The sequence below is a fragment of the Streptomyces sp. NPDC090088 genome (assembly GCF_044747345.1).
Taxonomy (GTDB): domain Bacteria; phylum Actinomycetota; class Actinomycetes; order Streptomycetales; family Streptomycetaceae; genus Streptomyces.
The window spans coordinates 1116300-1173970 of record NZ_JBIVDZ010000001.1 but is presented as its reverse complement, the minus strand read 5'-3'; the positions used below and the strand labels follow the sequence as shown (position 1 = coordinate 1173970).

Annotated in this window: 39 protein-coding genes, 1 other RNA gene and 1 pseudogene (1 of these 41 only partly in view); 18 read left to right on the top strand and 23 right to left on the bottom strand. The window is 70.4% G+C overall.

The genetic code is table 11. The annotated features are described in order from the left end of the window. Positions 1 to 2053 carry the 5' portion of a CHAT domain-containing protein gene (locus ACIPSJ_RS05175; protein ID WP_401343550.1) on the bottom strand. The gene continues 809 nt to the left of window position 1, outside the view, so only the first 2053 of its 2862 coding nucleotides appear in the window; its start codon is at positions 2051 to 2053; its stop codon lies beyond the left edge, outside the window. A 140-nt stretch (positions 2054 to 2193) separates the two neighbouring features. Here ACIPSJ_RS05175 and ACIPSJ_RS05170 point away from each other — a divergent pair, with 140 nt between their 5' ends. The 4 genes from ACIPSJ_RS05170 to ACIPSJ_RS05155 all read left to right on the top strand — a co-directional run bounded on the left by ACIPSJ_RS05170 (position 2194) and on the right by ACIPSJ_RS05155 (position 12957). Then, entirely contained in the window at positions 2194 to 2955 is a 762-nt protein-coding gene (locus ACIPSJ_RS05170; protein WP_401343547.1) for a DUF6338 family protein, read from the top strand. Positions 2956 to 3161: 206 nt separating this feature from the next. Further along, entirely contained in the window at positions 3162 to 4637 is a 1476-nt protein-coding gene (locus tag ACIPSJ_RS05165; RefSeq protein ID WP_401343544.1) for a serine/threonine-protein kinase, read from the top strand. 91 nt (positions 4638 to 4728) lie between these two features. Continuing rightward, the gene (locus ACIPSJ_RS05160) at positions 4729 to 7776 is read left to right on the top strand and encodes an SNF2-related protein (RefSeq protein WP_401343541.1); all 3048 of its coding nucleotides are present in this window, start codon (positions 4729 to 4731) and stop codon (positions 7774 to 7776) included. 21 nt (positions 7777 to 7797) lie between these two features. Beyond that, positions 7798 to 12957, top strand: coding sequence for a class I SAM-dependent DNA methyltransferase (locus tag ACIPSJ_RS05155; RefSeq protein WP_401343538.1), 5160 nt, complete (start codon positions 7798 to 7800; stop codon positions 12955 to 12957). Between the two features lie 61 nt (positions 12958 to 13018). Here the strand turns inward: ACIPSJ_RS05155 and ACIPSJ_RS05150 are convergent, their stop codons facing one another. Together ACIPSJ_RS05150 and ACIPSJ_RS05145 are read right to left on the bottom strand one after the other, a co-directional pair. Next, complete coding sequence (locus ACIPSJ_RS05150) at positions 13019 to 13195, bottom strand: DUF397 domain-containing protein (RefSeq protein ID WP_401344580.1); 177 nt, start codon at positions 13193 to 13195, stop codon at positions 13019 to 13021. A gap of 23 nt (positions 13196 to 13218) precedes the next feature. Further along, a complete protein-coding gene (locus tag ACIPSJ_RS05145) occupies positions 13219 to 14097 on the bottom strand; it encodes a helix-turn-helix domain-containing protein (RefSeq protein ID WP_401343535.1) in 879 nt (292 codons plus the stop codon). A 276-nt stretch (positions 14098 to 14373) separates the two neighbouring features. On the opposite strand from ACIPSJ_RS05145, the gene ACIPSJ_RS05140 reads away from it, so the two are divergent. The 3 genes from ACIPSJ_RS05140 to ACIPSJ_RS05130 are packed head-to-tail and all read left to right on the top strand — an operon-like array spanning position 14374 to position 19210. After that, positions 14374 to 14856, top strand: a complete 483-nt coding sequence (locus ACIPSJ_RS05140) for an ATP-binding protein (protein ID WP_401343532.1) — start codon at positions 14374 to 14376, stop codon at positions 14854 to 14856. Between the two features lie 52 nt (positions 14857 to 14908). After that, positions 14909 to 15301 (top strand): hypothetical protein, encoded by a 393-nt coding sequence (locus ACIPSJ_RS05135; protein WP_401343529.1) that lies wholly within the window; start codon positions 14909 to 14911, stop codon positions 15299 to 15301. A 6-nt stretch (positions 15302 to 15307) separates the two neighbouring features. Then, entirely contained in the window at positions 15308 to 19210 is a 3903-nt protein-coding gene (locus tag ACIPSJ_RS05130; protein ID WP_401343526.1) for an AAA domain-containing protein, read from the top strand. Positions 19211 to 19264: 54 nt separating this feature from the next. On the opposite strand, the gene ACIPSJ_RS05125 is transcribed toward ACIPSJ_RS05130, so the two are convergent. After that, a complete protein-coding gene (locus ACIPSJ_RS05125; protein ID WP_401343524.1) occupies positions 19265 to 20320 on the bottom strand; it encodes a beta family protein in 1056 nt (351 codons plus the stop codon). A gap of 294 nt (positions 20321 to 20614) precedes the next feature. On the opposite strand from ACIPSJ_RS05125, the gene ACIPSJ_RS05120 reads away from it, so the two are divergent. The 4 genes from ACIPSJ_RS05120 to ACIPSJ_RS05105 all read left to right on the top strand — a co-directional run bounded on the left by ACIPSJ_RS05120 (position 20615) and on the right by ACIPSJ_RS05105 (position 31785). Then, positions 20615 to 21832, top strand: coding sequence for an AAA family ATPase (locus ACIPSJ_RS05120; RefSeq protein WP_401343521.1), 1218 nt, complete (start codon positions 20615 to 20617; stop codon positions 21830 to 21832). Further along, positions 21799 to 22458 carry a hypothetical protein gene (locus tag ACIPSJ_RS05115; protein WP_401343518.1) on the top strand — a complete coding sequence of 220 codons (660 nt, stop codon included), beginning with the start codon at positions 21799 to 21801 and terminating at the stop codon, positions 22456 to 22458. The genes ACIPSJ_RS05120 and ACIPSJ_RS05115 overlap by 34 nt, the downstream gene beginning before the upstream one ends. Positions 22459 to 22570: 112 nt before the next feature. Further along, positions 22571 to 29521 carry a DEAD/DEAH box helicase gene (locus ACIPSJ_RS05110; protein WP_401343515.1) on the top strand — a complete coding sequence of 2317 codons (6951 nt, stop codon included), beginning with the start codon at positions 22571 to 22573 and terminating at the stop codon, positions 29519 to 29521. Next, entirely contained in the window at positions 29518 to 31785 is a 2268-nt protein-coding gene (locus ACIPSJ_RS05105; protein WP_401343513.1) for a UvrD-helicase domain-containing protein, read from the top strand. The genes ACIPSJ_RS05110 and ACIPSJ_RS05105 overlap by 4 nt, the downstream gene beginning before the upstream one ends. Positions 31786 to 32448: 663 nt before the next feature. On the opposite strand, the gene ACIPSJ_RS05100 is transcribed toward ACIPSJ_RS05105, so the two are convergent. The 8 genes and pseudogenes from ACIPSJ_RS05100 to ACIPSJ_RS05065 form a co-directional block, all read right to left on the bottom strand. After that, positions 32449 to 34725, bottom strand: coding sequence for a DUF262 domain-containing protein (locus ACIPSJ_RS05100; protein ID WP_401343510.1), 2277 nt, complete (start codon positions 34723 to 34725; stop codon positions 32449 to 32451). A 338-nt stretch (positions 34726 to 35063) separates the two neighbouring features. Beyond that, the gene (locus tag ACIPSJ_RS05095) at positions 35064 to 35264 is read right to left on the bottom strand and encodes a hypothetical protein (RefSeq protein ID WP_401343507.1); all 201 of its coding nucleotides are present in this window, start codon (positions 35262 to 35264) and stop codon (positions 35064 to 35066) included. 520 nt (positions 35265 to 35784) lie between these two features. Continuing rightward, positions 35785 to 36188, bottom strand: an RNA gene (rnpB, locus tag ACIPSJ_RS05090) — RNase P RNA component class A. A 115-nt stretch (positions 36189 to 36303) separates the two neighbouring features. Continuing rightward, positions 36304 to 37026, bottom strand: a pseudogene (locus ACIPSJ_RS05085) (DMT family transporter); the annotation flags it as partial. Positions 37027 to 37105: 79 nt separating this feature from the next. Continuing rightward, positions 37106 to 37936 (bottom strand): helix-turn-helix domain-containing protein, encoded by an 831-nt coding sequence (locus ACIPSJ_RS05080; protein ID WP_401343505.1) that lies wholly within the window; start codon positions 37934 to 37936, stop codon positions 37106 to 37108. Positions 37937 to 37953: 17 nt separating this feature from the next. Further along, positions 37954 to 38511, bottom strand: coding sequence for a TetR/AcrR family transcriptional regulator (locus ACIPSJ_RS05075; RefSeq protein WP_401344578.1), 558 nt, complete (start codon positions 38509 to 38511; stop codon positions 37954 to 37956). A 37-nt stretch (positions 38512 to 38548) separates the two neighbouring features. Then, on the bottom strand, positions 38549 to 38977 hold the full coding sequence (locus tag ACIPSJ_RS05070) for a DUF4260 family protein (protein WP_401343502.1): 429 nt from the start codon (positions 38975 to 38977) through the stop codon (positions 38549 to 38551). A gap of 106 nt (positions 38978 to 39083) precedes the next feature. Continuing rightward, positions 39084 to 39719 (bottom strand): TetR/AcrR family transcriptional regulator, encoded by a 636-nt coding sequence (locus tag ACIPSJ_RS05065; protein WP_401343499.1) that lies wholly within the window; start codon positions 39717 to 39719, stop codon positions 39084 to 39086. A 118-nt stretch (positions 39720 to 39837) separates the two neighbouring features. On the opposite strand from ACIPSJ_RS05065, the gene ACIPSJ_RS05060 reads away from it, so the two are divergent. Next, positions 39838 to 41433 (top strand): FAD-dependent monooxygenase, encoded by a 1596-nt coding sequence (locus ACIPSJ_RS05060; protein WP_401344576.1) that lies wholly within the window; start codon positions 39838 to 39840, stop codon positions 41431 to 41433. Positions 41434 to 41485: 52 nt separating this feature from the next. On the opposite strand, the gene ACIPSJ_RS05055 is transcribed toward ACIPSJ_RS05060, so the two are convergent. Further along, positions 41486 to 42931 (bottom strand): RNB domain-containing ribonuclease, encoded by a 1446-nt coding sequence (locus tag ACIPSJ_RS05055; protein WP_401343496.1) that lies wholly within the window; start codon positions 42929 to 42931, stop codon positions 41486 to 41488. Positions 42932 to 43104: 173 nt separating this feature from the next. Here ACIPSJ_RS05055 and yaaA point away from each other — a divergent pair, with 173 nt between their 5' ends. Both yaaA and ACIPSJ_RS05045 read left to right on the top strand, forming a co-directional pair. After that, positions 43105 to 43887 carry a peroxide stress protein YaaA gene (gene yaaA / locus ACIPSJ_RS05050; protein ID WP_359208096.1) on the top strand — a complete coding sequence of 261 codons (783 nt, stop codon included), beginning with the start codon at positions 43105 to 43107 and terminating at the stop codon, positions 43885 to 43887. A gap of 73 nt (positions 43888 to 43960) precedes the next feature. Beyond that, a complete protein-coding gene (locus ACIPSJ_RS05045) occupies positions 43961 to 44635 on the top strand; it encodes a bifunctional 4-hydroxy-2-oxoglutarate aldolase/2-dehydro-3-deoxy-phosphogluconate aldolase (RefSeq protein WP_401343493.1) in 675 nt (224 codons plus the stop codon). Here ACIPSJ_RS05045 and ACIPSJ_RS05040 read toward each other — a convergent pair. Genes ACIPSJ_RS05040 through ACIPSJ_RS05030 form a run of 3 tightly spaced genes read right to left on the bottom strand, consistent with a single transcriptional unit; the run spans position 44607 to position 47459 of the window. Continuing rightward, positions 44607 to 45860 carry a bifunctional RNase H/acid phosphatase gene (locus ACIPSJ_RS05040; protein ID WP_401343490.1) on the bottom strand — a complete coding sequence of 418 codons (1254 nt, stop codon included), beginning with the start codon at positions 45858 to 45860 and terminating at the stop codon, positions 44607 to 44609. The two genes, ACIPSJ_RS05045 and ACIPSJ_RS05040, sit on opposite strands and share 29 nt — an antisense overlap. Before the next feature lie 19 nt (positions 45861 to 45879). Continuing rightward, entirely contained in the window at positions 45880 to 46623 is a 744-nt protein-coding gene (locus ACIPSJ_RS05035; RefSeq protein ID WP_401344574.1) for a zinc ribbon domain-containing protein, read from the bottom strand. Continuing rightward, positions 46620 to 47459 carry a Nif3-like dinuclear metal center hexameric protein gene (locus ACIPSJ_RS05030; RefSeq protein WP_401343487.1) on the bottom strand — a complete coding sequence of 280 codons (840 nt, stop codon included), beginning with the start codon at positions 47457 to 47459 and terminating at the stop codon, positions 46620 to 46622. Before ACIPSJ_RS05030 ends, ACIPSJ_RS05035 begins: the two co-directional genes overlap by 4 nt. 188 nt (positions 47460 to 47647) lie before the next feature. Between ACIPSJ_RS05030 and ACIPSJ_RS05025 the strand changes: the two genes are divergently transcribed. Continuing rightward, positions 47648 to 48856, top strand: coding sequence for a hypothetical protein (locus tag ACIPSJ_RS05025; RefSeq protein WP_401343484.1), 1209 nt, complete (start codon positions 47648 to 47650; stop codon positions 48854 to 48856). A 93-nt stretch (positions 48857 to 48949) separates the two neighbouring features. Beyond that, positions 48950 to 49102 carry a hypothetical protein gene (locus ACIPSJ_RS05020; protein ID WP_355712899.1) on the top strand — a complete coding sequence of 51 codons (153 nt, stop codon included), beginning with the start codon at positions 48950 to 48952 and terminating at the stop codon, positions 49100 to 49102. Positions 49103 to 49174: 72 nt separating this feature from the next. Here ACIPSJ_RS05020 and ACIPSJ_RS05015 read toward each other — a convergent pair whose 3' ends face one another. The 3 genes from ACIPSJ_RS05015 to ACIPSJ_RS05005 are packed head-to-tail and all read right to left on the bottom strand — an operon-like array spanning position 49175 to position 52103. Next, a complete protein-coding gene (locus tag ACIPSJ_RS05015) occupies positions 49175 to 50125 on the bottom strand; it encodes a 3-oxoacyl-ACP reductase (RefSeq protein WP_401343481.1) in 951 nt (316 codons plus the stop codon). A 14-nt stretch (positions 50126 to 50139) separates the two neighbouring features. Then, positions 50140 to 51216, bottom strand: coding sequence for a Zn-dependent alcohol dehydrogenase (locus tag ACIPSJ_RS05010; protein WP_401343478.1), 1077 nt, complete (start codon positions 51214 to 51216; stop codon positions 50140 to 50142). A 29-nt stretch (positions 51217 to 51245) separates the two neighbouring features. Next, the gene (locus ACIPSJ_RS05005) at positions 51246 to 52103 is read right to left on the bottom strand and encodes a MaoC/PaaZ C-terminal domain-containing protein (RefSeq protein WP_359208113.1); all 858 of its coding nucleotides are present in this window, start codon (positions 52101 to 52103) and stop codon (positions 51246 to 51248) included. 278 nt (positions 52104 to 52381) lie between these two features. Between ACIPSJ_RS05005 and ACIPSJ_RS05000 the strand changes: the two genes are divergently transcribed. Then, positions 52382 to 53653 carry a sensor histidine kinase gene (locus tag ACIPSJ_RS05000; protein WP_401343474.1) on the top strand — a complete coding sequence of 424 codons (1272 nt, stop codon included), beginning with the start codon at positions 52382 to 52384 and terminating at the stop codon, positions 53651 to 53653. Here the strand turns inward: ACIPSJ_RS05000 and ACIPSJ_RS04995 are convergent. Then, positions 53631 to 55154, bottom strand: coding sequence for an alpha-L-arabinofuranosidase B (locus ACIPSJ_RS04995; RefSeq protein ID WP_401343471.1), 1524 nt, complete (start codon positions 55152 to 55154; stop codon positions 53631 to 53633). The genes ACIPSJ_RS05000 and ACIPSJ_RS04995 overlap by 23 nt on opposite strands. Before the next feature lie 308 nt (positions 55155 to 55462). Here ACIPSJ_RS04995 and ACIPSJ_RS04990 point away from each other — a divergent pair, with 308 nt between their 5' ends. After that, entirely contained in the window at positions 55463 to 56095 is a 633-nt protein-coding gene (locus tag ACIPSJ_RS04990) for a response regulator transcription factor (RefSeq protein ID WP_355713039.1), read from the top strand. A gap of 25 nt (positions 56096 to 56120) precedes the next feature. Here the strand turns inward: ACIPSJ_RS04990 and ACIPSJ_RS04985 are convergent, their stop codons facing one another. The 3 genes from ACIPSJ_RS04985 to ACIPSJ_RS04975 all read right to left on the bottom strand — a co-directional run. Then, positions 56121 to 56936, bottom strand: a complete 816-nt coding sequence (locus ACIPSJ_RS04985) for a hypothetical protein (protein WP_359208122.1) — start codon at positions 56934 to 56936, stop codon at positions 56121 to 56123. Positions 56937 to 56939: 3 nt separating this feature from the next. Continuing rightward, complete coding sequence (locus tag ACIPSJ_RS04980; RefSeq protein ID WP_401343468.1) at positions 56940 to 57476, bottom strand: SigE family RNA polymerase sigma factor; 537 nt, start codon at positions 57474 to 57476, stop codon at positions 56940 to 56942. 9 nt (positions 57477 to 57485) lie between these two features. Next, a partial coding sequence (locus ACIPSJ_RS04975; protein ID WP_401343465.1) for a hypothetical protein occupies positions 57486 to 57671 on the bottom strand: 186 nt, incomplete at its 5' end.

Genomic DNA, 57671 nt, shown 5'->3' with positions numbered 1-57671 from the left:
GCGGTGCCGCGTGGAGAGGCAGTAGCTCCAGCGGAGCCGTGGGGCTGAGCACCAACCGACGGACTTCATGGGGCGAAACCGTCTCGATGACGGCATGTGCCAGCCCACCGCACTCGGCGACCAACTGCTCCAGGTAGTCGTACCACACACGTCGAGGGTGATCCGGTGCTTGCCGTGTCCATTCATCAACCGCGATGGCCAGAGGTACGAGGGGGAACTCCTCGCACGTGACCAGATCGAAGCGCGGGTGGCCCGCGTGGGTCCGGCACACCGCGAATTGAAGTGTTCCGTACCGGTTGATGAGGTGGACGAACGCCGTTCGTTCATCCACCAAGGGTTTGCCGGAATGGCCACTCGGCCTCGCAATGCCGTTCCCTCGCCCCGTGGCGGCCCGAAGGAGTTCCAGAGTGCGCTGCCTGCTCTCGACAGCGGCCTTCAACTCAGCGCCCACCTCCAATGAACTTTCCCCGTCGAGCTGCCCGGCGGCATGTCGAGCCCGTACCCGGGCGAGGTGACGTGCGGCTGTCATGAAAGATTGGTACTCAGCGGCGTCGGACTCCAGGGCGAGTTCGTCATGAATGTCCTCGCCCTTCGCCGTTTCGCAGATCTGGAAGGCGACCTCTGCGGCCTGATCGTGGCCCTCAAAGGCGATCTTCTGCCTTATCGTCCGCGTCTCGTCCCCGACCAGCCTGCGGAGCGCCGCGATCGCGGCTTCCTTGGCCCGGGCGAGCACCTCTTCCGGCAGGCCGAGCCGGATGCTGCCCACAGCCCTGAGCTCACCGTCGCCGACAAGCCGGACGATGCAGAGGCGGGCGTAACCAACGGTCGCAAGATGCAGCAGTTCCCAAGCGTGCTCCACCCAGGAGAGGGAGTAGGTGTACGGAGCCCGGAACGGAGGGTCGGGGTCGGCCGGAAGCGTAGGGAACTCGAACCACAGCCTCAGACCGTCACCGTAGTCCTCGACTCCGACGCCGTAACGTGTTGGCGGCTCCATCAACTCCCGCACTGCCGCCATATGCGTGTCCGTCTCCGCTGTGGCCAGCCAGACGGGGTGAGGACCTGCCTGTCTGTGGAGAAAGCGGGTTCCGCACGTAATGATTTCCTCGGACATCCAGTCGGGCACCAAGGAGTTCCGGGCGACGGAATTCGGTTGCCACAACAAAGCGTCTTCCAAACTCAGTTCGGCTCGATGCATGCCCCCGCCCGCCCGAAGGCACTCCTCTCCGTACCGTTCATCCTCCATCATGGGCGTGATCAGCTTGAGCTCATGTGCTGTGAGGAGAGACAACAGCTGCCCCATCTGGGCATCCCACGCGTCGAGGTCCTTGCGTAAACCCGTCAAGAGTTCTGGTGAGAGGTCCCTAACGCGATGCAGGGTGTCTTCCAGATCGACGCGGTGGTGCCAGCGCTTCATGACCTCCGTGAGGTCCGGCCTGTCAGCCAGCCCCGGCCTTATGCTCAGAAAATCATCAGGGAGGGTGATCTTCATCAAGCCTCTGGTGACCAGGAACTGCGCGCACGACTTCGCCGTGCCGGTGGCGGACTCGTGCAGGAGATCCGGGGGCAGGAAAGCGAAGGGATCCTCCGCGTTGTCCAAGACGGTGTCGACAAACTGGTCGTCCTCAAAACTCCAGACCGCCATGAGTTCGTCGCGGACCTTCTCCGGTGAGTGTGTCGACAGTCGGCGTCCCGCCCACAACTCGATCAGCAAGGCATGGAGTCCGCCCACGTCCCACCACCGTTCCCACGGCACGCCTTCACTGCGAACCATGCGCAGGACAGGCATGACGAGGTCGCGGGCCACCATCGATCCGGGTACCTCTGGGAGGACGAGACCGGCCGATCGGAGCCGATCACCGATGGTCTGCGGAGATCTGCATCCGATGTCGTCCGCGGCAATGCGGGTCAGCACGGTGGCAAGCGCCAGTTGGTCATCCGCGACCCACGAGGGGAACATGCCGGAACGGCATGTCTCGGGTCTGAGTTTGTGGCAGACCCGCGCTGCGAGGTCGTCGGCCCATGTGGTGCGCAGGCGAAGCAGATGGTCCCGCATCAGTCGTCCCAGTCTCCCCGACAGTGAGCAATCGCCACGCCAGTATGTCTGGGGTACCCGCAAGTCATCGCGGGTTCAGGGGACATCACGCCGTCAGGTCGCGAGGATCCTGCACCCGCTGTTCGGAAGGGCATACGACGATGCCGCACGCGCCCACCACGGTCACCCAGGTCGTGATCGTTCTTCTTCTGGTACTCCCCGGCGTGACCTACCAGTTCGTCCGCGAACGCGCCCGTGGTCCGGTCCCGGGCCACAGAGACCTCGGAGAGCGCATACTCCGAGCCGTGACCGCGGGTATCGCTCTCGACGCCCTTTACGTCCTGCTCGCCGGCCCGTGGCTGGTGCACCTCGTCTACGACCGTCGCCGGGGCTGGCTGACCGGCACGGCCGACAACCCTCGCATCGCCGCGTTGGCAGCGACAACTCTGTTGATCGTGGTGCCGGCCGCTGCCGCCTGGCTCACCTCATGGCTGGGCTCGCGAGGAAGCCGGTCCACCTACGATCCCATCCCCACAGCGTGGGACAAGGTCTTCCAACGTCGGAGCCACTGTCTGGTACGCGCCCGTCTGAAGAGCGGCCTCTGGGTGGGCGGGTACTACGGGGAAAGGTCCTACACCTCTGGCTATCCGGAGGCCGCAGACCTGTACCTGCAGACCACATGGGCCGTGTCCGGCGCCGGACTTTTCGAACATCCACTGCCGCATTCCGGTGGGATCTATATTCGGATGGATGATGTGGAGTTCCTCGACTTCGTCGAGGTACTTCCCCGAGCCGAAGAGGGAGACCCAGCAGGTGACCGAGACACGACCGCAGTTGGACCCCAACGGGAAGAGGGGGTACCGGCCCGTCGGCAGTCTGCCCGAGCCGACGCAGGCTCCGCCGACGCCACCTCCGGTCGCTGAGCCGGACACCAGCACGGGTACGGGCACGGCCGACGAAGAGTGACGCGAGGCGGCCCCCTCTGCGGAGCCGGCGCACCTTCACCGCGGCCTGGATCAGGGTTCGCCCACGTCACCCGAGCTGAGCGGCATGACCTTCCCTCGTGGCGTGGTCTAGCTTGGCAGGGGGTGCCTGCCCCGGTTCGACCGTCTTGAAAGTGAGGCCTCAGGTGCACATCGCCCCCCTCGGTCCAGACGACCCCATCGAGCTGGGCGGATACGAACTGCTCGGCCGGATCGGACAGGGCGGGATGGGCCAGGTGTACCTGGGCGAGTCGCCTGGTGGGGAACCGGCCGCCGTGAAGGTGATCAAGCCGTCTGTGGTCGACTCCGAGACGCGGACGAGGTTCGCACAAGAAGTGGAGATCCTCAAGACGATCTGGGGTGCCCGGATCGCCGCCCTTCTGGACGCCGACCCGGAGGCGGAGCGGCCGTGGCTGGCGACCGAGTACGTCGAGGGTCTCGACCTGAGTCGCCACGTGGCCGCCCACGGCCCGCTGCCCTCGCTGCTGACGGCGGCGCTGGGCGCGACCCTGGCCGAGGCCCTGGCCACGGTGCACCGGCAGGGTCTGCTGCACCGTGATCTGAAGCCGGCCAACGTGCTCCTCGGGCCGAACGGACCGAAGGTGATCGACTTCGGGCTCGCGGTGTTCGCGGAGTCCAGCGTGTCGCTGACCGCGCCGCACACGGTCGTCGGCACACCCTCCTGCATGCCGCCTGAGCAGGCGAACGGCGAGAAGCCCCTGACACCCGCGGTCGACGTGTACGCGCTGGGCGCCGTCCTGCTCTTCGCCGCCTCGGGCCATCCGCCCTACCGCGCCGACAACATCCACCTCCTGTTCCACCACGTCGTCGACCCCGCGTTCGCACCGGATCTGTCCGGAGCTCCGGACGAGCTCGTGCCGCTGCTCACCGCCATGCTGGCCCACCGCCCGCAGGACCGGCCGGATCTCGCCGAGGTGGTACGGCGCTGCCGCGCGCTGATCGAGGCACAGGGGCTGAAGGTCGCCCAGGCCCGCCGGAGGCTCACCACGTACACGGCCGCTCCGACCCACGTCCTGGACGACCTCCTCGCCGTCGGCCGCGCGTCCGGACCAAGGGTGCGCACAGCGCCCGGGACGGCCGGGACTCTCCCCACGGCCGAACCTGCCGAGCCCGACGCGTGGGAACGGGAAGCGGCGGGCCCCCCGTCGGCCCGACGAGGGCAGGACGGCGTCCCCGCCGGCCCCGAGGTGCCGTCGGACCCCGTCCAGGTGGGCTCGGAGCTGCCGCCGCACCACGTCCAGACCGGCCCCGAGATGCCCCCGGTCCCCGGCGCCGCCGCCCCCGCCGCACCACCGGTGCCCGTTCCGGCGGAGCCGTCCGCCGATCCCCGTCTTCTCTTCCGCCGTGTCGACGTGCCTCCGGAGCCGTTCGCCGACGCCCGTTCCGCCTCCGCGTCGGCCACCCGTGAACCGTCTCGGTCCGGGGCCACCGCCGCCGGTCCGGGGCAGGACGCGACCGCCGCGGAATCCGCCGCTCCGCTGTCGCCGCGCCGCGCGTCCGGGCGCGGCGGCGCTGACGGCCCTTCCCCGCGGAGTTCGGCGCAGGCCCGGATCACCGCTCGGCGGCTGCGCGAGGCGTATGCGGCCAGTACACCCTTCTGACCCGTACGCCCCGCATACCCGCGATAATGGGCGGGCCCTCACGAGGGCCACGCCCACACACGCACGATCGAATCGCCTCAGGAGGCCACGGGTGACCGCCGTCCAGACCAGCGCGGACCAGACCGGCGCCACGAGCGGCCGGGATCAGTATCCGGCGGGTGCCCTGGTGGTCGTGCGGGACGAGGAGTGGCTGGTCAAAAGCTCGATGCCGACGGCGGACGACGGTACGCGCATCGAGGTCGTGGGGGTGTCGGAGTTTGTCCGTGACCAGGAGGCCGTGTTCTTCTCCGGCCTGGACCGTATCGAACTGCTCGATCCGGGCGCGACCACGCTCGTCAGGGACGACTCCCCGAACTATCGTCGCTCCCGGCTGTTCCTGGAGGCGGTGCTGCGCCGCACCGCGCTGCCCCAGTCGGAACAACGTCTGGCGCTCGCCGACTCGTTCCTGATGGACCCGCTGCCCTACCAGCGGCGCCCGGCCCAGCTGGCCCTGTCCGGTGCCAATCTGCGCCCGCGGCTGCTGATCGCGGACGTGGTGGGCCTCGGCAAGACCCTGGAGATCGGGCTGACCCTGGCCGAGCTGATCCGCCGAGGCCGGGGCGAGCGGATCCTGGTGGTCACCCCGCAGCATGTGCTGGAGCAGTTCCAGCACGAGCTGTGGACCCGGTTCGCGATCCCGCTGGTGCGGCTGGACTCGGTGGGCATCGAGCGCATCCAGCGGGAGATCCCGGCCGGCCGCAACCCGTTCACCTCGTTCAAGCGGATCATCGTCTCCATCGACACGCTCAAGAACACCCACCAGTACAAGCACCATCTGGAGCAGATCCGCTGGGACGCGGTCGTCATCGACGAGTCTCACAACCTGATCAACCCCGGTTCGCTGCGCAACCAGCTCGCGCGCACGCTCGCCCCTCGTACGGACGCCCTGATCCTCGCCTCCGCGACCCCGCACAACGGTGACGCCAAGTCCTTCGCCGAACTGATCCGGCTGCTGGACCCGGTGGCGATCCGGGACCCGGAGAACTACCGCGCGGCCGACATCGAGCACCTGTTCATCCGGCGGACGAAGATCAGCCCCGAGGTCCGCGAGCAGATGAAGGGCCAGTGGGCGGACCGGGGTCCGTCCCGCTCGGTGCACTGTCCGGCCACCCCCGCCGAGGAGAAGATCTTCGAGGAGCTGGCCGCCGTCTGGCTGCCCGGTGACGGCGGCGCCTCGGTCAGCGCCGTCCCTCTCTTCCCCTACACGCTGCTGAAGTCCTTCCTGTCCTCCCACGCCGCGCTGCGGGCCACGGTGTCCGCGCGGATCAGGACGCTGGAGAAGAAGGAGGACCGGCGCGGTACCGAGGCCGAACTCGCCGCCCTGTACCGGCTGTCGGAGCTGGCCGCCGGTCTCGGTGAGACGGACTCCGCGAAGTTCGCCGCCCTGGTACGGCAGTTGCGCGAGGAGATCGGAGTGGGACCCGGTTCCGAGGCGCGGGTCGTGGTGTTCTCCGAGCGGGTCCAGACCCTGGAGTGGCTGTCCGAGGTGCTGCCCGCAGCCCTCGGCTTCCGGGGCCGCGCGGCCCTCGACTGCGTCCGCGTCATGCACGGCGGACTCTCGGACGAGCAGCAGATGGCCCGCGTCGAGGAGTTCGGCCTGGCCGACACGCCCGTCCGGGTCCTGCTTACCGGTGACGTGGCCTCCGAGGGCGTCAACCTGCACCGGCAGTGTCACCAGCTGGTGCACTACGACGTGCCGTGGTCGCTGATCCGGATCGAGCAGCGCAACGGCCGTATCGACCGTTACGGGCAGGCTCACCCGCCGGAGTTCCGGGCGTTGATCCTGACCAGCGAGGTGCCGGGCGCCAAGGACGACACGGTGGTCGCCGAGCGGCTGCTGGAACGCGAGGACCAGGCGCACCGCTCGCTGGGCACGGCGGAGGCGGTGACCGGCCTGTACCGTGCGGAGGCGGAGGAGCGGTCCCTCATCCAGGATCTGCTGAGCGGCAGGACCGTCGACGAGTCCCTGGACACGCACCGCTCCGCCGCCGACGGCCAGGACGCCGGTCTTGAGGACTTCCTCGCGGACTTCTTCGGCGCGGTGGACGCGACCGCCGAGGCGTCCGGGGCTCCGAGCGCGGACGAGGGCACCGCGCCGACTCCGGCCGGAGCGCCGTCGTCGGCTAGCGCCGACGACACGAGCCCGGTGCTCCCCCGGCTCTTCGATTCCACCGCCCACTTCGTGGACGAGGCGCTGCGTGAGGTGTACCCGGACGCCCGTGACCGACTGGGCCTGGACCGCGACCAGCAGTCCGGGCTGCTCTCCTTCCGCCCGCCGGCGGAACTCGTCCACCGCCTCAAAGCGCTCCCCTCGGACTATCTGCGCGAGCAGCGCCTGCGGGAACGGCTCCTGGTGACCTTCAACCGCCGCCTCGCCGAGCACTCCCTGCAACGCGCCCGCCAGTCGTCCACGTCGAGCTGGCCGGAGATCTCCCTGCTCACGGACCTGCACCCGGTCGTCGACTGGCTCACCGACAAGGTCCTCGTCGGACTCGGCCGCCAGGAGGCGCCGATGATCACGTCGAACGTGGCGGAGCCGGTCTACCTGGTCCAGGGCGTGTACTCCAACAAGCTGGGCCGACCGACCGTCGTGAAGTGGATGGGCGTGACCTGGCGGCAGTTCGTCGTTGTGGCGGAGGACGGGAAGAAGAACTACTTCTGGGAGGGACTGGCCGTCGACGACATGGTCTCCCTGCTGCGGCGCGCCGGTGTCGGCCCGGCCATGGCGAACAAGCGGGGCTACCTCGATCCCGAGCCGCTGCGCGCCGCCCTCCCCCGGGTGCTGGAGACGGCCGAGTCGTTCCTCAACGCCCACCGCGACGCCTGGGACGAACCGCTGCGCCGCCCCGTCGAGGAGTACAAGCTGCGGCTCGGCGCCTGGAAACAGCCCACGCTGGACGGGGAACGTACCCGGGAACGCCTCGCCGATCTCGCCGACTCCCTGCTGACGACGGGCAGGCCCCTGCTGCGGGTCCTCGCGGTGCTGGTACCGGACACCGAACCCGCCAGCGACCGCGGGAACGGCGGCGAGGCCCCGCCCGTCTCCCTCGCGGCGTCGTCGTCCGCCTTCCGCTACGCGCCCCCGAACGCCGCCCTGTGACCCCCTGAGAGAAGCCCTGTCATGACGTACGACTCCCTGGTCAACCGTGGCGACTACTTCTCGGCTCACTACCTGGCCGAGGTGCTGCCGAAGGATCTCAAGTCGGGCCTGCTCCAGAGGTGGAAGGAGCGCGAGGAGGCGGCGAAGCCGCCCGCCGGCGACGACGGAACCGAGGAGGAGGCGTCCGCCGCGCCGACGCCCGGCCGTACCGAACTCCCGGTGACCCCGCGCGCCGGGCTGCGGGTGCTACGCCGGGGCTACTTCCGCGCGCGGTCCTTCTTCGCCCTGCCCGAGGACGAGGACGGCATCATCTCCGTCCGCGACACCGACGACGACTTCCTGACCTACCGGGCACCGAAGTGGCGAGAGCAGGTACGGGCGCTCAACGCCGAGGTGCTGCGCGCGCTCGGCTACGACGCGAAGCCGCGCGTCCTGTCCGTCGAGCGCGCGGGCCAGCGTTACGAGGTCCCGGTCGCCCACGCTGAGAAGGGCCTGGTCGCGCTGGACTGCGGCTGGGCCGCCGAACCCGACGCGGCACTCGACCCGAAGGGCCGGGGACGCCTCCTGGAACCGGTGCCGCTCGACGGCCCGCACCCGGTGGAGACCGGCTCCAAGCTCGCCTCCTTCCTGTTCGCCTGCGAGGAGCCGCCCCGGTACGTGCTGCTGCTCGGCGGCGGGGTGATCGTCCTGGCCGACCGCGCGGTGTGGGGCGAGGGACGCTATCTCGGTGTCTCCCTGGACATGGCGCTCCAGCGCAACGACACCCGGGCGGGCGGCGAACTCGACACGGTGGCCGCGCTGTTCGGCGCGGACTCGCTGCGTACTCCGGAGGAGGGCGGTGAGAATCCGCTGGCCGAGCTGGTCGGCAAGTCGGCCAAGCACGCGGTCGGCGTCTCCAGCGAACTCCGCGACGGCCTGCGCAAGAGCGTCGAACTCATCGCGAACGAGGTGCTCCAGCGACTGCACGGGCAGGGCGTGCGCCCCGAGGACATCGGCGAACTCCCCGACCTCGGACGCCGATTGACCCGCGAGTCGTTGCGCTACCTCTACCGGATCCTGTTCCTGCTGTACGCGGAGGCCCGCCCCGAACTGGGCATCCTGCCCGCCGACTATCCCGAGTACCAGCAGGGCTACGGACTCGGCCGGCTAGGTGAACTCGTCGCCGAGCGCGAACCGGTGGGCGACACGGCCCGCAACGGCTTCTACCTCTACGAGTCCCTGGACCTGCTGTTCCGCAAGGTGCAGGACGGCTACCGCCCGCGCCGCACACACGGCGTGGAAGCGGCCGGCGACGACACGGCGGACGAGAAGACCAGCGAGGACGTCGGCCTGCGCTTCGAGCCGCTGCACAGCAAGCTGTTCGAACGCGACGCCATCCGGCTGATCGGCGCGGACAGTCTCCCCGACCCGCGCCACGACTCGGACGAGGCCCTGGCCCGGGGCGAGTCCGTCCGCTACCTGGACACCCGGCTGCGTAACGCCACCCTCCATCAGGTGCTGCACAGCCTGATGATCACCCAGGGGAAGCGGGGGGAACGCGGCGGCTTCATCTCGTACGCGCAGCTCGGCATCAACCAGCTCGGCGCGGTCTACGAGGGCCTGATGTCGTACAGCGGCTTCATCGCGGGCGAGGAGCTGTACGAGGTCGCAAAGCACGGTGACCCGAAGGACGGTTCCTGGCTGGTCCCCAAGTCGAAGATCGCCGACTACGACGACTCCGTGTTCGTACGACGCCGGGACCGGGTCACCGGTGAGGAACTCCGCGTACGGCACGCGCCGGGCTCGTTCGTGTACCGCCTCTCCGGCCGCGACCGGCAGACCTCCGCGTCGTACTACACACCGGAGTCGCTGACGCGGGTCACCGTGCAACTGGCCCTCCAACAGCTCCTCACCGACACCACGGAGGCAAAAGACCTCCTGGACTGGCGGATCTGCGAACCGGCCCTCGGCTCGGGCGCGTTCCTCAACGAGGCGATCAACCAGGTCGCGGCGGAGTATCTGCGGCGCAGGCAGACCGAGCTGGGCCGGTCGATCGACACGGACCAGTACGCCGTCGAACTGCAGAAGACGAAGGCGTACATCGCCCTGCACAACTCCTACGGCGTCGACCTCAACGAGACGGCCGTTGAGTTGGCCGAGGTGTCGTTGTGGCTCAACACCATGCACCCTGGCATGGAGGCGCCCTGGTTCGGCTTGCACCTGCGGCGCGGCAACTCACTGATCGGCGGGCGGCGGGAGGTGTACGCGGCCGACCGGCTGAAGAAGGGCGGCTGGCTGGGGGCTACTCCGGAACGCTTCCCGCTGGCGGAGGCGGTAGGGGGTGCGTCACTCCCGGAAGGCGCGGTGCACCATTTCCTCCTCCCGGCGAAGGAGTGGGGCGCCGTCGCCGCCGAGAAGGAGGCCAAGGCACTCGCCCCGGCCGAGGCGAAGGCGCTGGCCGCGTGGCGAAAAGCGGTCACGAAGTCCCCGACGGCGAAGCAGACGGCCCGGCTCCAGGGGCTGGCCCGCCGTGCCGAGTACCTGTGGGGGCTGGTCGTACGACGGCTGGAGCTGTCGGAGCGGGACATCTCCCGTCGCATCCGCGTGTGGGGAGCGGAGGACGACTGGCTGCGCCGGCCGGAGGTCGCCGTGCAGCGGGACGCGGTTCTTGCCGAGCTCCAGGCGGAGGACACCCCCTACTGGCGCCTCAAGACGCTCATGGACGCGTGGTGCGCGCTGTGGTTCTGGCCGGTACAGAACGCGGCGCTGCTGGACGGTACGGACGAGCGGTACGCGCGGGCGGAGGCGCTGGCCGCGCGGGCGGCGGAGTTCGAGGTGGTGGGCGTCGAGGGGGGTAACGGCGGTGCGGAGAGCGGCGCCGACGATGTCCTGCTGGCCTGGGAGGCGGACGCATTGCCCGGTTTCACCGCCGAGCCCCAGCAGATGACGCTGACGCGGGACTCGGTGTCCCGCCGCCGCACCGGCCGCCGCGCGGAGCAGATCAGGGGTGAGCGCCGCGACGTCATCGCGCTCGCCGACCTGGACGACTGGATCGACTTCGCCGAGGCGCTGCTGGGCACGCAGGATGTGCCGGAGGAATCGCTGGTGCCGACGTTCCAGACGCTGAAGCGCCTGTCCGACTACGAGGACGAGCTGCCCGAGTGGATGGGCATGGACCGGTTCCAGTCGCTGGAGGAGCGGTTCCTGTGGGCGGGCGCGGCGAGGGATGTGGCGAAGGCGCAGGGGTTCTTCCACTGGGAGCTGGAGTTCGCGCAGGTGTTTGCGCGGGGTGGGTTTGAGTTGCAGGTGGGGAATCCGCCTTGGGTTCGGCCGAGGTGGCGGGAAGATCTTATTCTTGCCGAAGTTGAACCCTGGTTCACGCTGACAGAAAGGCCCGGGGTAGCAGAATGGCGCCTACGCAAGGAAGAGTCACTGAGGAAGATTGAGCGGGACTATTACCTCAAAGAGCTTGCCACTAACGCGGGCTCAGCAACAACACTCGGAGCGGAAACCACATATCCTCTGCTAGTCGGCACACAACCGGACCTATATCGCGCATTCATGTGCCAAGTCTGGTCGAACATGAATACCGCCGGAATGGCAGGCATGATCCATCCTGATACCCATTTCAGCGGCGCCCATGAGGGAAAATTGCGGGCCGCAGCATATCGACACTTGCGTTTCCACGTGCACTTCTCAAACCGCCTCCTCCTCTTCACGGAAATCGAGTGGACTCGGCAATTTAGCGTAAACATCTACGGATCACAACGCCCCATCTCCTTTAGAAATGCAAGTTGGATTTTCCTGCCCGAAACGCTCCTTTCGTCACTTGCGCACGATGGCGGGGGAGAGCCACCTGGCATCAAACATAAGGGAGCATGGGATATCCGGCCACATCAAGCACGAGTGATCCCCGCCTCCGAAGAGCTACTCGCCGAATGGCAACGCCTAGCGGCTCGCGAGGACGTCCCTGTAGAGCAGAGTGCACTTCTCTACCCGGTTACGTCTTTCGAAGAAGGCGCCATCCGAGCCCTTTCGAAGGCGCACACTCGACTCTCCGACTTCGATCCACATCACAGTCCTGGCTATCACGAAAAAGCGAGCAAACAAAAGGGTCTCATCCGATGGTCTACCGGGGTTCCGAACAACCTTTCTGAAGCAATCTTGCAAGGGCCTCACTTTGGCATCGCCACACCCTGGAATAAGCAACCAGACATCCCATGCCGCCTAAACCGAGACTGGTCACCCTGGGACCTTCTCCAACTTCCAACTGACGCTACCCCTCGAACAAATTACATTCGCGCCTCAGATAGGGAGACGTTTCTTTCCGAACAAGAACATTGGAACGATCGCCCCTACACCGATTACTTCCGCCTCGCTTGGCGACGCATGATTCCCTTTGATACCGAGCGGAGCCTATTCGCCGCCATAATCCCCCCAGGACCGTCACATATCGACGCCGTAGTCTCAATTGCCTTGCCTAACAACCGACTCACGGTAATGAACGCGGGTTTTTGGGCGGCTCTACCATTGGACTACCTACTGCGTATTACCGGTCGCTCCGATCTGAGATTGGCCGAGGCCTACCAGATGCCATCCCCCACTCCCGAGCATCCGCTCGCACACGCACTCCTAATCCGCACGCTACGACTGAACTGCCTAACTAGCGCATATAAACCGCTCTGGGATGAGCTGTATCAATCTACACAGCCCGAACATGAGAACTGGGCGACGAGGTGGCCTAATTTGCCTAACCTCACAGCTTCACTCGCTTCACAATGGGATAGCAATTCACCCCTGCGGACGGAGTACGCACGCCGCGCCGCACTTGTTGAATTGGACGCTCTCGTATCCGTGTGGCTGGGCATTACGGCAGAACAACTGGTGGCGATCTACAAATCTCGGTACCCGATCCTCGCGGACTACGAATCACAGATGTACTTCGATTTCGCTGGCCGCCGTATCTCCGGAAACTATCGAGTGTTCGGACAGGGTCAGCTGAAAGAAACCTATTCACTGCTCCTTGAGCACCTGTCCAACCCAACCGTAGTGCCGCCTCCCGAGGGCTACCAGGCGCCCTTCTACAAGGCCGACCGCGAGACCGAAATGCGGGCGGCGCACGCGCACTTCCAGGCACGGCTGGATTCCGATATCGCCGCAGGCCGCTGGACTCCGCCCGCCCGCGAGAAGGTGAACGCTTAGTCGGCCAACGCGGCCCGACACAGGTCTGCCCCCGGTTCTGCACCGAGGGCAGACCTGTCGCCTACTGAGCAGCGAAGCCGACAAACGCCATCCAGGCGGCAGCAGCGACCGAGAGAGCAGGTCGGCCAGTGTCCTTGGAGTCACGAACACGGACCACATGGGCGCAGTCAGCGACCTCGACGCACTCTCCTCCAGCCCCACCGCTGTAGCTGCTCTTACGCCAGGGCAGTTCGGCCACCGCACCGGGAGTCTCGTTCACCTTCACACCTCTCCAAGCAGCTTCTCAACGAAGTCCAGCGACTCGCGCGGAGTGAGAGCCTGCGCACGGATGATGCCGTACCGCGACGCGATTCCCTGAACTTCCTGCCGGTCACTGACCATTGTGCTGCGCCCCTGCGCTTCCACGTAAGCCACTTGATCACCTCCAGCGCGGTACAACAAGGTGAACGGCCCGTCCACGCCTGCGTTGTCCTCTCGGTCGAGCGGCATGATCTGGACCTCGACGTTCCGGAACGCGCCGACCAGCATCAGCTGCTCCAGTTGGCCACGCATGACTGACCAGCCGCCCAACGGCCGACGTACAACCGCCTCGTCGATGACAAAGCTCAGCAGGGGCGCAGGCCTGCGCTCGAAGACATGCTGGCGCGCGAGACGGGCCGCGACTCGCTGTTCCAGGGTTTCCTCGTCCAGCAACGGACGCCACATGCCGAACACCGCCCGCATGTATTCCTCCGTCTGAAGCAGTCCGGGCACCGCCTGAGTCGCGTACACCCACAGCTCAACCGCCTCCCCCTCCAACCGCGCCGCATCCCGAAAGAACGCCGGATACTGGGCCCGAGCCACCTCCTCCTTCATCTCCTGGAGGACCCCGCCCGCGTCCAGCACCTCATCCGCCCGGTCGATGAACCTCGGCGGAGCCACCCGGCGCCCCTGCTCGTACGCGGCGATGGTGGACACCGAATACCCCGTGAGGGAGCCGAACTCCGCCCGTTCCAGGACCGCCCGCACCCGGAACCGCTTCAACTGGCGCCCGAAGACCCGCAGAACACCTGAGCCGGCGTCGGATTCCGGCTGCCGTCCCTCTCCCTCGCCGTCGCCGCTCTCCGGCGCCTCGTCCACAAGCCCCGTCGGTTCACTCATCCCCGTACCACCTCCCCCGGCCAACGCGCCCTCGCGCTGACCGTCACGCTCCGCCCCGCCTACACCCGCGTACCGCACACCTACAGCGACTCTCCGTGTGCGCGCCGTATCTGGTCACGCTAGGACGACACCGGCAGCGTGGGCCACATGAACAGCCGAACTTCCCCCACACGGCGAACTCCCGAAGCCGAGACCCAGGCTGAAGCCGAAGCCGAAGCCACAGGCAAATCCGCGACCCGGACCGAGACCTCCTCCAGCCCCCTCCACGAGCTCGCGATGGCCTTCACCTCCTCCCCACGCGGCGCACGCCTCGCCCGCAGGCTGGTCTCCCACCGGCTCGACACGTGGGGGCATCCCTACGACGGCCGGGTCAACGACACCCTCACCTTGATCACGGCCGAGCTGACCGCCAACGCCGTACGGCACGGGCATGTCAACGGACGGGACTTCCATGTCCGGCTCACCGAGTGCACCGACTCTCTGCGCATCGAGGTCACCGACACCCGGGCCGAACGCATCCCGCTGCTCTCCGACCGGGAGCCGCCCGGCGACGCGGAGTCCGGCCGGGGCCTGCTGATGGTGGCGGGGCTGGCGACCCGCTGGGCGGTCGCCCCGCGCGTGGGTGTCCCGGGGAAGACCGTCTGGGCGGAACTGCGGCTGACGCGAGACGCGCACGACCCGGCCATCGTCGACCAGTTTCACGCCAACGGCCGTGACAGCGGCGCCACTTGGCCATCCGGTGTCAGTGGCGGCCACTAGTCTCGTTCGCCCGGCAAGGAGCCGGTGAATCCAGGGGGACTACGAGACCGCCATGCCCGACAACAACCACACCGGATACCTGATCTCCGTCGTCGACGAGGATCCGCTGCGCGCCCGTAAGGACGCGCGCGAACTGCTCGCCGCCCTCGGCGAGGTGGACCCCACGGCCAGGCTGGACCTGCCCGAGCCCGGCAGTCTGGCGGGGGCCGGCGACAAGGGCGGGCCGTCGGCCGAGACCGTCGGGCTGCTGCTGAGCGCCGGTTCGTTCGTGGTCTCGCTGGTACAGACGTGGTTGGCGCGGATCCCGCAGCGCACCATCGTGGTCAAGCGGCCTGACGGGACGACCCTGCACATCACCGGCAAGGAGGCCCGCGAGGACGACACGCTGATCGAGCGGTTCCTCACGGACGACGGCGACGACGACACGACGGCGACGACGGGCTGAGCGGCGATGACCGACAACGACCGGCACGCGTTGCTCATCGGCGTCTCCACGTACGGCAGCGAGACGTACGCCGACCTCCCGGCCGTACGCGCCGATCTGCACTACATGCGAGCGGTGCTGGAGAGCACCGAGATCGGCATGTACAACGAGTGCGCGCTGGCGGCCGAGCCGACGCGGGCGGAGATGCTGCACGCGGTCGAGACGTTCCTGGAGGCCCGGCAGCCGAGTGAGACCGCGCTGCTCTACTTCAGCGGGCACGGCGAGTACTGCGAGCAGGACGGCCAGCTGTACTTCCTGACCCGGGACACCGACCCGGCCGACCTGCCGGGCACGGCCGTACCGGCGGAGTTCCTGGAGCGGATGCTCCAGTCCTGTCGGGCCGCCTCCAAACTGGTCCTGCTGGACTGCTGCTCCAGCGGGTCCGTCGTGCAGGGCTGGACCGCCAAGGGCCCGTCGGGGGAACCGGACCGGCCCGCGCCGAGCACCCTGCTGCGGCCGACCGGCGTGTACTTCATCACCGCGTCCGACGCACTCCAGGCGGCCTCCGCGATGGCGCCGCCCGGGTCGGGTCTCGGCACCTCCCGGTTCACCGGGGAGATCGTCGAGGGGCTGCGCAACGGCCGGATCAAGGAGGGCGGCTGGATCACCCCGGACGACCTCTTCGACTACCTGACCGCCCAGATGACCCGCGACGGCGTACCGGAGGAGCAGCGGCCCACCAAGTCCACGATCAGGGCGACGCGGAGCCTTCCCTTCGCCCGGTCGGTGGCACGGCCGGTGCGGCTCCCTGAGCTGCCCCAGGACGCCGCCGGTACCGCCCGGCGCTCCCCCGCGCTGCTGAAGGCCCGGCAGCTGGCGGAGGCGGACGAACGGAACGGCGTCGACCGGGAGGGGCTGCTGCGGTACTACGCGGACTGCCTCACCGCGCAGGCGGCGGCCGGGATGCGGCCGGACCGGGACGGGGGCCGGGACAAGAAGTACTTCCTGCTGACCCAGGGCGAGGAGACCATCCAGTCGGGGCGCGGACCGCACATCGTCGCGCCCGGAGCGTTGCCGCGGCCCGAGGGGCGGAGCGGATCGGACACCGAGGCGGGCTCCCGGCAGGAGTACTGGTACGGCTATCCGGCGATCACGCTGCCCGCGCGGGACGCTGGCCGGGGGCGGCGCGCGACGGTGGAGCTGGCACCGTTGCTCATCCAGCAGATGGAGCTGGCGCCGGACGAGGAGGGCCGGGACGTGCTCCGGCCCAGCGGTGTGCCGTCCCTGCACAGCGGCGTCGTCTCCGAACTCCTGGACGCGGGTGACGCGGCCGACCTGGTCGCGCGCTGGCAGCCGGCCTGGCAGGAGGGCAACGACGCCCAGATGCTGCGTGCCGTCAGGGAGTTGCTGGACGAGCTGGGGCTGCCGGAACTCGAACCGCTGGACCCGTCCGCGCTGAGCGAGCGCACGGTGATGCAGGCGCTGCGGCCGGGCGCGCACAACGCGGCCGTGCTGCTGGTGCCTTCGGGCGCGGAGGCCATGGCCACCCAGGCTCTGGTGGAGAACCTGCTCCAGATCTCCACGCGGACCCCGCAGATCGTGGGCACCGCCCTGGACGCGCTGCTGAACGGTGGGGCCCGGCAGGTGCCTGCGCCGACTGCTGTCGCGGCGAACCCAGTGACGCCCGTCGCTCCGGGACCGTGCAACGAGAGCCAGGAACTGGTGATCGCGTCGGCCATGACCCAGCCGCTGACCGTGGCGACCGGGCCGCCCGGCACGGGCAAGAGCGAGGTCGTCACGGCGGTCGTCACCACCTGTGTCGCCGCGGGACAGTCGGTGCTGGTCGCCTCCACGAACAACGAGGCCGTGAACGTCGTCGCCCAGCGCTGCGACGACATCGCGCCCGGCCTGCTCATGCGGACGGGCAACGCGGAGGCGCTGGAGCGGGAGGCGGCCAAACTGGAACGGCTGCTCGCCGAACCGGACGGGCCACCGCGGCGCGGGTCGGCCACCGTGGGCGGCGAGCTGCGCAACACCCGGGGAACGGCCGACCGGCTGCGGGCGCAGGCGGCCCACCGCGTCGGCGAGGAAGGGCAGCTGCTGGAACTGCTCCGCGACCGGGAGGAGCGGGCCGCAGCCCTGGAGCTGCCCCTGTCCCTGCTCGAAGGGGTCTGGGCGGCCGACGTCGACGGCGTCGCGGCGCTGGGCCGGTGGGCGGAGCGGGCGCGGAAGACGGCTGGCGCCCGCTGGTGGCAGCTAGGGTCATGGCGGCGCGGGCGTGTACTCGCCGCGCTGGTCACGGCGGGGGCGGAGCAGCGCCCGAACGATGCCGGACCGGCATGGCCGGAGTGGGCGACGGGACGACCCGTGCCGCCCGAACTGCTGGAGTCCCTTGCCGGGATCGTGTCCGTGGAGCGGGAGGTGCGGGAACTCGTCCACCGGCACGGGGAATGGGACGAGGAAGGGCTCAAGCGGTCCCGGCTCACGACGGCGGAGGCGCTGTCCGGGCTGTCGGCGGAACTGTCCCGCGCGCTGTCCGCCGAGGCCCTGGGCCGGGCCACCGGGCTCATGAACCAGCGGCTCCAGGCGCTCCGCCGCCGCTCCGGCTACCAGCGCAGCCAGAAGAACCTGATGGCGCACATCAAGGGATGGGCCGTCAGCACCCACTCGGTACGGCAACTGGAACTCGCCCCGAAGCTGTTCGATCTCGTGGTCATCGATGAGGCCAGCCAGTGCTCCATCCCGTCGGTACTGCCGCTGCTGTTCCGGGCCCGCCGGGCACTGATCATCGGCGACCCCATGCAGCTCGGGCACATCCCCGGCGTGTCACCGCAGCAGGAACGTCAGGCACGGGTACGGGCCGGGCTGAGCGCCGCGCAACTGGAACACCACCGCCTCACCTACCACGTGTACTCCTCGTACCACGCGGCCGAACAGCACGGCGACAGCGCTCTGCTCCTCGACGAGCACTACCGCTGCCACCCGCGGATCGCGGACGTCGTCAACGGCCACTGCTACGGCGGCCGGTTGCGGGTGCTGACCGACGTGCGGCGGCAGGTGCCGTCGTACGACCCGGTGGGAGCGGCCGATCCGGCGCCGGTGCTCGGCTGGGTCGACGTACCGTCCGGGGAATCGGCGCGCGGCGGCGACGGGCAGTCCTGGCGGAACACTGTGGAGGCGGAGGCCGTCCGGCGCGTGGTCGACGGGCTGCTGGCGGGGCTTGCGCCGGACGCGACGGTGGGAGTGGTCACGCCGTTCCGGGCGCAGAAGGAGACACTGGCACGGATGTGGCGGGACGACGACCGCGTCCGGGTCGGCACCGTCCACACCTTCCAGGGCGGGCAGCGGGACGTGATGGTGCTCAGCCCGGTGGCGGCGCACAACACACCGCCCCGGACGACGCACTGGGTCGCGAGCCAGGTCAACCTGTGGAACGTGGCGGTCACCCGGGCCAAGTCGCAGCTGATCACGGTGGGAGGCCGTGCCTTCTGGCAGGACCAGAGCGGCCTGCCCGCCCTGCTCGCCGCGCGCTCGGCGACGCTGGGAACGGGCGACGACGGCACGACGGCCGAGGCCGGCCCGTCCGGCCCGGTGACCGAGGCCCGCGCGGACCTCGCCGACCGCCTGCAGCAGTACCTGGCGGGACGGGGCATCACCGATCTGGAGCGGGCCGTTCTGGTGGGCGGCCGCCCGGTGGACCTGCTGTTCACCGACGCCGGCGAGAACACGGCGGTGCTGATCGACCCCGGTCCGGGAGCGGGAGCAAACCCCGCGCGACACCTCCGGCTGACCCACGCGCGAGGCGACCTGCTCAGCGGACTGCCCTCCGGAGGCCACGGGGCCAAGCCCTGCCCAGTGAGCCGGACGGTGCGGGTGCCCGCCTGGCGGATCCTCGCGGGCGAGACCGCGCTGGCACCGCTGTTCGGCTGAGCGCCGGGGCAAGGCGGCTGGGACGGGGCGGCCGGGTGCCCGGCGGCGGCCCGCTCAGCCGCCGGGCAGGCTCCGCACGACGTACGTCATGTGCTGGACGTTGCCTTCCCGCAGCCACTCCTTGGGGCCGCCCACACCCTCGCTGGTCGTGAGCGGACCGTGCGCGCAGTCGCTCAGCCATTCCTCGCCCTGTCCGGCCCCCGCTCCCCGAAACTCGGGCAGTTCGACGATCCGGCGGGCGGCGCTGCGGTTAACGGCGATCCGGTCGGGCCCCCGGGTCAACATCTTGAACATGAGGTACGAGCTGTCGGTGGTGTAACGGAGCACGCCCCAGGGCGGACCGCCCTTCCTCCCGGGTGCCGGGGCCTGCGCGAGGGCGCTCGGGGGCTGCACCCCGTAGTCGCCATAACCGAGCAGCGGAGCATAGGCACTGCCCGTGGCGCGCACCTCGTGCCACATGCGCCACTCCGCCCGCGACCCCTCACACCATCCCTCCTCCAGCATGTCGGCGGTGACCCGGGGAAAGCCCCCGCCGAGCAGAACGGCGCTCCGCCAGACCGCCAAGGGCATCAGAGCGTCCAGAGCGCGCAGCGCCTCCTTGCCCGCGTCGGGCCGGGCGTCGAGGACCGCTCCCATGTCGAGCAGCAGGTCCATCGGCACCTCAGGACCGGTTCGGGCAAGCAGGCCCCGGACTCCCTCCCCGAGGCCGTCGTCCCATTCCCCCGCGACCCGCACCCGGACACCCAGTCCGCGCAGGCCGCGGCGGGCTGTCTCCACAGCCCCCGTCTGCTGCGCCTCGGTCCGCTCCGGCCCGGTGACCGGATGGAGCCGTCCCAACTCGCAGTAGACGGACAGCTCTTCGGCGAGAGCGGCGGTCTGCGCGTCCTCACCGAAGGGAGCGTCGATCCATCCGCCGTGCCGGCTCACGGCGCTCACCGGGTCGACGTACTTGCCGACCAGCGTGGCCAACGCCTCCGGGGTTGCTGCGGGCAGCGGCGGCAGGTTCCACAGCGGCCTGGTCGCGGCCCGGACGTCCGGCCACAGCAGCCGGAACGCCGCGGCGGCGTGCGACCGCGTCGGCAGAACGGGAACATAGAGCGGTCCGGACATCGCGGCTCCCCCTCGGCACCGTCCGTGCGCATCCCTTCCCACCAGAGTCCGTTCGCTCCGAAGCACTTGAAAAGAGAGCGTTTTCGGCCCGCATGGCCGATGTGTTCAAGTACCTGGTGACGGTGTGACGTAAGTTGTACGCTTCGTGATGCTCGGTGGTCGGACGCGCCAAGTGGACGATGCACATGGGGAACTGAGCAGCACTCAGTGGCATGCCTCGGGACCGTCCGCCGTGCGCCGACCAGTCAGCTGACCGGGTGTCACGGCCCGGCCGTTCCAGGATGGGCGCGAGGCGTGAACCACCGGATACTCGGTCTGACCGTGCGGAACTTCCGCACCCTGACCGACACGAAACTGCCGCTCGGGCCACTGACCGTCATGGTCGGCCCGAACGCGGCGGGCAAGTCGAACGTCTTCCACGCTCTGGAGTTCCTGCGCAGCGTGTCCGAAGGCGGGATCGAAATGGCTCTGGAAGAGCGAGGCGGCTTCGAGACCGTGGCCTTCCGAGGTGGTTCCAGACCGGTGTCCCGGATCACGATCGGAATCGAGGGCATCTGGTCGGACCACGCATCGAAGGAGCAGCCGGACAGCTATGAGCTGAGCGTCAACCGGCGGAGCGTGTCATCGCGCAGCCAAGTCCTCTACCGGCAGGAGCGGTTCACCCAGCACCCTCGTCAGGACACGGAAACCTCCCTCAACCTCAAGAGCGCGACCGCGGAGATCAGCAGCTCCCTCGCGTCCGACGGCCTGAAGGACGCCGTCGGACTGGACCGGATGGCGTCCGCTCTCCACCAGCGACTGCCCTGGGTCACGGACAGCCCGACGGCCCACGCGGTGGAGGAGATCAAAGGACACGTCGCCGGGATCCGCGTCTTCGATCCGGATGTGCGGGAGGCGCGGAAACCCTCCCCTATCACCAGCTCGGGGCGCCACCTGAAGGACGACGCCTCCAACCTCGCGGACTTCCTCAAGACACTCCGGGCCATCAGAGGCGAAAAGGGCCGCAGGCCCATCTGGGAGGCACTGCTGGACGACGTCAGAGCGGTGATCCCTCAAATCCGGGACATCCACATCGTGGACACCCCGGGGACGTACGACCACCTCTCGATCGAGCTGGAGGAAGAAGGACTGCGGGGACGCACCCGCTTGGAGGACGCCTCCTTCGGAACGGTGCGCGTTCTGTGTCTGCTGTCGATCTTCCACGACCCTGAGCCGCCGGCTCTCACCTGCATCGAGGAGATCGACCACGGCATCCATCCGCACGCCCTGGAACTCCTCGCAGTGCGACTGCGGGAAGCGAGCCGCCGGGCGCAGTTCCTGGTCACCACACACTCCCCCGTGTTCGTCAGCGAACTGACCCCGGACGAGTTCGTGGTCTGCGAGCGGGACGCGGACGGATCGTCACGCATCCCGGCACTCACACCGGACGAGGTGCGCGAGGTCATCGAAGCGTCCGAAGGCATGCCCATCGGGGAACTGTGGTTCGCGAACACGTTGGGGGGCGGGCTGTGAAAGGCAAGGGAAAGGCCGGCCCGAAGAAGGACTCCGTCATAGTCGTCGCGGGCGAGGGTGACTTCGACCGGAAGGTCCTCTGGCACCTCGTCCGGGCCTTCCGCCCGGATGCGAAGATCGTCAACCTCCGGGACAAAACCTGCCTCGGACCGGCCGACAAGGAACTGACCCCGCGCATCGACAAACTCCGCAGACTGGTGCAGGCCGCTTCCCTGCGGTCGGAGCTGGCGGGCCTCGTGGTGCACGTGGACCTCGACCTGGTGAACGAGGAGAAGTACGTCGAGGTCCGCAAACGCATCAGCGACGAACTCCAGAACGCCTTCTCGTGCCCGTCGGCGGTCGCTCTGGCGGCCTTCGAGACGGAGGCCTGGCTCATGCAGTTCCCCTCCGCGTTCACCAAGGTCAATTCCGGCTGGGTTCTCAAGGCCAGGTACAAAAGCTGCGACCTCGCCAAAGTCCACGACCCCAAAAAGGTCCTCAGAGAACACCCGTGGAAACCCCCCTATCAGGTGTCGGACGCCCCCCGCATCATGGAGAAGGCGCTCGGCGCGGACGGGAAGGTCATCCGGCCCGAAGGGAAGAACCGGTCCTACGACGAGTTCGTCGCCGAGCTGGCCGCCTGGTAGCCAGCCCACCTGACCTGCGGCTCCGGTCGGCGACAGGCCGTCGGGACCGACCGCGCCGCGGATATACGGTGGTACCGATCACCAGGGCACCGGCATCGCAAGGGGGACCGTCGTGAAGCCCACCATGGCCGCCGCGCAGCTCCGCGGCAGTCTGACGCAGTACCTCACGACGACGTACGCCCTCGCCGACGAGACCACCCGCGGCGCCCTCGAACGCTTCCTCGGGCACCCCGAGACCGGCATCTTCCGTGGGCCCTACCTGCGGATCCGGACACCGTTCCATGTCGCCGACGACGGCTGGCGGCGCGACCTGGAGTGGTCTGCGGGATTCCCCGGGTTCGCCCCGTGGCGGCACCAGGCGAAGGCGTGGGCCCGGCTGTCCACGCTGCACGGGCCCGCCCGGCCCACCCTGGTGACCACCGGCACCGGCTCCGGCAAGACCGAGTCCTTCCTGGTTCCCGTACTGGACCACTGCCGGCGTCAGAAGGCCGAGGGCGTGCGCGGGATCAAGGCGGTGCTGCTCTACCCCATGAACGCGCTCGCCACCGACCAGGCGGGACGCATCGCCGACTACCTGGCGCGTCCGGAGCTGGCCCAGGTCACGGCGGGTCTGTACATCGGCGACCGGCCCGACACCGACTTCCGGCGGGTGATGACCCGGCGCGAGGAGATGCGCCTCTCGCCCCCCGATGTGCTGATCACCAACTACAAGATGCTCGACCTGCTGCTCCAGCGCGGCGAGGACCGGGCCCTGTGGGAGGGCGCCGAGCCCGCGTACGTCGTACTGGACGAGTTCCACACGTACGACGGCGCGCAGGGCACCGACGTGGCGATGCTGCTGCGCAGGCTCGCCGCCGCCACCGGCGCGGCCCGGCCGGGCCGGCCGCTGGGGTCGATCTGCCCGGTGGCGACCTCCGCGACCCTCGGCGAGGGAGCGCCCGGGAAGGAGGCCGGGGGCATCCTCGACGTGGCGGCCAGGGTGTTCGGGATGCCGTTCGCGGCGGACGCGGTCATCGGCGAGGAGCGGATGACCGCCGAGGAGTTCACCGGCGCCGTCGACTACGAACTGCCCGAGCCGCCGACCCCGCAGGAGGTCGTCGCGGTGTCCGGCGGACCGGACGTCGAGGCCCGGCCCGACCTGCTCGACCTGAACGCGCTCGCCACCCTGCTGCTGGGCAGGTCCGGCCTGGACGCCTTCCGCGTCGGACGGCTGCTGAAGCGGCACGACTTCACCCTCGGCGTGCTGTCGCTGCTGGACGGCGAACCGCTGGACGAGTGGATGCTGCGGGACCGGTTGGGCCGGTTCGGCTACTCCTGGGGCCGCACCGCGCGTGAGAACCCCCGGCTGGCACTCCAGGCGTTGTCCCGGTTCGTGGCGCTTTTGTCCGCCGCCCGTGACCCGGACTCCGACGAGCGCAGGCCCCGGCCGCTGCTGCACATCGAGGCGCACCTGTGGGTGCGGCCCGTGACACGCGTGCTGCGCGGAGTGGGACCGACCCCCGAGTTCCGCTGGTACGAGGACGACCGGACCGCGGCGCGCCGGGCCGCGCTCAACGCCGCGCCGCCCGGCGAGGAGGACTCCGACGCCTCCTCCGGGAGCATGCCGTCGTATGCGTCCAGCCGCCGCCCGGAGCCCCTGCCGGGCTCCGACACCGCGCCGCGCCCCGCCCAGGTGCACCTTCCGGCCGTGTACTGCCGCAACTGCGGGCGCTCCGGATGGGCAGCCCTGTCCCCCGAGGCCGACCCGCAGCAACTCGTGACCGCGCAGGACCGCATCTGGCGGGCCGGCGTCGGCAGGGACAAGCGGCGGCTGCGCTACTTCATCGCCGCGACCCCCGGCGAACGACGGCGGACACTCGACGCGCTGACCGGCGCCCGGCCCTCGGACGGCGGCGTGGACCCGCTGTCCGTCGTCGTCCTGGACGGCGGTCGGGGTACCTACCGGCTGCCCACCACCGCGGACGACGGAGAGCTGGTCGACGCCTGGTTCGCACTGGCCCTGCTCGACCGCAAGAGCGCCGACAAGGCCGCGAAGGACGACCGGTGCCCGGCCTGTCAGACCGACAACAGCATCCGCTTCCTCGGTACCGCCCAGGCGGCCCTCGCCTCGGCGGCGGTCACCCAGCTGTTCACCGGCGGCGACATCGCGCTCGTCCCGGAGGAACGCAAGACGCTGCTGTTCAACGACTCCACCCAGGACGCGGCGCACCGGGCGGGATACGTCGCGAACGCCTCGTACAAGTTCTCACTGCGCTCGCTGCTCGCGCACAACCTGGACGAATCAGGGGATCCGACCGCGCTCAACGACCTGATCGGCTTCGTCCTGGAGTCGGTGGACGACCCCGAGGCGCTGGCCGCCGTAGTGCCCCCCGACCTCCACGACGAGCCGGGGGTCGACCGGCTGCTGTCCGGCCGGGGCACGGGCGACGCGCGGACCTGGCGGCTGATCGGGGAGCGCCTGGCCTTCGCAACGGTCATGGAGTTCGGGTTGCGCAGCCGGATGGGCCGAACCCTGGAACTGACCCGGACCGCGGCGGCCGAGGTGATGCTGGCCGACCCCGACGGCGTCACCGACCTGGCACGGGACGTGCACCTGGCGCTGCCCGGCCAGCTGCTGGCCGTGGGCGGGCTGCCCACCCCCGAACGCTACCTGGCCTATGTCCGGGGGCTGCTGGAGCGGCTGCGGCTGCGCGGCGCGGTGCGGCACCACTGGCTCGACACCTGGATCAGGGAAGCCGGCACCAACCGCTATCTCATCTCCGGGCGCAGGCCCGACGGCATGCCCGCTTTCCCAGAGGGCGTCGCGCCGCCACGGTTCCTGCTCGACGGGCAGAAGGACGGATCCGAGTTCGACGCGGTCACCGGCCGACTGGGCTGGTACCAGGACTGGACCCGCAGATGCCTGGACCTGGACGCCGCCGGGGCGACCGAGTACCTGCGCAGGCTGCTGCCCCACCTCGCCGACGCGGGCGTCCTGTCCACGCGGACCACCCGCGACCGGCAGACCCGGGTGTACGGGATCCAGCCAGGTCACATCCAGGTCCGTCTACTCGACGACGCCGTCGTCAACAAGGCCTTCGTCGCCTGTGAGGACTGCGGCTGGCAGCAGGTCGTGGTCCCCGAGCGGCGCACCCGCTGGTACGGCCATCCCTGCCCCCGCTACCGGTGCCGGGGACGGCTCACCGCGCCCCAGCGCGACATGGCCTACGCCGGGGCTGAAGGCATCCGCGCCGACAGGCCCGTGCGGGAGCGGGACTACCGGCGGGACTACTACCGTCGCCTCTATCTGACGGGCGGCACGTTCCGCGTGGTCACGGCCGAACACACCGGCATGCTCACCCGTCCCGAACGCGAGCGTGTGGAGCGCGCCTTCAAGGCGGGCACGCACTACACCGACCCCAACGTCCTGTCGTGCACCCCGACCCTGGAACTCGGCATCGACATCGGCGACCTGTCGGCCGTCCTGCTCGGCTCGCTGCCCGCCGGACCGGCCAACTACGTACAGCGGGCCGGTCGGGCCGGACGACGCACGGGCAACGCACTGGTGGTCGCGTTCGGCGGACGCAGGGCGCGTGACCTGTACTACCTGGACGAGCCGCGGGAGATGATCGCCGGGACCATCCTGCCGCCGGGCTGCTATCTGTCGGCCGTGGAGATCCTGCGCCGCCAGTACACCGCCCGGCTGCTGGACCTGGCGGCCCGCGGGGAACTGCGGACCTCGGACGGCGAGACCCTCGCACCCGTGCCCCGGCTGTCGTCCGCCCTGTTCGGCACCAGCGGATGGTGCCAGGATCTCGCGGACGCCGCGCAGACCCACGGAGCGCGCCTGGTGAAGGAGTTCCTCGCGCTGTTCCCCGCCGACGGCGGTCGGGACACCGACACGGAGGGCGTCTCCGAGCACGCGGCGGACGAACTGCGCACGTACGCGACCGGTGGAATCGTCCGGGTGCTCCAGGAGGCCGAGGAGGACTGGACCGGCCGGCGCGAGGAGGTGCGCCGCAGAATCGCGGCGATCGACGAGGCGGCCGGGCAGCTCGCCCGCTCCGACGACTCACAGGACCGGGAACGGCGCGAGCTGCTGGCCGAGCGCCGTACCGCCGGGGACCTGCTGCGGGAACTGAGCCAGTCCGCCGCGCACGCCACGCTGGTGGACCTCGGGCTGCTGCCGAACTACAGCCTGACGGACACCACCACCATGCTGGAAGCGACGCTGTACTGGTCGGAGACCCCCGACGAGGACGACGCGCCGCAGGAGGAGGGAACCCGGCCGCCCGGTGCCAGGGTGTACCGCAGTGAGACCCGGGACTACGAACGGTCCAGCGCGCTCGCCCTGACCGAACTCGCCCCCGGCAACAGCTTCTACGTCAACGGCTACCGGCACGTGGTGCGCGCCCTCGACATCGGCGGTCCCGACCGGCGCGCCTGGTCGGTGTGGCGGCTCTGTCCCGCCTGCGGTTACGTGCGGACCGAGAACGCCGAGCGTGACACGACGCCGTGCCCGCGCTGCCGTGGCCGGGAGATCGCCGACGCGGGTTGCGTCCAGTACGTCCTGCGCCCCCGGCGGGTGCTGTCCCGTGACAAGCGCGAGGACGCCAGGGTGCGTGACGACCGGGACGAACGCGACCGCAGGCGCTACGCGACCCTCACCACCGTCGACATCGACCCCGACCGCCTCGTTCCCGGATCCTGGCGGCACGACGAGGCCGTGTTCGGCGTGGACTTCACCCGCCACGCCGTGATCCGGACCCTGAACCTCGGTCTCGACCGCGAGGACGGCAGCAGCACGGTGCCGCTCGCCGGAGAGGACGTCCGCCTCAACCCGTTCTACGTCTGCACCTCGTGCGGCGGCGCGACCGCGGACGGCAGACCGGTAGTGGACGTGCCCCAGCACGCCCTCACCGAGTCGGGGGCGACGAGTGTCCCGGCATCCGCGCACCATCTGCTGTGGTGCCCGCGCCGTCGGGTCCGCGGCGCCGCGGCGGGCACGGCCGGAGCTCAGGGCGCGGGCCAGGACGTGCCCCTGCTGCTGGCCCACGAACTGACCACCGAGGCGGTCCGTATCCTGCTGCCCGCCTCGGTGGCCCGCGTCAAGGAGCGCCTAGCGTCGTTCACCGCCGCCCTGTTCGCGGGGATCGCCGCCCGCTACGGCGGCGATCCCGACCACATCGACATCGCCGAGGCAACCATGCCGGACGACGCGGGCGACCCGGATGCCGACTGGCCCCGGCGCTTCCTGGTCGTGTACGACCGGCTGCCCGGCGGCACCGGGTACCTGCACCGGCTGGCCTCCTCGGACGGCTTCCGGGAGGTGCTGCTCAGGGCTCGCGACGTCATCGAGCACTGCGCGTGCCGGGAGAAGGGCCTGGACGGCTGCCATCAGTGCCTGCTGCGCCGGGTGCCAGCCTCCGACTACGACAAGGTCAGCCGCAACGAGGTCCGGCAGATGCTGGACGAGCTGCTCGGTGCCGACGGAGAACGCTGGCGCACCTCACGGGTGACGACCACCCAGGACATCCCGCTCCAGCGGCAGGCCGAGAGCGACCTTGAGGTCCTGTTCGTGGAGACCCTGCGGGACTGGGCGAAGCTGCCGGAGTCGAAAGCCACGGCGGACGCCTACACCACCTCGGCCGGCACCTACGCCCTGGACCTCAGGCTGACGGCACCGGACGGGTCCACCGTGAGCTGGCGTGTCTCCCAGCAGCGAGCGCTGGAGGACACCCGGCCCGACATACTCCTGGAGCGGCTGGACTCCCCCGGCCCCCGCGTCGCTCTGTACCTAGACGGCTACGCGTACCACGCCACCCGCGAGCACGACCGGCTGGCGGACGACGCCAGGAAGCGCACCAGGCTCCGCGCCGAGGGGCTGCGGGTGTTCCAGCTGACCTACCACGACGTGACCGCATGGCGCCGCCGGATCAACGACCCCGGATACACCGGGACCGACACGGACACCTCCGTCTGGACGCCCTACGGCACCGCCGGACAGCAACGCGCCCGCGACTACTACGACCGGGTAGGCCGCGGCCTGCCCGGTGAGCTGGCCGAGGCGATGTGGGTCAACCCGGCGCGGACACTCCTGGCCTACCTGCGCGCGCCCGATCCGGAACGCTGGCGGCGGCGGGCCGAAGCGGTGGCCGCCGGCATGAGCGGGGCGGACAGGACCCGCGGTGCCGCCCTCACCGGCGCCGAGGCCGCGACCGGTATCAGCGAGGCGCTGCGCGGGGGCGCACCCGCCGGGACCACAGGGCCGGTGCGGATGCTGTACGGCTCCGACGCGTCGGGCTGCCGTCTGGTGCTGGCCGCCGACGGCAGACGGACCCCACCAGTGTGGACAGGGCTGGCCGTCCTCGACGACGGCGTCGCAGCCCTGGAGGAGGGGCTGGCTCACAAGCGGCGCTGGCGCGCCTGGCTCTGGTGGGGCAATGTGCTGCAGTTCCTCGAACACGGCGGCGGTGACAGCGCGCAGCTGACGTCGAGCATGATCGACGGCTTCCGTCCCGAGGTCCTCACCGTGACCGGCGGAGAGGGCTGGCTGACGTCCATGCGTGTCCCGATCCACCAGGGGGCACAGGAGCCCTCCGCCGTGGGAGCGGCCGCCGTGTCGGCCGTCCCCGCCGTACCGGCCGTACCCGCCGTCACGGGGGACGCGACAACCGCGCCGGAGCCGGAGGTGACCGAGCAGCCCGGCGGCACGGGGCCCGGACGGGATCCCCGCTGGGACCGGGTCATCGAGTTGCTGGACCCGGAGGAGCCGGAACTCACCGCCCTCGCGCACACGCTGGCGTCGGCGGCGGTACCGGTGCCTCGGGACGGCTACGAACTGGACGCTCGGGGCTGGCAGGCCGAACTGGCCTGGCCGGACGTCCGGATCGGTGTGGTCAGGGCTCCCCGCCCGACCGGCGACGAGCCGGACTACGAGGCCGAGGACCAGAAACACGCCTTCGCGGCGGCCGGCTGGACGGTCCGCACAGCGGACGAGTGGGACAGCACGGAACTGATCGCCCGGCTCGACGGCCGGGACCGGAACGAGAACAGCATCAACGAGGGGGAGCCGAAGCGATGACCACCTCCGGCGTCACACTGCGCCTGCTCGACAGGGCCGACAAGGAGATCCTCAAGCTGCCCCGCACGGTCAAGGGCGCCTTCTTCGACTTCCAGCACAAGTTCAGGGCCAACCCGCACACCACGGGTCTCAAGCTCCAGCAGCTCAAGGGTGACCACCGGCTGTGGTCGGCACGTGTCAACGACGAGTACCGGGCTCTGCTGCTGCGGCTCGCCGACGACGACTGGCTGATCGTCTCCGTCAAGCACCGCAAGGACGTCTACAACCGGCTCTCGTACGGCGTCAACCAGGTCACCGGCGGCATCGAGTACGTCGACCTGGAGGTCGTGGAGGACAGCGTCCTGGGCAGGCTGCCCGGCACGACCGTCCAGACGCGGCCCACTCCCGAACCACAGCCGTCGGCGCTCCAGCCGAAACCGCTGTTCACCGCCTGGACCGACCGTCAGCTGACCGAACTCGGTGTCGCTGAACCCCTGTTGCCCGTCATCCGTACGCTCACCACAGAGGACCAGCTGCTCGGGCTCGTCGAGTACGCGCCGCAGCTGACCGGCGAAGTGCTGATCGCGCTGTTCGACGGCGCATCGTACGAGGACGTACTCGACCAGGTGACCAGGCCAGTCGCCGCCACCGAGCCGGTCGACCCGGACGACCTCGCGGCCGCCGCAGAGCGGCCCGCGACGGTCGTCACCACCACGGACGAGGACCTCCGCGGAGCGCTGGAGAGCGGTGACTTCGGCAGGTGGAAGAGCTTCCTGCACCCCACGCAGGCCAAGCTCGTCGAGCGCCGCTACAGCGGCCCAGCCCGGGTCGGAGGCGGGCCAGGCACGGGCAAGACGGTCGTCGCGCTGCACCGGGTACGCCACCTCGTCCGGCAGCTCTCCCCCGGGCTCGACAAGCCCGTCCTCCTCACCACCTTCAACAAGAACCTCGCCGCGGACCTGCGCTCCCGGCTGCTGGAACTGGGCGGTGACGAACTACTCAGCCGGGTCGAGGTGAGCCACGTCGACCAGCTGGCGCTGCGTGTCGTCCGCGAGGCCGAACCCGGCAACGGCAAGCAGGCCATTGACGACGGACAGGCCGTACGCGAGTGGCGCGCACTCCTCGACGAACTGGGCGAGGACACCTGGGACCCGGAGTTCCTGCACGAGGAGTGGACCCAGGTCATCCTCGGCCAGGCCGTCGGCAGCCGCACCGACTACTTCCGGGCCCGGCGGGCCGGGCGGGGCAAGAGCATCGGCCGCGCCGAACGGGCCGAGATCTGGCAGCTCGCCGAACGCTTCACCCAGCGACTCGACCGACTCGGACGACAGACCTGGGACCAGATCGCGGAGCGCGCGGCACGCCTGGAGATGGGCCGTGAACAACGCATCCAGAACATCGCACGGCAGCGGGAGGAAGTGGGCGGCCTCGACAACGTCCACCTCCAGGACGGCTCCGGTGGTTGGCTGCGCCACCGCTACCGCCACATCGTGGTGGACGAGGCCCAGGACCTGCGCCCCGCCCACTGGAAGATGCTGCGCGCCATGGCCCCCCGTACGTCGGACGACCTGTTCCTCGTGGGCGACACCCACCAGCGCATCTACAAGAACCAGGTGACGCTCGGCAGTCTGGGCGTCAATATCCGCGGCCGGTCTGCGAAGCTGACCCTCAGCTACCGCACCACGCGGCAGATCCTGCGCTCGGCCCTCGGAGTCCTGGGCGAGACGACGTACGACGATCTCGACGGCGGCTCGGAGACCCTCGCCGGTTACCGGTCCGTGCTCAACGGCGGGCTCCCCGCCGGGCACGCCTTCCCGGACTGGGACACCGAGCGGGAGGGCGTGGCCGCTCTGATCACAGGATGGGACGCGGACACGGACACGGCTGTCCCGCACGAGCAGATCGCGGTGTGCGTGCCGACCAACCAGATGGCGATGGAGATGGGGTACACGCTGAAGCTGCACGGCGTCGACGCGGTGGAGATCCGCTCCGACGGACCGAACGGCTCTGCAGGCGTGCACATCGGCACGATGTTCCGGTTCAAGGGGCTGGAATACCAGCGGATGATCATCGCGGGCGTGACCGACGGGCTCGTCCCGCGTGCGGATGTGAGCCGACTGTGTGACGTCGAACCCACGCGCTACCGGCACGAGATCCAACGGGCCAGATCCCTGCTCTTCGTGGCTGCCACCCGAGCCCGCGACAGCGTGGACGTCTTCTGGCACGGCAGGCCCAGCCCGTTCCTGGACAGCTCGTGGGTGAAGACGGAGCGCGGCGGCAGGTGACACCCGGCTCGGGGCGAGTTCCCGCCTTGGGCCACCTGCGCCCCGGTTGCCGAGACGCTGGCGTGGTTACGTCGCTGTTGGGACCGGGAGAACTCAGCCGTCCCATGTGTCGCTTCCCTCATCCCCAACACCTCTACGTCACGCAGAACCTAGCGCAGTGGCTCCAGGCCACCATGGCTTGGTTCCAAGGCTTTCGCGTCCATGCTTTTCAGCGGTAAGGCGTTCCCTTCCAACCACTGCTGCGCATCGTCACCACCGGCACTCCCTTTCGCCTCGTTCCAGGCGGGATGCCCTTACGCGTTATGCGATCAAGCCCGAACAGGCTGAGTTGATTTCGGTCGAGAGTCTCGCCACGTCCTCACCGGGCTGGCGGGTCGGAAGACCCGCCAGCCAAGGACGCAACACGAACAGGCCGAGTATGCGGGTGGCGATGCTCGAACACCGCCGGTGCGTCCGAGGGAAGCCCACTCGCTCCCTCGGAACGTCGCTCGACCTCGGCATCAGCGCGGTGTTCGACTTGGGGCGGTAGCCAGCCAACGAGCGTCACGGCCGACAGCCTGCGGCTGCAACTTGGGGTCCGCTCCCGTAGTGCGCGGGCCATTGTGTGTTCAAGCTGGTCGAGGAGGAGGCCGGGAAGGTGGACCGGACTGGCCATAAGGGCGCTCATCCCCAGTGTTCCTCCTGGTAGCGCAGGAGGTCATCGCCGTGGAGTTGCTTGGTGGCGTTGCCGACCCGGACCCAGAAGTCGGTGGCGCCGTTGCCACCCTTGGCGGGCTTGGCGAACACCGGCCTACCTGCCGCGGCGACGCTGATCTGGCAGACGACGTTGCCGGAGATTTCGGGGAAGCGTACGCGGACGGTGGTCGCTGTCGGGGTCGACAGGCTGTCGTCGAGGAGTTGGCGTACGAAGAGCTCGTACCCGTCGACGCTTGCCTGCGACTCCAGAGTAGCGAGGTCGTTCTCGATGCCGAGGACAGTCCCGTCGTCGGCGACGCCGATATACAGGTTTCCGCCCTCGCCGTTCAGGAAGCCGCAGACGGCCTTGACGATGTTGTGCCGTAGGGACGTGTCGGCCTGCCGGGTGTGCACGTTCCAGCGAGCGCTTGCCTTGAACTCGGTGCCCTGGGACTCGCCGGCGGCGATCATGTCGGCCGGAGCGGTGGGGACGTACGCAGGGCGTTGTCCCGTGAGGGTTTCGAACGCTTCCCGTACGACCTTGGCGATCAGCTGGCGCCGCCGTTCCAGGAAGGTGAAATAGTCGAGCTGCTCCCAGCCGACCGGGAGCGCGTGCCACCGTACCTGCCGTTCGAGCGCCTCCGGATCCATCGCGTCCGTGATTCTCGGCCAGTAGTCATGTGGTGCGTCGGTGTTGGCCTGCTCGTCCGCCGGCCACGTCACGTAGGCCATGTTGGCGATGGCGTTGACTTGGCGCCGATCGGTGATACCCAGTCCGGCGAGTGTCTTGGGGTGGAACAGGTTGTCCCGGCCGACAGCCTTGGCGGGCTTGAGCGAGGGATCCAGCAGATCACGGATTCGTTGGTCGCCGAGGAGCATTTCGGCGTCAAGGATGTTGAGCGCCGCCTGATAGGCGAACAGCACCGGTGAACGCGACGAGGATGTGTCCAACCGGTTCGGCAGGGAAATGTCCCAGTAGTCGCCGGTGAAGTTCGCCGCGATGATCCGGTCGAGTTCCGCGGTGAAGGCTCGGCCGTCACCCGGCGGCAGACTGCCAATGCGCCCCAGGTCGAACTCCATCTGTGACTCCGGTGAGTTGGAGTACCGGCCAGTGGTGTGCGCCATGAAGAACCACCGGCCGATCACGGGCCGGAGTTCATCGGCCGTCAGCCCGAAATCGTGGCGTCCGATCAGCCAGATCGTGTAGCTGTACAGCAGGGCGTTGTCCGAGGTGATCATCTTGCGGCTACGGAAGCCAGCCGCCGTGACGCACTGAAAGAACTCGTGCCAGCTGGTCAGGTCCAGGACCTTCGTGTGCGCTTGGGCGAGCCGGCCGAACTGCTCCTGCCGTCGGGCGGCGGTGACCTTGCCGGTTTCGAGATCCTTTCCTCGTAGGACGCTGTAGACGTGCTGCAGCCGGGCGCGCCGGAAGGCGACAGCGACGGCCACGCGCAGCAGTTGGTCCGGGCTGGGGTCCAGAAAGGCGTTCCGAGGGCTCGGACCGGGGAGTCCTGCGATCACCGCGCTGCGGCTGAAGTCTTCGAGCTGGCGGCGCCCCTTCTCCCAGTGCACCGACATCAGGGTGAGGATGAAGTCGGACTGGTTGAGCTTCACGCCTTCGGAGTTGATACGCACGAAGATGTCGGCGACCTGCTCCTCGTCGGCCGACGCACCCAGCTCCACAACCTGGAAGCGAAACTCATGCAGGTCCCGGACTCTGTCAATGCGTTCTTCGAGCTCATCCTTGGCAGCGTCCGACAAAGGCTGTTCGCTGGCCTGTTCGAGCCGTTGGAAGAATTGCCGGAGGGTGGGCTTGTAACCGCCTCGGGTCCACAGCGCGGTGATGTCCGGAATGAAGTGAGCGTTACGCTCGATCGCCGCGTCCGTGACCTCGAACGTCTGGTCCTCCGGGTGGAACGCGATGCGAACGTTGATCTCGTCGAAAGACTTAGTGACGATCTTGCGCCCGGTGAGGACAGCGAACAGGGCGGTGAGCCGCTGCTGCCCGTCGACGACCAACAGCTGGGGTGTTCGATCGCCGACTTCCGTTCCGATCTGCCGCGTCCCCACCTCAGCGCCGGTCTCCCAGAACATCAGGGTGCCGATCGGGTAACCCCGATACATCGAGTCGAAGAGATCGCGGGTCTTCGCCGCGGACCAGACGAACGGGCGTTGGATGTCGGGGAGTCCGATACGGCCGCCTTCGATGTTCTCGATCAGGTGCCGGAGCGTGTAACCAGTGTCTCGATACAAAGTAGGTGGCACAGCCGAGGGCTCCTAACGTTCGAGGGCAACTGGTCGGCGGAAGCGGTCAGGCGTGGGAACAGCATCAGGTTTCTACCACGCGGACACGCTGCAACGCAGGGCCAATGGCGCTCGCCACAAGGAGGAATGCACGGCGGCGGGACCCAACTAGGTCGATTTTCGGGTGCCATGGGGATGAGTCTCGCCGGAGGGCATCGTCGTGCGTAACGTGGTTTCGCCAGGGAACCCCCACACGGCACGTTTCGCGCGGACCGTGGTACCGAAACGACGAACTCAGCAACAGGCACCCCATGTCGGCATCGGTTAAACGATCATGCACGATGATGACTGGAGCGCACCTAGATACAACTTCGCTCCTGCTGCGGGATGTCGGCAATGTTCGCGAGCCACAGACGGTTCGGTCCGGCCGCAGTGGAGTCACGCTGGACGACGTCATCGTGCACCGGCGGGTCGGCCTTCTTGTTCTGGCCCCGTCTCTTGCCAAACACGCTCCACCAGCGGCTGTCCCGGCAGATCCACCACACGGTCCGGTCCGCCATGCCGACCCCTGCGGCGTGGACTTTAGTCGGCCAGGAACCGGTAGCCGCACTCCGGGTCGTCAGGGTCGGCATCGAACAGGACGTTCTCGCGGCACGCCTCTTCGAATGCGGCAGAGGATGCCGGCTGATCGAGCCAGCGATAGGAGGCCTGGCGGGCGAGCTTGAGGGCCCGGCACGAGACACGGACACCGCCCCAGCCTCGAAAGCACGTCAAGCAGGTTCATCGGAAACAAGTCCGTTGAGCAGCACCGGAGCCAACTCAACCCCGCCCCCCGTGACACCAGCCCTCTACACGTGGGACACACCGGACAATACTGCTGAGTGCGCTCGACGCTTCCTGTCCCGCCATCCGCCGCCTTCCGAGCCCCCCTGCATCCCCGAGATGTTCGAAATGACCCGTCTGCCCCTCGCCGGATTGGACGCGCTGGACAATACACGAGGGCGAATTCGACCCGGATTCGACCCGAAGGGTTTGTTCAAGCACCAAACATGGCATCTGAACTGCAGAAACGCGAAGCGGCAGACGAGTCGGGCTGTACGCCGGGTTCTGTGCCCCGGGCCCTCGCGGGTGCCGGGGTGACGGCCATCCATCTAGGGCCGGCGTTGCCGCCGGCCTCGTGCGGTCTACCCGCGGACTTGGGCGGGCAGCCCTCGAACGTCCGCGCAGGGCGCTTTTTACGGCGCCCCTCTTGACCTTGCTCCGGGTGGGGTTTACCTAGCTGCCCAGGTCGCCCTGGGCACTGGTGGTCTCTTACACCACCGTTTCACCCTTACCGAGGACCGAGGTCCCCGGCGGTTTGCTTTCTGTGGCACTGTCCCGCGAGTCGCCTCGGGTGGCCGTTAGCCACCACCCTGCCCTGTGGAGCCCGGACGTTCCTCGGGAAGCCCCCTAGGGGGACTCCACGCGGCCGTCCGCCCGGCTCGTCTGCCGTGTCGACCATGTTACCGGGCGGGCGGGCCTCTTCGGTGCCGAGGCCATCGTCGCCAGCACCGAGCCGGTGAGGATCAGCGCGAAGGAGACGGCGATGGTCGGGGTGAAGCTCTCGCCCAGGAAGAGGGCGCCCGCCGCGACCGCGACCGCCGGGTTGACGTACGTGATCACCGTGGAGCGGGTCGGGCCTATCTCCTTGATCAGTTCCAGGAAGGCTACGAAGGCCACTGCCGTGCAGAGGACGCCGAGGGCGAGGAGGGACAGCAGGGCGTTCGTGGAGGGCATCGAGGACGGCCAGGTGGCTGCCGCCGCGGGGGCGTAGACCAGCGCCGCCAGGGTCAGGCAGGGGGCTATCAGCTGGAGCGTCGGGACGTCCTTCAGGCGGCGGGCCGCTATCAGGGGGGCCGTGGCGTAGCCGATGACCGTGAGGAGGACCTCGCCGAGGGAGCGGGCGTCGCCGCCGGTCAGGTGGGGGATCGTCAGCACGGCTACGCCGGCGAGACCGATGAGGAGGCCGGCGATCCGGCGGACGCCCAGGTGTTCGCGTTCACCGCCGAAGTACCTCGCCGCCACCACGCCCACGATCGGGACGCCCGCGATCAGCAGGCCGGCGGTCGAGCTGGAGAGGTGGCGTTCGGCGTCGGTGAGGGTGAACCAGGGGCCCATGATCTCGATGCACGCGAAGGCCAGCATCGGGCGCCAGTGGGTGCGGAGGGTGTTCAGGAGGCCGCCCTGGCGGATCGCCAAGGGGAGGAGCAGCAGTGCGCCCACGGCACACCGCGCGAAGACCACCGTCGACGGGGACACCTCGTCCACCGCCACCTTGATCATCAGGTAGGGAACACCCCAGATCACTCCCATGAGGGAGAACAAGAACCAGCCGCGTGCAGTCATACGGCAAGGATCGGTGTCAGGACCGTGCCGCGTCTTGAACGCTGTTGCGGTACGCCGCCGGGGTCACCCCCAGGACTCTGCGGAACCAGCGGGTCAGGTGGGCCTGGTCGGCGAAGCCCACCAAGGTGGCCACCTCGGCCGGGCGCAGGCCCGCCTCCAGGAGACCGCGGGCGCGCTCGACGCGGTACTGGGCGAGCCAGGCGTACGGCGGGACGCCCATGGTCGTACGGAAGGCCCGGAGGAGCTGGTAGCGGGAGAGGCCGAGGTCGGTGGCCAGGTCGGAGAGTGACGGTGGCGCTGTCAGTTCGTCGGCCAGGCGGTCGCGGACCAGGAGGGCGATGCCGGCGGCGCCGGGGATGCGGTCCGGTGCCGAGCGGGCCGTGGAGTGGCGGCGGGACAGAGCCGTCAGCAGCCAGGGGAGGCGGGATTCGGCTTCGAGGGGGTCGGGGCAGGTGGAGAGGACGGTGTGGGCGGCGCGGAAGGCCGCGGCCAGTTCCGGGTCGTCCAGGACCGGGTCGCGGAAGTGCGGGGTGCCGGCGTTCAGGGTGCCGTCCGCCAGCAGGGCGGGGTCCGCGTACAGGGCGCGGTAGGCGTAGCCGTCGGTGAGGGTGGCCGGGCCGCCCGTGTGCATCTCGCCGGGGGCCAGGACGACGATCGAACCGGGGCCGGTGCTGATGTGGCCGCCCCGGTAGTCGATGATCTCGGAGCCGCCGACGCACACCCCGATGGTGAACTCGGCGTGCGCGTGCGGGGCGTAGGTGTGCCGTTCGAAATTGGCCGTCAGCAGGTCGAGCGACGGACCGCACCGGCCCAGCCGCGCCCTCGTCCACCGTGCGTGTTCGGCCACCTTCGCACCCCCTTGCGCTAAGGGTGCAACGCCTTCACACCGCGTTTCCATGCCGCGTCCAGATCCGCGTCGTCCGGAAAGCGGCCGTGGATCTCCAGGACGACCATGCCGTGCGCGAACGCCCAGGTGGCGCGGGCCAGATCCCGGTCGCCGCCGCAGGCCCGCAGGAGCGGGAGGGCGGCCCGGTCCTCCAGGCCCTCCGGCAGGAGGGTGCGGGGCAGGGGGCGTTCCGTGGCCAGGCAGTAGAGGTGGGGGTGGGCCAGGGCGTAGGCGCGGTAGGCCTGGGCCAGGGCCTCCAGGGAGCCGGGGGTCCGGGTCGCGGCCGTCTCCAGGGCCGCCGCCGACTCCTCCAGCATCTGCGCGGTCAGTTCGACCTCCACGGCGTGCTTGTCCGGGAAGTGCTTGTAGAGGGAGGGGGCCTTGATGCCGAGGCGGTCGGCGAGGGTGCGCATGGTGAGGAGGGCGGGGCCTGACTCCTCCAGCAGGTCCCGGGCGGCCGCCACGATCTCCCGCGCCCTCGGCGTCAGCCGGTCGGTCACGTCAGTCACCTCAGGCACGCCCTGCGCCTCCGTCATGCCCTTCGCCTCCGTCACACCCTCTGCCTCCGTCACGTCAGCCACGCTGGAAGCCTTCCTTCGTCCGCAGCCCGTACCCGAAGGCGCGATCGTACGAGATGTGGGCCAGCCAGCCGCACAGCGCGGCGAAGGCCGGGGGCCAGGCGACCGGCCCGAACGCGTACGTCACCAGCAGCGCCAGCGGGATCAGGGCGCGGTGCATCGCGTTGTAGTACGGCACCGCGCGCGGCGGCAGCTGTCCCTTCGCCATCCGGGGTGCCTCGTCGAGGGCGACCAGGAAGGTGAGGTCCGGGAGGACCAGGAAGAGCAGGGCGAGGGAGCCTGCGAGCCAGCCGTGGTTCACGCCCTCCAGCACGGCGAACGCCGTCCAGAACAGGGCGCCGGCCAGCCAGGCCGTGCGGCGCGCCACCGCGGTGGCGGTGCGGAGGGTGGGGGTGGTGGGGGTGACGTTCGTGGTGCTGGTCATGGCTGCCTCCCGAGGGCACTTCGGCTAACACCGTTAGCCATTACGGCAGACGGTAGGGCTAACGGCGTTAGCCGTCAAGAGAGGGCACCCGCCGACACCCGGAGGCCTACAGCGCCATCCGCTCCAGCGCGTCGAACGCCGCCCCCATCCGCTCCCGGTGGTCCACGACCAGCCCCGCGAACGGCTCACCCGCCAGCTGACGGCCGACCGAGGTGACACACACCGAGCGGTACGCGGCGACGACCAGCGCCGCCGCCAGCTCCGGCTCGGCGAGTCCGGCCTCGGCGAGCGCACCGGCCAGCGCCCGCTCCACCTCCTCGACCGCCTCACGGGCCCGGGCCCGCAGCGCCGGCGAGTCGGCGACGACGGGCCAGAAGCCCACGAAGTTCTCCCCCATCCCGCCCAGCGGGTGCCGCGCGTCGATGAACCGGAAGGCCAGTCGGCGCAGCGCCGCGAGCGGGGACTCGCCGGGCACACGCCCCCGCACCGCTCCGGCGAAGGCCTCGACGGCCTCCGGGATGCGGTCGAGGAACAGATCCTCCTTGCGCGGGAAGTAGTTGAAGACGGTCATCGCCGAGACCCCGGCCGCCTGCGCGACCTCGACGACCGTCACCTGCTCGAAGCCGCGCTCCCGGAACATCACCGTCGCCACGTTCGAGATCCGCTGCCGCGTCTCCCGCTTCTTGCGCTCCCGCAGGGACTCCCCCGGCTTGCCGCCACCCGCCGCATTTCTGTCCGTCACAAGAAAACTATAGCCGCTCGAAACTTTTAGTGACTACAGTGAAACCATGACGACGACAGACAGCAGCAGCAAGAGCAGCAACGACAGCGGCGACAACGGCGACAACGGCGACAACGGCATGGACTACGACGTGGTGGTGGTCGGCGGCGGGCCCGTCGGGCTCTTCCTCGCCGGGGAGCTGCGGCTCGGCGGGGCGGCGCGGGTGCTGGTAGTGGAGCGGCTGGCCGAACCCGACGAGACCATCAAGGCGGGCGGGATCAACACGGCGGGCGGGGTGGCGCTGTACCGGCGGGGCATGCTGCCGGATCTCGCGGCGGCCTGGGAGCGCAACCGGTGGCGGATGCGGGCCTTCCTCGGCGATCGGGGTCCGGACGCGCCCCGGACTCCCCCGAAGTTCGCCGGGCACTTCGCCGGGATCATGATGCGCGGTGACCTGTTCGACGACTCCGACCCCGCGTTCACCGACATCGGCCCCGCCGACGGCGTCGGCCTCGGCATCCCCCAGATCGAGCTGGAGCGGATCCTGGGCGCCCGCGCCGAGCGGCTCGGCGTCGAGGTCCGCCGGGGCGTGGAGCTGACCGGCTTCGACACCGACGAGGACGGAGAGGACAGGGAGGGCGGGGAGGACGGCGAGGACAGGGAGGGCGGAGTCGTCGTACATCTCGCCGACGGCGCGCGGATCCGGAGCGGGTGGCTGGTGGGGTGCGACGGCGGGCGGAGCACGGTGCGCAAGCTCGCCGGGTTCGGCTTCCCGGGTACGGAGCCGGAGATCACCGGTTATCAGGCGGTCGTCGAGATGACGGGCGGCGAGCGGCTCGGGAAGGGGTGGAACACGACGGACGTCGGGACGTACGTCAACGGGCCCTTCCCCGGCCGGATCCTGACCGTCGAGTTCGACGGGCCGCCCGCCGACCGCTCGGCGCCGATCACCGCGGAGGAGTTGCAGGCCGCCCTGCGCCGGGTGTCGGGGGTCGACGAGGTGACGATCCACGAGGTGCACTCCTCGACCCGGTTCACCGACAACGCCCGGCAGGCGGACGGCTACCGCAGGGGCCGGGTGCTGCTCGCGGGCGACGCGGCGCATGTGCACTCGCCGTTCGGCGGGCAGGGGCTCAACCTCGGGCTCGGCGACGCCATGAACCTCGGATGGAAGCTCGCCGCCGTGGTGCGCGGGGACGCGGACGAGAGCCTGCTGGACAGCTACACCGCCGAACGGCACCCGGTCGGCGCCTGGGTGCTGGACTGGACCCGCGCCCAGATCGCCGTGATGCGCCCCGACCGGCACGCCCGCGCCCTGCGCCGGGTCGTCACCGACCTCGCGCTGACGACGACCGGGACGACGTACCTCGTCAAGCAGATCTCCGGCGTCCGGCAGCGCTACGAGCTGCCCGGCGCGCACCCGCTGACCGGGCACAGCGCCCCCGACCTGGAACTCTCCGACGGCACCCGGCTCGGCGACCATCTGCACGCCGGCCGTGCCGTGCTCCTCGACCTCGCCGACGACCCGAAGCTGCGCGCCCGCGCGGAGGGGTACGGCGACCGCGTGGACGTCCTCACCGCGGCCTGCCCGGCACGTCCGGAACTGACCGCCCTGCTGGTCCGGCCCGACGGATTCGTGGCCTGGGCCGCAAACGGCACGGACGGCACGGACGGGAACTACCGGTCAGACGACGACCTCGACGACGTCCTGGCCCGCTGGTTCGTCGCCTCCTGAGTCCGTCTCCTGAGGCTGTCGTCCGACGACGCGACCGGGCTCGTACGACAGCTCACGCGGGCGCGAACCGCACCTTCGCCGTCCCCGGGTCGGCCTCGGTCAGCCGTACCCACAGCCGCTCACCCAGTGGAAGGGGCTCCCCGGCGGCGGGTGCCTCGATCCGGCCTATGACGGCGGGCTGCTGCAACAGCACCCGCCCCACGGTCGGCCGGCGCTGCTCGACCTCCACCACACAGCCGTCGAAGACGTCCCCGACCCGGTCCTTGAGCAGGGCCGCCTCGACGATGTCGACGCTCTCCCGCTCCACCGTGCCCGCGCGCCGCGCACCCTCGGCCATCTCCTTGGGGAGCGTGTCCAGCGCCATCAGCACCCAGTCGGGCGGATCCTCGCCGGCCGCGGCCGCCAGGCACAGCTCGGAGGCGTAGCGGTCGGCGAGGCGGCGCAGGGGCGCGGTGCAGTGGGCGTAGGGGGCGGCGACGGCCGCGTGGGTGGTGATGGCGGGCAGGGCGCCGTCCCGGAAGACGGTGTAGCCGGCGCCACGCAGCAGCGTCGTGCACTCCTGGAGGAAGGCGGCGTGGCGGGGGCGGTGCGGGTTCAGGGAGCGGATGAGCGTCGCGTACGAGACGTGGTGCGGCCACTCGATGCGCAGCGCGTGCGCGGTGCGGCGCAGGCGGGCGACCGCGCCGTCGGGGGCGACCGGGAGGGTGCGGAGCACGCCGGTGCCGTGGGCCAGCATCAGCTCGGCGGCGACCATGCCGGTGAGCAGGGAGATCTGGGCGTTCCAGGCGTCGGCGGGCAGCGGGGCGCGGTAGGTCAGCTCGTAGGTGTGGTCGTACTCGACGATCTCCTGCTCCGGCACGTTGAGCGAGATGCCGCCGCGCTCCACCTCCAGGCGTTCGCGTGCCTCGCCGATCTCCCTGAGCAGGGCGACCGGCTCCTCGGCGGTCCCCTCGTCGATCTGCTTCTGCACTCCCGCGTAGTCCAGCTTGGCCCGGCTGCGGACGAGCGCGCGGCGGACGTCGGCGGCCACCGTCCGGCCCTCCGCGTCCAGGTCGATGGTCCACAGGACGGCCGGGCAGGTCTGGCCGGGCAGCAGACTGGCCGCGCCCTCGCTCAGCACGGCGGGGTGCAGCGGCACCTTCTCGTCGGGGAAGTAGAGGGTGTTGACGCGGTGGTGCGCCTCGGAGTCCAGGGCGCCGCCGGGTACGACGAAGGCGGCGACGTCGGCGATGGCGTACCGGACGCGGTAGCCGCCGTCGTGCCGGGACAGGTGCATCGCCTGGTCGAGGTCGTGCGCGGTGGGCGGGTCGACCGTGAAGAAGGGGATGTCGGTGGCGTCGTGCCCGGGCACGGCCGAATGGTGCGCGACACCCTCCGCCTCCGCGAGCACCTCGGGCCGGAAGCCCTCCGGGACGGCCAGGTCGGTCCGGAGCGCGGCGAGCGCGGCCCTGAGGGGCGCCTCGGGGGCACCCTTGACGCGGATGTGACGGCTGGGCATAGGACGAGCGTAATCACATCGGGCGGCTCCGGCCCCTTACGCTGGCGCGAAGCGTCGATGACGAACGATGCCGGGCGGTGGCGGGCGATGCCGGACGTCGCCGGTGAGCCGTTGGTGCGTCGTCGGTACGTCGTCGGTACGTCGTCGGTGAAGCGTCGTGTAGAGGAGTACGTGTGCTGGTCCTGCTGCCGCCCTCGGAGGGCAAGGCGTCCTCGGGCCGTGGTGCCCCGTTGAAGCCGGAGTCGCTGTCGCTGCCGGGGCTCGCCGAGGCGCGCGCGGCGGTCCTCGCCGAGCTGGTCGACCTGTGCGCGGGCGACGAGGAGAAGGCGCGCGAGGTGCTCGGGCTGAGCGAGGGGCTGCGCGGCGAGGTCGCGAAGAACACGGAGCTGCGGACGGCGGGTGCGCGTCCCGCCGGGGAGGTCTACACGGGGGTGCTGTACGACGCCCTCGGCCTGGCTTCCCTGGACGCGGCCGCGAAGCGGCGGGCCGCGCGGTCGCTGCTGGTCTTCTCGGGGCTGTGGGGCGCGGTGCGGGTGACGGACCGGATCCCGTCGTACCGCTGCTCGATGGGGGTGAAGCTGCCGGGTCTTGGCGCGTTGGGCACGCACTGGCGCGGGCCGATGGCCGAGGTGCTGCCGGAGGCGGCCGGGTCGGGGCTGGTGCTGGACCTGCGGTCGGCGGCGTACGCGGCGGCCTGGAAGCCGAAGGGGGAGCTGGCCGGGCGGACGGCGACGGTGCGGGTGCTGCACGCGCCGACCCGGAAGGTCGTCAGCCACTTCAACAAGGCGACGAAGGGGCGGATCGTACGGAGCCTGCTGACCGCCGGGATCGCGCCGGCCGGGCCGGGCGAGCTGGTGGAGGCGTTGCGGGACCTGGGGTACGAGGTGGAGACGGCGGCACCGGCGAAGGCGGGGCAGGCGTGGGCGGTGGATGTGCTGGTCACGGAGGTGCACTGAGCCCCTCGGCCTGGCCATTGCATGGTGTGCAACGGTGATTGCGTAAGGTGCAGCGCCTCGCCAGGATGGCGGCATGCCCACTTCCGTGCTGGATCTCGCGCCCGTCGTGCCCGTCGTCGTGATCGAGGACGCCGGCGACGCCGTACCGCTGGCGCGGGCGCTGGTGGCCGGTGGGCTGCCCGCGATCGAGGTGACGCTGCGGACCCCGGCCGCGCTCGACGCGATCCGGGCGATCGCCGGCGCCGTGCCGGACGCGGTGGTCGGGGCGGGGACCGTCCTCACGCCCGGTCAGGTCACGGAGTGCGTGACGGCCGGGGCGCGGTTCCTCGTCAGCCCCGGGTGGACGGACGGGCTGCTGGGGGCGATGACCGCGTCCGGGGTGCCGTTCCTGCCGGGGGTGTCGACCGTCTCGGAGGTCGTGGCGCTGCTCGAACGCGGGGTGCGGGAGATGAAGTTCTTCCCGGCGCAGGCGGCCGGCGGCACGGCCTATCTGAAGTCCCTCGCGGGTCCGCTGCCGCAGGCTCGCTTCTGCCCGACGGGCGGGATCGGACCGGAGAACGCGCCCGAGTACCTCGCCCTCCCCAACGTCGGCTGCGTGGGCGGCACCTGGATGATCCCGGCGGATGCGGTGGCCGCCCGGGACTGGGGCCGCGTCGAGTCGCTGGCACGGGCGGCGGCGGGGCTCCGGGACGGTCTCGGGGACGGCTCCGGGGACGGCCTCAGGGACGCAGGTGGGACGTGTCGTTGAAGAGCCGTACGCTCGCGTTGCCGTCGGCGTAGTACGCCACCGCCGACAGGGAGGCCGCCGACAGTTCCATGCGGAACAGGGACTCCGGCGGGGCGCCGAGGGCGAGCCGTACGAACGTCTTGATCGGCGTGACATGGGTGACCAGCAGGACCGTGCGGCCCGCGTAGGCGGCGACCAGCTTGTCGCGGGTGGCCGCGATGCGCGTCGCGGTCTCGGCGAAGCTCTCGCCGCCGCCGGTGGGGTGCGCCTCGGGGTCGGCGAGCCAGGTGTTCAGGTCGTCCGGGTGACGCTCGCGGACCTCGCCGAAGGTGAGGCCCTCCCAGGCGCCGAAGTCCGTCTCCTTCAGCCCCTCCTCGATCGTGACGTCGAGGCCGAGGCGCTCGGCGACCGCGCCGGCGGTCTGCCGGGTGCGGGTGAGCGGGGAGGCGAGGATCGTCTCGATCGTGCCGCGCCGGGCGAGGGCCTCGGCGACGCGCCGCGCCTGCTCCAGGCCGACGTCGGAGAGGGCGGGGTCGGTGCCGCCGCTGCCGGAGAAGCGCTTCTGGGGGGTGAGGGGGGTCTCGCCGTGGCGGAGGAGGACGAAAGTGGCGGGGGCGCCCATGTCCGGGGCCGAGCTCCAGCCGGGGCTCGCCACAGTGCGGGCGGCGCGGGTGTCGGCGACTTCGGCAGTAGTCACAGTGCCGGTGCGTGGGGGCTCGTCGCGCAGTTCCCCGCGCCCCTTACGGGGCGCTGCCCCTGCCGTCGGCGACAAGTGCGCGCCCCTGCCGCCCGCGTCCAGTTCAGCCGTCGACGCCGAAGCAGACCACTGCTCGCCCCGCTTCCCCGCGTCCATCGCCTCGTTCGCCAGGCGGTCGGCGTGCTTGTTCTCGGCGCGGGGGATCCACTCGTAGGTGACCTGGTCCGGCGGGAACACCCGGCCCGCCTCCATCGCGAGCGGCTTCATGTCGGGGTGTTTGATCTTCCAGCGGCCCGACATCTGCTCGATGACCAGCTTGGAGTCCATGCGGACGTGGACGGCGGCGGAGGGGTCGAGGGTGTGGGCGGCGCGCAGGCCCGCGAGCAGGCCGCGGTACTCGGCGACGTTGTTGGTGACGACGCCGAGGTACTCGGCGGCCTCCGTCAGCGTCTCGCCGGTCGCCGCGTCGACGACCACCGCGCCGTAGCCGGCGGGTCCCGGGTTGCCCCGGGAGCCGCCGTCCGCCTCGACGATGAACTCCCTTGCCACGTGCGCCCCTTAGGTGTTGCTACAGACCCGACTCGGCCGTACGCACCAGGATGCGGCGGCAGTTCTCGCAGCGGACGACCGTGTCGGGCGCGGCCTTGCGGACCTCGGCCAGCTCGGTGATGGCGAGCTCCTGGCGGCAGCCCTGGCAGGTGCGGGCGTACAGCTTGGCCGCGCCGATGCCGCCCTGCTGCCCGCGCAGCTTGTCGTAGAGCTTGAGGAGGTCGGCCGGGACCGAGGCGGAGATGACCTCGCGCTCCTTGGTGACCGCCGCCGCCTCGCCGTCGATGCCCTCGAAGGACGCGTCCCGGCGGGCGGTGGCCTCGTCGATCCGGCCCTGGACCGCACCGACCCGCTCGGTGAGTTCGGCGACCCGCTCCTGCGCGGACTCGCGGCGCTCCATGACCTCCAGGACGACGTCCTCCAGGTCACCCTGGCGCTTGGCGAGGGAGACGATCTCCTTCTGGAGGTTCTCCAGGTCCTTGGGGGAGGTGACCGCGCCGGAGTCCAGGCGCTGCTGGTCGCGGGCGGCGCGCTGGCGCACCTGGTCCACGTCCTGCTCGGCCTTGGTCTGCTCGCGGGCGGTGTCGCTCTCCTCGGTCTGCGCGGCCACGAGCAGGTCGCGCAGCTGGGTGAGGTCCTTGGTCAGCGACTCGATCTCGGCGTGCTCGGGCAGCGACTTCCGCTTGTGCGCCAGCTGCTGGAGGCGGACGTCCAGGGCCTGGACGTCGAGGAGTCGGATCTGGTCGGCGGGCGCGGCGTTCAGTTGGGGGCTCCAAGGGACGGTGAGTGGCTGGTCCAGGGGTCGGTGACCGTCCTGGAGACGTGCACGCGCAGGTCCCAGCCGTGGCGGTCGGAGATTTCGTCGAGCTGGGCTGCGGCCAGCTCGCACCAGGGCCATTCGGTGGCCCAGTGCGCCGCGTCGAGCAGCGCGAGGGGGCTTTGGGCGACCGCTTCCGACGCCGGGTGGTGGCGCAGGTCTGCGGTGAGGAAGGCGTCGACGCCGGCGGCGCGTACGACGTCGAAGAGGCTGTCGCCGGAGCCGCCGCTGACGGCGACCGTGCGGACGAGGGCCTCGGGGTCGCCGGCGACGCGGATGCCCTGCGCGGTGGCGGGGAGGCGGGCGGCGGCCCGGTCGGCGAGCTCGCGGACCGTCACCGGGTGGTCCAGTTCGCAGACACGGCCGAGGCCCCGGCGGCCTTCCGGGTCCGTGGGGTCCGGCACGAGGGGTCGTACGACCCGCAGGTCCAGGGCGCCGGCGAGGGCGTCGGAGACGCCCGGGTCGGCGGTGTCGGCGTTGGTGTGGGCGACGTGCAGCGCGATGTCGTTCTTGATGAGCGTGTGGACGACGCGGCCCTTGAAGTGGGTCGCCGCGACCGTCGTCGTACCGCGCAGGTAGAGGGGGTGGTGGGTGACCAGCAGGTCGGCGCCCAGCTTCACCGCCTCGTCGACGATGTCCTGGACCGGGTCGACGGCGAACAGGACCCGGGTGACCTCCTGGCCGGGGTCGCCCACGACGGTGCCGACCGCGTCCCAGGACTCGGCCCGCTCGGCGGGCCACAGATCGTCCAGCGCGGCGATGACTTCTGACAGACGGGGCACGGGGAAAAGGCTACCTGCCTGTTCCGTGGGGCCGTACCTGCTCGCCCACGGGAGACGACGCTCAGCACACCCGTCCCCGTTTCCTCAGGCGAATCGTCGAGTGTGCACCCGTATGTGTGAAGCCAGGGACAGCCGGTCCCCCGCCTGTGCGTGCGAAAACTAGCTTCGTGGCCGGAGGTGACCGAACGATGACGGCCTGTGCGATCGAACCCTCGGCTGCGGACGAGGAAGAAGACGAGGGAGACAGCGCGCCGGGGGCGGGCTGCGCCATCACGGTGGACGGGGCCTACGCGGCCCGGCTGGCTCAGCAGGATGGTTCCTGCTTCCCGGAGCGGTGGACGCTGGACGGCCCCGAGCCCTACGCCGTCCCGCTGCCCGGCAACCAGCCGGAGGAGCCGGACACGGAGGTGCAGCCGATGGGCGACGGGCGGGTGCTCATCCACCGCCTGGTGGACGGGCGCCACCACTTCGCCCTGCTCTATCCGACCGGTCCCGGCACCGGCGAGCTGCCGCTGGGCGCGGTGGAGTGCCCGGACGAGGACGCTTCGCTCCGGTTGCTGCCGCCCGCGCCGGGAGGCGCGGCCGCGTACGCGGTCGCGGTGGGACCGCGCTCCTCCACCGTGTGGCTGGTGGCGGGCGGAGCCTTCGGGCCCGAGCGGCTCGCGGTGGTCCCGGGGCGCTGCTCCGGCGGGGTCTGGCTGGACCGGGCCGGGCGGATGCTGGCCCTGGACCGGGAGCTGGGCGGGCGGACCAAGGCGGTCGTGGTGGATCTGGGGCGCGGGGGCGAGGTGTCGCCGCTGCTGCAGATCGCGGCCGACAGCGACGACCGGCTGCTGCTCGCCGACGCGGACAGCGGGCTGATCCTGGTCGGCTCGGACGCGCCCTCCCCCGGGCAGGAACGGTTGGGCTGGGGTGTCCTCGGCAGCACGCTGCCGGTGCGCTTCCCGGACTGCCTGCGGGCGACGGAGTGCACGGTGACGCCGTTCGCGATCCAGCCGGGGCAGGTGCTGATGCCGGAGAACTGCGGGGTCGCGCTGCGGATCGACGGTCCGCTCGGCAGCTGGGTCGGCGCCTGGCGGCCCAGAGCCCGCAAGGTGTGCCATCTCCCGGCGCCGGAAGGGTGGTTGGCCGGCGCCGGGCTGTGGACGCAGGACGGGGCACTGCTGCTGCCGTACGCCACGGGGGAGGTCCCGTGCGGTGTGGCGGCGGTGGCAGTGCCCTGGGGGGAAACGGGGGAAACCGGGGAAATGGGGGGACCGGGGGAGACGGGGGAGCACGGGGGGCCGGGGGACGCGGGCCCGGGGGATCCGGCTGAACCGGATCCCCCGGAGCCTGTCGTGAACCGGCCGGTGCCCTTGCAGCAGGCTCCGTTGGCGCGGCTTGTAACGAACCCGTAGCGGTCGGCGTGGCCGCCTGGATTCACCCCGTGGTGGGCCGGTTACACTCGCCGCGCTGTAAGAAAGATCATGTTGACGGGGTGAATTCTTCCGATGAGCGACCACAGCACGTCCGAGCAGCTGTCCGCCGAGTTCCATGAGACGGACGGCCACGGCAAGCACCGTGGCCAGGTCTCGGGCCAGGAGAGCGAAACGGCCCCCAGCGGCCGGCATCGCAAGCCGGAGCCGGCCCACACGGCGGCCTGAAAGTAGGTACGACAGCGGCTCCGCCCTTTCGGGGGCGGGGCCGCTGTCGTGTTCCGTCCTACAAGCGCCGTCCTACTGGCGCTTCAGCCCCAGCACCTCCGCCGCCGCGAACGTCTCCCCCGGCGGCCGGTCCGCGTAGTGGGGGGTGAGGAGGGCGTCGAGCTCGTCGTAGCTGAAGGTGTCCTGCTTGCTGTCGAACCGGGCCTGGACGCGCGGCCGGTCGACGATCGCGACCATGCCGCCGTGGACCACCAGGAGCTGGCCGTTGATCCGCTCGGCGGCCGGTGCGGCCAGGTAGCCGACGAGCGGGGCGACGTGTTCGGGGGCGAGGGGGTCGAGGCCCTCGGCGGGCTGTTCGAACCCGGCGAAGACGTCCTCGGTCATCCGGGTGCGGGCGCGCGGGCAGATCACGTTGGCGGTCACGCCGTACTTGGCGAGGGCGAGGGCCGTGGAGGTGGTCAGGCCGACGATCCCGCCTTTCGCGGCCGCGTAGTTGGGCTGGCCCGCGGAGCCGGCGAGGAAGGCCTCGGAGGAGGTGTTGACGATCCGGCCGTACACCTTCGCACCGCCCGCCGCCTTGGACCGCTCCCGCCAGTGCGCCGCCGCGAAGCGGGTGGTGTTGAAGTGGCCCTTGAGGTGGACCCGGATCACCGAGTCCCACTCCTCCTCGGTCATGGAGAAGACCATGCGGTCCCGCAGGATGCCGGCGTTGTTGACGAGGATGTCGAGTCGGCCGTAGGTGGTGGTCGCCAGCGTGAGAAGGTCTCGCGCCTGCGCGAAGTCGGCGACGTCCCCGGTGTGGGCGACGGCCTGTCCGCCGGCCGCGCGGATCTCCTCGGCGACCTGCTCGGCCGGTCCGGCGGAGGCCGTCCCGGAGCCGTCGCGGCCGGGCTGCCCGAAGTCGTTGACGACGACGGCCGCGCCCAGCCGGGCGAGTTCGAGCGCCTCGGCCCGGCCGAGTCCGCGCCCGGCCCCGGTGACGATCGCGGTGCGTCCGTCCAGCGGCCGCTCCGAGTCCGGCATACGACGGTCCCCCATCAGATCTCTATGCAGGTGCGCAGCGCCGTGCCCGTGCGCATCTGGTCCAGGGCCTCGTTGATCTCGGCCAGCGGCACCCGGTGGGTGATCAGGCCCTCCAGGTCGATGCGGCCCGCCCGCCACAGGGCGATGGTGCGCTCGTAGGAGCGGACCACGTCCCCGCCGCCGTACATGGACGGCAGGATCCGCTTCTCGTCGAAGAACAGCTCGAACATGTTGAGCTGGAGGAAGTCGTCCATGGCGCCCGCGCCGACCACGACGAGCGTGCCGCCGCGCCGGGTGTTCTCGTACGCGGTGCGGGCGGTCACGGACTTGCCGACGACCTCGAAGACGTAGTCGAAGCCCTCGCCCGCGGTGACCTCCTGTTTGGCGCCGGGCAGTTCGTCCGGTGAGACGGCCCGGGTCGCCCCGAAGCGGAGGGCCGACTCGCGCCGGGAGGCGACCGGGTCGACGGCGACGATCTCGGCCGCGCCCTTGAGCCGCGCGCCCTGGATCGCCGAGATGCCGACGCCCCCGCAGCCGATCACGGCCACCGACGAACCGGCCTCCACGTCGGCCGTGTTGAGGGCCGCGCCGAGCCCTGTGGTCACCCCGCAGCCGATCAGCGCGGCGATGTCGAAGGGCACGTCGTCCGGGATCGGCACCGCGCACCCGGCGTCGACCACGACCTCCTCCGTGAACGTGCCGGTGCCCGCGAAGCCGAAGACATCACCGCCGGGACGCCGGAAGTTGGGGGTGCCGGCGTTCGTGAACCCGGCCAGGCACAGCTCGGTCTGCCCGCGCTTGCAGGCGGGACACGCCCCGCAGGCCGGCAGCCAGCAGACGACCACCCGGTCGCCGGGCTTCACCCGGGTGACGCCCTCCCCCACCTCCAGGACCTCGCCCGCGCCCTCGTGTCCGGGCACGAACGGGCCCGGCTGCGGCAGCACCCCGTTCATCGCCGACAGGTCCGAGTGGCACAGCCCCGTGGCGCGCACCCGTATCCGCACCCTGCCGGGCCCGAACCCCACCGCCTCGACGTCGTCGAGGACCTCCAGCTTCTCCTGGCCGATCTCGTGCAGAACGGCTGCGCGCATGGTGCGGCTCCCCTCAACTGCTCAGTGGATCAAGAGTGTTCGACGATCGTGTCGGCGAGGACGGGCGCGTCGTCCCGCTCGGCCGCGCTGACGGCGACGCGGATCTCCGAGTCGCCCCGCCACATGCGGATGCGCAGGGTCTCCCCCGGGTACACCACCCCGGCGAACCGGGTCCCGTACGAGCGCACCCGGCTCACGTCCCCGCCGAGCAGGGTGTCCACGACCGCCTTGAGCGTGATGCCGTACGTGCACAGCCCGTGCAGGATGGGCCGGTCGAAGCCGGCGAGCTTGGCGAACTCGGGGTCGGCGTGCAGCGGGTTGTAGTCGCCGGAGAGGCGGTAGAGCAGGGCCTGGTCCTCGCGGATGCCCCGTTCGACGGTCCGGTCGGGCTCACCGGAGGGCGGGTCCAGCCGCGTCGCGGGCCCGCGGTCGCCGCCCCAGCCGCCCTCGCCCCGGACGAAGATCTGGGCGTCGTTGGTCCACAGCGGGCCGTCGGCGTCGGCGACCTCGGTGCGCATCACCAGGACGGCCGCCTTGCCCTTGTCGTACACGGCGGCGATACGGCCGGTGGCCGTGGCGGTGCCCGCGACGGGGATGGGGCGGTGCAGGGTGAGGGACTGGCCGCCGTGCAGCACCTTGGCGAGGTCGACGTCGACGCCGGGCATGGACAGCCCGCTGATCACCCCGGGCGAGCCGGCGCCCGCGACGGTGGCGAAGCTCGGCAGGACGTGCAGCCGGGACTCCAGGGTGTAGCGCAGTTCGTCGGGGTCGGTGGCGGGGCGGCCCGCGCCGATGCCGAGGTGGTAGAGCTGGACGTCCCGGCGCTCCCAGCGGATCTCCCCGGACCGGGGGTCGGCGGCGAGGGCCTTGGCTGCGTCGATGGGCATACGGCTCCTGAGGTGTCTCAAGACCTCGGCACGGCCGTCCGCACCGTCGGCCGCACCGAGGTCGTCCACGGGCGCGGATCTAGAACGCGTTCCAGTCCAGCGCCCCTTGTATAGCCCAGCGCTCCGCACTTGTGAAGGCTCCTGACGTCGTGTCAGATCCCCTCGCGCCCGGCCGGGACATTTGTCCTGCCCAGGGCCGTACATCCACCCCTGCCGCACTGGCCCGCCCTTTCGTATGGTCGTAGCGCTGGACCGGTACGGATCGGGGGACGGGCGACATGGCGTGGTGGCAGCAGGTGAAGTGCCAGGTGGGTGCCTGGCAGCGGGCGCGGGCGCAGTGGCGGGAGGAGATGACCCGCTTCAAGGAGCAGCAGAAGGCCGCGCGCCGGAGCGGGAAGGTGCCGGAGCAGCCAGGGCCGCCGCCGACCGGCTTCGCACTGCTCCCCTGGCTGCTGATGGGGCTGGGCTCCTTCTCCAACGTGCTCCAGGGCAAGACGCCCAACCCGTGGATCGGCGGCCTGGGCCTGCTCGCCTTCAACTCGCTGTACATCTACGTGACTTTCCGCTCCTTCCACAAGGAGGCCCGGGAGAGCGTCTCCACCCGTGTCGCCCTGCTGCTGATGGGCCTGCTGACCACGGGCCTGGCCCTCGGCTACGGCGGCAACTGGCTGATGTTCTTCCCGCTGCTCGGCCTGGCCACCGGCGCGGTGCTGCGCGGCCCCTGGCTGGGCCGGGCCGGGATCCTGCTGGCCGGCTTCGCCTGTGCGGTCTCCTGGTACCGGGACGGGTCCGACGCCATCACCATCGCCTACGGCACCTTCCTCTCCACGATGATCACCGCCGCGATCCTCTCCCTCTCCGAGGCGGTACGGGAGCTGCGCGCGGCCCGCGAGGAGCTGGCCCGGCGCGCGGTGGAGAAGGAGCGGCTGCGGTTCTCCCGGGATCTGCACGATCTGCTCGGGCACACGCTGTCGGTGATCGTCGTGAAGTCGGAGGCGGCCCGGCGGCTCGCACCCCGGGACCTGGACGCGGCGCTGGCGCAGGTCTCCGACATCGAGTCGGTCGGCCGGCAGGCGCTCACCGAGATCCGCGAGGCGGTGACCGGCTACCGCGAGGGCAGCCTGGCCACCGAACTCACCCGGGCCCGCTCGGCCCTCGCCGCGGCGAGCATCGAGACGGTGGTCCGGCAGTCCGGGACCCCGCTCGCGCCGCAGACCGAGACGCTCCTCGGCTGGGTGGTGCGCGAGGCCGTCACCAACGTGGTCCGGCACAGCGACGCCGGCCGCTGCGAGATCACCGTCGACAGCGGCGCCGAGCGGGTCCGGCTGACGGTCTCCGACGACGGGTCGGGCGCGGTGGCCGCCGAGCCCCGCAGCGGGGGCATCGGCGGCACCGGCCTGAAGGGGCTGACCGAGCGCCTCGCGGCGGCGGGCGGCTCCCTCAGGGCCGGCCCGGCGCCGCGCGGCGGCTTCACGGTCACCGCGGAACTCCCCACCGAGGCGGTGGAGCTGCTGACCTCGATGGTGGCTACGGCGCCCACGGCGAGCTGACGGCCCAGCTCACGTCGTCGGTCCACGAGGTCGCGGTGTCCCAGGCGTTGGAACCGCCGTCGCTCGCTATGTAGAGGTTGTAGTTGTAGTGCCGTAGGTATTTCGTCGGATAGTTGTACGACGCGAAGGACGTGCCCGTGCCGCTCTTGCCGGTCGCCGGACAGAAGGTGGCGTCCTGTCTGAACGTGGTGGTGCCGTCCATGGGCTGCCGGTAGATCTTGTAGTTGTAGTGGCGCAGGTAGTCGCCGGGGTAGTTCCGGGACTCGAAGGAGACGCAGGAGCTGCTCGCCAGGCCGGGGCGGACGATCCAGGTGGCGTCGTTCTTGTCGAGGGTGGAGCTGCTGGAGGTGATCGCGGACAGGACGCCCGCGTTGTTCTGGTGGCGGACGAAGTCCGTGGTGCAGCAGGACGTGGTGGCCTGCAGGGAGATCTCCGAGGCGGCGCCCAGGGTGCCGGTGGAGCCGGTCGCGCCGCCGTAGCCGACGGAGACGATGTTGGACTGGACGGCGTCGTCGGCGGCGTCGGTCGGGATGCCGGAGGTCATCACGCCCTCGAAGTAGGAGCCGATGGAGCCGTTGCTGTTGTCGCCGCCGGTGCCGAGGACGATCGCGCCCTCCTGGTGCATCGGCGAGTAACCGCTGCTGGTGCTGGGTTCACTGCCGGAATAGGTGGTCGTCAGGCCGCCCGATTGCGCGTTTCCCCATTTCAGTGCGAAATGATCCTGGCCGTTGTTCTTGAGCAAAGCGGTGACGAACGGTATCGCGCCCGTGCCCGTGTTGGACGAGTTGGTGCTGTAGCCGAGGTTGGACTGGAACAGCCCGTTCTCCAGGTCCGCCTGCACCCAGGGGCCGGAGCCGTAGCAGGGCGAGAACCAGCACTCGGTGCCGAAGTTGATGGCGTCCATGTGGCCGTTGCCGGTGTCCTTGTTGTTGGTCTCGGCATTGCCGTAGTCGAAGCAGCAGCTGCCGTTCACATGGGTGCCGGAGGTGACCATGTACATCCCCTCGGCGCCGCCGTTGGTGGCGACTCCCGAGGTGGAGTTGTCCCGGTAGCCCATGCCGGCCGAGATCTCCAGGCCGTAGACCTGGTGCCCGCCGACGGTCACCGGCAGGGCGTCCGCCGGGGCGCCGACATCGGCCGCGCCGGCCCCGCCCGCACCCTCGACGGTGAGGTCGTTGTGCTTGCTGGACTGGTCGTAGATCTTGGTGATGATGCAGGTCGTACCGGCGCAGAAGGAGTCCTGCGCGGCCGCGTTGGCGTAGCCGCCGGTGGCCAGCAGACCGATGTTGGCCGTGGCGCTGTCCGAGGCGCGCTGCACCTGGTAGAGGGAGCCGCTGTACGACGAGTACAGCGCCCGGACCAGGCTGTGCGCGGCGACGCAGGGCGTGCCGGCGGCGGCGTACACGTCACACGGCAGCGAGCTCGCGGCGGATGCCTCCGGGGCGCCGGCCCCGACGACGAGCGCGGCGATGGTCACGAACGCCGCGAGCACGGACAGCACGGGTCTCTTCAGCCGGGGCGGACAGGAGCGCGCGGCTCCTAGGGACACTGAGAACACGATGCACCTCTTCTTCGGTTCCTCGTAGGGCGGTGCGGGTGCGTGGCCGATATACCGAACGCCGTTCGATCGATATACCGAACCTATTCAGCTGTCGAAATGCCGACCGTTCGCCGACCATTCGGGGAATTGCAGAGGTGATTGTTTGAGCACGGTCAACCGCCGTCAAGACCTGCGGGCCGGAACAATGACTACTCTTTAATTGACGCTCCTGAAGCTACGCTTGGCCTGTGTACGAGCCTGCGAACGAGATGCCCCGGTCCCACCGGCCGGCCAAGTCGATCAGGGTGCTGCTCGCCGAGGACCAGGGGATGATGCGCGGGGCGCTCGCCTTACTGCTCGGCATGGAGCCGGACATCGAGGTCGTCGCCCAGGTCGGGACCGGCGACGCGATCGCGGACGCGGCCCTGCTCCACCGGCCCGACGTGGCCCTCCTCGACATCGAACTGCCGGGCCTCAGCGGCCTGGACGCGGCGGCGGAGCTGCGCGAGCAGGCCCCCGACTGCCGGGTGCTGATCCTCACCACCTTCGGCCGGCCGGGCTATCTGCGGCGGGCGATGGAGGCCGGGGCGGCCGGGTTCCTCGTCAAGGACGGGCCGGTCGAGGAACTGGCCCAGGCGATCCGGCGGGTGCTCACCGGGGAGACCGTGGTCGACCCGGCGCTCGCCACGGCCGCGCTCAGCGCCGGGCCGAACCCGCTCACCGCCCGCGAGTGCGACGTCCTCAAGGCGTCGGTGGACGGCGCGACCGTCGCCGACATCGCGGCGAAGCTGCATCTGTCGGAGTCGACGGTCCGCAACTACCTCTCCGCCGCGATCGGCAAGACCGGCACCCGCAACCGGGCGGAGGCGGTACGGGAGGCCCGTCAGCAGGGGTGGCTGTGACCTCCCGGCGAGGTGGCCGGAGGCGTCACTTCGTCACCTCCGCGGTCTGATAGCTCGTCCCCTGCGGGGCCACGCAGACGAACCAGTTGGCCGCCGGGTAACCGGCCACCGGCACGATGGCGGGATCCGGCACGTTGTGGCGGTAGTTCACGGGGCCGCTGGGGACAGCGGTCGTCCGGCCGTCCTTCCAGGTGCAGGTGACCTCCCGGGCCGTCCTGGCGACCTTGCCGATCACCAGCCGGTCGGGACCCGTCCCTCCCTGGGGGACGGCGCCGGATTCCAGGTCCGTGCCGCTCATGTCGTCCAGCTTCGCCCTGCTGTCGAAGAGCACCTGCTGCGGACGCCCGCTCCCGGCCCAGTAGAGCGCGAAGAACGAGGTCTTGCCGACCAGTGCGTCGGGCGTGTCCACGACGAGGTCACGCCCCTCCGCCTTCATCAGGTCGAACTGCCGCGCCGCCTCCTCCGCGTCCCTCGGCGCTCCCCAGACCTCCAGAGTGACGGACCACGACTTGCCCTGGTACGTCCCCCGGGACAGCTCGGTCTCCTGCGGCTCGTACACATGCCGTGCCTCAGGAGAAGCGGGGTGTGCCGTCACCTGTGTCCGGTGATGCTCCCCCGGCAGCCCGGCGAACGCCAGCGTCACCCCCGTCGACCCGCCCAGCACCGCCACCGCCGTGGCCGTCGCCACCGCCCAGCGGCGGGTACGGCGGCGCCGGCCGCCGCGCAGCACCGCCTGGACGGGGGCCGTGCCGATCTCGACGGCGTCCGTGGCGTCCGCGAGGAGGAGGGCGATGTCCGCCTCCGCCTGTGTCATGTCGTGGTTCTTCCGGTCCGTGCTCATCCGTCACGCCCTCCCTTGCGTCACCATGTCGGCCAGTCCCGGTATGGCACGGAGCTTCGCGATCCCCTTGGCCGCGTTGCTCTTGACCGTGCCGACCGAGCAGCCCATCGCCTCGGCCGCCTGGGTCTCCGTCAGGTCCTCCCAGTAGCGCAGCACCACGGCCTCCCGCTGCCGCGGGGGCAGTTGGGCGAGCGCCTTGAGCAGAGCGCTGCGGTCGTCGGCCTGGGCGATCCGGTCCCCCGTGTCGGGCACCTCGCGGACCAGGCCCGAGTCGTCCCTGGGTGCGAGGAACTCCTTGAGTTTCCTTCTGTGCCGGCGCGCGTGCGCGTTGATCATCACGCGCCGTACGTACGCCTCCGGGTCGTCGGCCGAGCCGACCTTCCGCCAGGCCACGAAGACCTGTTCGAGCGTCGACTGGACCAGGTCCTCGGCGGCGTGCTGCTCCCCCGTGAGGAGAAATGCCGTACGCATCAGCCGCGGCCAGCGGCCGATCATGAAGCTCTGGAACTCCTCGTTCCGAGCGTCCTTCCGCTCCCCCATGGGCACCTCCTAGATGTAAAGAGGAGTCCACGAGCCGCCCGGACCGTTGCCCGCCCCGCGGAAATTCCCCGGAACCCGCCGAAGCCACCGAACCTGCCGGAAGCCCTCGAACCTGCCGGAGCCACCGACCCGGCCGAAGCCACCGAACCCGCCGAAGCCCTCGAACCTGCCGGAGCCACCGACCCGGCCGAAGCA

Excerpts from the sequence above, each read along its gene's own strand:
- ACIPSJ_RS05020 (WP_355712899.1), top strand. The coding sequence starts at position 48,950 with ATGAGCGACCACAGCACGTCCGAGCAGCTGTCCGCCGAGTTCCATGAG.
- ACIPSJ_RS05010 (WP_401343478.1), bottom strand. The coding sequence starts at position 51,216 with ATGCGCGCAGCCGTTCTGCACGAGATCGGCCAGGAGAAGCTGGAGGTC.
- ACIPSJ_RS05000 (WP_401343474.1), top strand. The coding sequence starts at position 52,382 with ATGGCGTGGTGGCAGCAGGTGAAGTGCCAGGTGGGTGCCTGGCAGCGG.
- ACIPSJ_RS05105 (WP_401343513.1), top strand. The coding sequence starts at position 29,518 with ATGACCACCTCCGGCGTCACACTGCGCCTGCTCGACAGGGCCGACAAG.
- ACIPSJ_RS05130 (WP_401343526.1), top strand. The coding sequence starts at position 15,308 with ATGACCGACAACGACCGGCACGCGTTGCTCATCGGCGTCTCCACGTAC.
- ACIPSJ_RS05155 (WP_401343538.1), top strand. The coding sequence starts at position 7,798 with ATGACGTACGACTCCCTGGTCAACCGTGGCGACTACTTCTCGGCTCAC.
- ACIPSJ_RS05170 (WP_401343547.1), top strand. The coding sequence starts at position 2,194 with ATGCCGCACGCGCCCACCACGGTCACCCAGGTCGTGATCGTTCTTCTT.
- ACIPSJ_RS05025 (WP_401343484.1), top strand. The coding sequence starts at position 47,648 with ATGACGGCCTGTGCGATCGAACCCTCGGCTGCGGACGAGGAAGAAGAC.
- ACIPSJ_RS05015 (WP_401343481.1), bottom strand. The coding sequence starts at position 50,125 with ATGCCGGACTCGGAGCGGCCGCTGGACGGACGCACCGCGATCGTCACC.
- ACIPSJ_RS05070 (WP_401343502.1), bottom strand. The coding sequence starts at position 38,977 with ATGACCAGCACCACGAACGTCACCCCCACCACCCCCACCCTCCGCACC.
- ACIPSJ_RS05060 (WP_401344576.1), top strand. The coding sequence starts at position 39,838 with ATGGACTACGACGTGGTGGTGGTCGGCGGCGGGCCCGTCGGGCTCTTC.
- ACIPSJ_RS05145 (WP_401343535.1), bottom strand. The coding sequence starts at position 14,097 with ATGAGTGAACCGACGGGGCTTGTGGACGAGGCGCCGGAGAGCGGCGAC.
- ACIPSJ_RS04985 (WP_359208122.1), bottom strand. The coding sequence starts at position 56,936 with ATGAGCACGGACCGGAAGAACCACGACATGACACAGGCGGAGGCGGAC.
- ACIPSJ_RS05005 (WP_359208113.1), bottom strand. The coding sequence starts at position 52,103 with ATGCCCATCGACGCAGCCAAGGCCCTCGCCGCCGACCCCCGGTCCGGG.
- ACIPSJ_RS05075 (WP_401344578.1), bottom strand. The coding sequence starts at position 38,511 with ATGACGGAGGCGCAGGGCGTGCCTGAGGTGACTGACGTGACCGACCGG.
- ACIPSJ_RS05045 (WP_401343493.1), top strand. The coding sequence starts at position 43,961 with ATGCCCACTTCCGTGCTGGATCTCGCGCCCGTCGTGCCCGTCGTCGTG.
- ACIPSJ_RS05140 (WP_401343532.1), top strand. The coding sequence starts at position 14,374 with ATGGCCTTCACCTCCTCCCCACGCGGCGCACGCCTCGCCCGCAGGCTG.
- ACIPSJ_RS04980 (WP_401343468.1), bottom strand. The coding sequence starts at position 57,476 with ATGGGGGAGCGGAAGGACGCTCGGAACGAGGAGTTCCAGAGCTTCATG.
- ACIPSJ_RS05055 (WP_401343496.1), bottom strand. The coding sequence starts at position 42,931 with ATGCCCAGCCGTCACATCCGCGTCAAGGGTGCCCCCGAGGCGCCCCTC.
- ACIPSJ_RS05125 (WP_401343524.1), bottom strand. The coding sequence starts at position 20,320 with ATGTCCGGACCGCTCTATGTTCCCGTTCTGCCGACGCGGTCGCACGCC.
- ACIPSJ_RS05095 (WP_401343507.1), bottom strand. The coding sequence starts at position 35,264 with ATGGCGGACCGGACCGTGTGGTGGATCTGCCGGGACAGCCGCTGGTGG.
- ACIPSJ_RS04990 (WP_355713039.1), top strand. The coding sequence starts at position 55,463 with ATGCCCCGGTCCCACCGGCCGGCCAAGTCGATCAGGGTGCTGCTCGCC.
- ACIPSJ_RS05135 (WP_401343529.1), top strand. The coding sequence starts at position 14,909 with ATGCCCGACAACAACCACACCGGATACCTGATCTCCGTCGTCGACGAG.